At 62.6% G+C, this 57,671-nt stretch carries 49 protein-coding genes (1 of these 49 running past the window's edge); 24 read left to right on the forward strand and 25 right to left on the reverse strand.

Features of this window, described 5'->3' with window-relative positions; all coding sequences use genetic code 11:
* Positions 1-454 precede the first annotated feature (454 nt).
* The 3 genes from BUA41_RS09945 to BUA41_RS09955 are packed head-to-tail and all read left to right on the forward strand — an operon-like array spanning position 455 to position 3,210.
* Entirely contained in the window at positions 455-1,204 is a 750-nt protein-coding gene (locus tag BUA41_RS09945) for an SDR family oxidoreductase (RefSeq protein WP_072822682.1), read from the forward strand.
* Between the two features lie 19 nt (positions 1,205-1,223).
* Entirely contained in the window at positions 1,224-2,069 is an 846-nt protein-coding gene (locus tag BUA41_RS09950) for a fumarylacetoacetate hydrolase family protein (RefSeq protein WP_072822321.1), read from the forward strand.
* Between the two features lie 19 nt (positions 2,070-2,088).
* Entirely contained in the window at positions 2,089-3,210 is a 1,122-nt protein-coding gene (locus tag BUA41_RS09955; protein ID WP_072822322.1) for a mannitol dehydrogenase family protein, read from the forward strand.
* A gap of 344 nt (positions 3,211-3,554) precedes the next feature.
* On the opposite strand, the gene nanR is transcribed toward BUA41_RS09955, so the two are convergent.
* From nanR to BUA41_RS10015, 12 genes are all read right to left on the reverse strand, one after another.
* Entirely contained in the window at positions 3,555-4,280 is a 726-nt protein-coding gene (gene nanR / locus BUA41_RS09960) for a transcriptional regulator NanR (RefSeq protein ID WP_072822323.1), read from the reverse strand.
* Positions 4,281-4,374: 94 nt separating this feature from the next.
* Entirely contained in the window at positions 4,375-5,451 is a 1,077-nt protein-coding gene (locus BUA41_RS09965) for an Ldh family oxidoreductase (protein ID WP_072822325.1), read from the reverse strand.
* Between the two features lie 15 nt (positions 5,452-5,466).
* Positions 5,467-6,846 (reverse strand): TRAP transporter large permease, encoded by a 1,380-nt coding sequence (locus tag BUA41_RS09970; protein WP_072822327.1) that lies wholly within the window; start codon positions 6,844-6,846, stop codon positions 5,467-5,469.
* A 24-nt stretch (positions 6,847-6,870) separates the two neighbouring features.
* Positions 6,871-7,416 carry a TRAP transporter small permease gene (locus BUA41_RS09975; RefSeq protein ID WP_072822329.1) on the reverse strand — a complete coding sequence of 182 codons (546 nt, stop codon included), beginning with the start codon at positions 7,414-7,416 and terminating at the stop codon, positions 6,871-6,873.
* A gap of 65 nt (positions 7,417-7,481) precedes the next feature.
* Positions 7,482-8,483 carry a sialic acid TRAP transporter substrate-binding protein SiaP gene (locus BUA41_RS09980; RefSeq protein ID WP_072822331.1) on the reverse strand — a complete coding sequence of 334 codons (1,002 nt, stop codon included), beginning with the start codon at positions 8,481-8,483 and terminating at the stop codon, positions 7,482-7,484.
* A gap of 134 nt (positions 8,484-8,617) precedes the next feature.
* The gene (locus BUA41_RS09985) at positions 8,618-9,793 is read right to left on the reverse strand and encodes a four-carbon acid sugar kinase family protein (RefSeq protein ID WP_072822332.1); all 1,176 of its coding nucleotides are present in this window, start codon (positions 9,791-9,793) and stop codon (positions 8,618-8,620) included.
* On the reverse strand, positions 9,790-10,794 hold the full coding sequence (gene pdxA, locus BUA41_RS09990) for a 4-hydroxythreonine-4-phosphate dehydrogenase PdxA (protein ID WP_072822334.1): 1,005 nt from the start codon (positions 10,792-10,794) through the stop codon (positions 9,790-9,792). Before pdxA ends, BUA41_RS09985 begins: the two co-directional genes overlap by 4 nt.
* Positions 10,791-11,555, reverse strand: coding sequence for an SDR family NAD(P)-dependent oxidoreductase (locus BUA41_RS09995; protein WP_072822336.1), 765 nt, complete (start codon positions 11,553-11,555; stop codon positions 10,791-10,793). Before BUA41_RS09995 ends, pdxA begins: the two co-directional genes overlap by 4 nt.
* Positions 11,556-11,628: 73 nt before the next feature.
* A complete protein-coding gene (locus tag BUA41_RS10000; protein WP_072822337.1) occupies positions 11,629-12,630 on the reverse strand; it encodes a 2-hydroxyacid dehydrogenase in 1,002 nt (333 codons plus the stop codon).
* A complete protein-coding gene (locus BUA41_RS10005; RefSeq protein WP_072822339.1) occupies positions 12,627-13,601 on the reverse strand; it encodes a sugar kinase in 975 nt (324 codons plus the stop codon). Before BUA41_RS10005 ends, BUA41_RS10000 begins: the two co-directional genes overlap by 4 nt.
* A 102-nt stretch (positions 13,602-13,703) precedes the next feature.
* On the reverse strand, positions 13,704-14,708 hold the full coding sequence (locus BUA41_RS10010) for a DMT family transporter (protein ID WP_084671390.1): 1,005 nt from the start codon (positions 14,706-14,708) through the stop codon (positions 13,704-13,706).
* A gap of 124 nt (positions 14,709-14,832) precedes the next feature.
* Positions 14,833-16,539 (reverse strand): DEAD/DEAH box helicase, encoded by a 1,707-nt coding sequence (locus tag BUA41_RS10015; RefSeq protein ID WP_072822348.1) that lies wholly within the window; start codon positions 16,537-16,539, stop codon positions 14,833-14,835.
* Between the two features lie 844 nt (positions 16,540-17,383).
* Between BUA41_RS10015 and BUA41_RS10020 the strand changes: the two genes are divergently transcribed.
* On the forward strand, positions 17,384-18,997 hold the full coding sequence (locus BUA41_RS10020) for a peptidoglycan DD-metalloendopeptidase family protein (RefSeq protein ID WP_072822354.1): 1,614 nt from the start codon (positions 17,384-17,386) through the stop codon (positions 18,995-18,997).
* A 53-nt stretch (positions 18,998-19,050) separates the two neighbouring features.
* Here BUA41_RS10020 and BUA41_RS10025 read toward each other — a convergent pair whose 3' ends face one another.
* Positions 19,051-19,341: a helix-turn-helix transcriptional regulator gene (locus tag BUA41_RS10025; protein ID WP_072822356.1), complete on the reverse strand. Its 291-nt coding sequence runs from the start codon at positions 19,339-19,341 to the stop codon at positions 19,051-19,053.
* Positions 19,342-19,548: 207 nt separating this feature from the next.
* Between BUA41_RS10025 and BUA41_RS10030 the strand changes: the two genes are divergently transcribed.
* The 11 genes from BUA41_RS10030 (at position 19,549) to BUA41_RS10080 (ending at position 29,654) form a co-directional block, all read left to right on the forward strand.
* Complete coding sequence (locus tag BUA41_RS10030; protein WP_175546955.1) at positions 19,549-20,037, forward strand: Na+/H+ antiporter subunit E; 489 nt, start codon at positions 19,549-19,551, stop codon at positions 20,035-20,037.
* Positions 20,034-20,291, forward strand: coding sequence for an MrpF/PhaF family protein (locus BUA41_RS10035; protein WP_072822360.1), 258 nt, complete (start codon positions 20,034-20,036; stop codon positions 20,289-20,291). Before BUA41_RS10030 ends, BUA41_RS10035 begins: the two co-directional genes overlap by 4 nt.
* Positions 20,291-20,614, forward strand: a complete 324-nt coding sequence (mnhG, locus tag BUA41_RS10040) for a monovalent cation/H(+) antiporter subunit G (protein WP_072822362.1) — start codon at positions 20,291-20,293, stop codon at positions 20,612-20,614. Before BUA41_RS10035 ends, mnhG begins: the two co-directional genes overlap by 1 nt.
* Positions 20,598-20,903 (forward strand): Na(+)/H(+) antiporter subunit B, encoded by a 306-nt coding sequence (locus BUA41_RS10045; RefSeq protein WP_072822365.1) that lies wholly within the window; start codon positions 20,598-20,600, stop codon positions 20,901-20,903. The genes mnhG and BUA41_RS10045 overlap by 17 nt, the downstream gene beginning before the upstream one ends.
* Positions 20,890-21,603: a hydrogen gas-evolving membrane-bound hydrogenase subunit E gene (gene mbhE, locus BUA41_RS10050; protein WP_072822367.1), complete on the forward strand. Its 714-nt coding sequence runs from the start codon at positions 20,890-20,892 to the stop codon at positions 21,601-21,603. Before BUA41_RS10045 ends, mbhE begins: the two co-directional genes overlap by 14 nt.
* Positions 21,600-21,911, forward strand: coding sequence for a cation:proton antiporter subunit C (locus BUA41_RS10055; protein ID WP_072822369.1), 312 nt, complete (start codon positions 21,600-21,602; stop codon positions 21,909-21,911). The genes mbhE and BUA41_RS10055 overlap by 4 nt, the downstream gene beginning before the upstream one ends.
* Positions 21,908-23,380 carry a complex I subunit 5 family protein gene (locus BUA41_RS10060; protein WP_072822371.1) on the forward strand — a complete coding sequence of 491 codons (1,473 nt, stop codon included), beginning with the start codon at positions 21,908-21,910 and terminating at the stop codon, positions 23,378-23,380. The genes BUA41_RS10055 and BUA41_RS10060 overlap by 4 nt, the downstream gene beginning before the upstream one ends.
* Positions 23,381-23,394: 14 nt before the next feature.
* Positions 23,395-26,622, forward strand: a complete 3,228-nt coding sequence (locus tag BUA41_RS10065; protein ID WP_072822373.1) for a complex I subunit 5 family protein — start codon at positions 23,395-23,397, stop codon at positions 26,620-26,622.
* Between the two features lie 73 nt (positions 26,623-26,695).
* Positions 26,696-28,558: an ABC transporter ATP-binding protein gene (locus tag BUA41_RS10070; protein WP_072822374.1), complete on the forward strand. Its 1,863-nt coding sequence runs from the start codon at positions 26,696-26,698 to the stop codon at positions 28,556-28,558.
* A gap of 80 nt (positions 28,559-28,638) precedes the next feature.
* Positions 28,639-29,067: a GFA family protein gene (locus BUA41_RS10075; RefSeq protein ID WP_072822376.1), complete on the forward strand. Its 429-nt coding sequence runs from the start codon at positions 28,639-28,641 to the stop codon at positions 29,065-29,067.
* Positions 29,068-29,177: 110 nt separating this feature from the next.
* Positions 29,178-29,654, forward strand: a complete 477-nt coding sequence (locus BUA41_RS10080) for a peroxiredoxin (protein ID WP_072822378.1) — start codon at positions 29,178-29,180, stop codon at positions 29,652-29,654.
* A 43-nt stretch (positions 29,655-29,697) separates the two neighbouring features.
* Here BUA41_RS10080 and BUA41_RS10085 read toward each other — a convergent pair whose 3' ends face one another.
* Complete coding sequence (locus tag BUA41_RS10085) at positions 29,698-30,069, reverse strand: hypothetical protein (RefSeq protein WP_072822380.1); 372 nt, start codon at positions 30,067-30,069, stop codon at positions 29,698-29,700.
* A 201-nt stretch (positions 30,070-30,270) separates the two neighbouring features.
* On the opposite strand from BUA41_RS10085, the gene BUA41_RS10090 reads away from it, so the two are divergent.
* On the forward strand, positions 30,271-31,884 hold the full coding sequence (locus BUA41_RS10090; RefSeq protein WP_072822382.1) for a BCCT family transporter: 1,614 nt from the start codon (positions 30,271-30,273) through the stop codon (positions 31,882-31,884).
* Positions 31,885-31,955: 71 nt separating this feature from the next.
* Here the strand turns inward: BUA41_RS10090 and BUA41_RS10095 are convergent, their stop codons facing one another.
* The 4 genes from BUA41_RS10095 to BUA41_RS10110 all read right to left on the reverse strand — a co-directional run bounded on the left by BUA41_RS10095 (position 31,956) and on the right by BUA41_RS10110 (position 36,206).
* A complete protein-coding gene (locus tag BUA41_RS10095) occupies positions 31,956-32,621 on the reverse strand; it encodes an MBL fold metallo-hydrolase (RefSeq protein WP_217652797.1) in 666 nt (221 codons plus the stop codon).
* A gap of 210 nt (positions 32,622-32,831) precedes the next feature.
* Positions 32,832-34,610 carry a monovalent cation:proton antiporter-2 (CPA2) family protein gene (locus tag BUA41_RS10100; protein ID WP_072822386.1) on the reverse strand — a complete coding sequence of 593 codons (1,779 nt, stop codon included), beginning with the start codon at positions 34,608-34,610 and terminating at the stop codon, positions 32,832-32,834.
* Positions 34,611-34,799: 189 nt separating this feature from the next.
* On the reverse strand, positions 34,800-35,216 hold the full coding sequence (locus tag BUA41_RS10105; protein WP_072822684.1) for a DoxX family membrane protein: 417 nt from the start codon (positions 35,214-35,216) through the stop codon (positions 34,800-34,802).
* Positions 35,217-35,327: 111 nt separating this feature from the next.
* A complete protein-coding gene (locus tag BUA41_RS10110; protein WP_072822388.1) occupies positions 35,328-36,206 on the reverse strand; it encodes a LysR family transcriptional regulator in 879 nt (292 codons plus the stop codon).
* A 108-nt stretch (positions 36,207-36,314) separates the two neighbouring features.
* Here BUA41_RS10110 and BUA41_RS10115 point away from each other — a divergent pair, with 108 nt between their 5' ends.
* Positions 36,315-36,818, forward strand: coding sequence for a lactoylglutathione lyase family protein (locus BUA41_RS10115; RefSeq protein ID WP_072822390.1), 504 nt, complete (start codon positions 36,315-36,317; stop codon positions 36,816-36,818).
* Between the two features lie 208 nt (positions 36,819-37,026).
* On the opposite strand, the gene BUA41_RS10120 is transcribed toward BUA41_RS10115, so the two are convergent.
* The 6 genes from BUA41_RS10120 to BUA41_RS10145 all read right to left on the reverse strand — a co-directional run bounded on the left by BUA41_RS10120 (position 37,027) and on the right by BUA41_RS10145 (position 47,400).
* The gene (locus tag BUA41_RS10120) at positions 37,027-40,218 is read right to left on the reverse strand and encodes an efflux RND transporter permease subunit (protein ID WP_072822392.1); all 3,192 of its coding nucleotides are present in this window, start codon (positions 40,216-40,218) and stop codon (positions 37,027-37,029) included.
* Positions 40,218-41,306 (reverse strand): efflux RND transporter periplasmic adaptor subunit, encoded by a 1,089-nt coding sequence (locus BUA41_RS10125; protein WP_072822394.1) that lies wholly within the window; start codon positions 41,304-41,306, stop codon positions 40,218-40,220. The genes BUA41_RS10120 and BUA41_RS10125 overlap by 1 nt, the downstream gene beginning before the upstream one ends.
* A 119-nt stretch (positions 41,307-41,425) precedes the next feature.
* Positions 41,426-42,550 (reverse strand): ABC transporter permease, encoded by a 1,125-nt coding sequence (locus tag BUA41_RS10130; RefSeq protein WP_072822396.1) that lies wholly within the window; start codon positions 42,548-42,550, stop codon positions 41,426-41,428.
* A 3-nt stretch (positions 42,551-42,553) separates the two neighbouring features.
* Positions 42,554-45,286 carry a ribosome-associated ATPase/putative transporter RbbA gene (gene rbbA / locus BUA41_RS10135; protein WP_072822398.1) on the reverse strand — a complete coding sequence of 911 codons (2,733 nt, stop codon included), beginning with the start codon at positions 45,284-45,286 and terminating at the stop codon, positions 42,554-42,556.
* On the reverse strand, positions 45,286-46,266 hold the full coding sequence (locus BUA41_RS10140; protein WP_072822400.1) for an HlyD family secretion protein: 981 nt from the start codon (positions 46,264-46,266) through the stop codon (positions 45,286-45,288). The genes rbbA and BUA41_RS10140 overlap by 1 nt, the downstream gene beginning before the upstream one ends.
* Before the next feature lie 234 nt (positions 46,267-46,500).
* Positions 46,501-47,400: a LysR substrate-binding domain-containing protein gene (locus BUA41_RS10145; RefSeq protein WP_072822402.1), complete on the reverse strand. Its 900-nt coding sequence runs from the start codon at positions 47,398-47,400 to the stop codon at positions 46,501-46,503.
* A gap of 162 nt (positions 47,401-47,562) precedes the next feature.
* Here BUA41_RS10145 and BUA41_RS10150 point away from each other — a divergent pair, with 162 nt between their 5' ends.
* Positions 47,563-47,892, forward strand: coding sequence for a hypothetical protein (locus tag BUA41_RS10150; RefSeq protein WP_084671397.1), 330 nt, complete (start codon positions 47,563-47,565; stop codon positions 47,890-47,892).
* On the opposite strand, the gene BUA41_RS10155 is transcribed toward BUA41_RS10150, so the two are convergent.
* On the reverse strand, positions 47,889-48,548 hold the full coding sequence (locus tag BUA41_RS10155) for a GntR family transcriptional regulator (RefSeq protein ID WP_072822404.1): 660 nt from the start codon (positions 48,546-48,548) through the stop codon (positions 47,889-47,891). The genes BUA41_RS10150 and BUA41_RS10155 overlap by 4 nt on opposite strands.
* Positions 48,549-48,718: 170 nt before the next feature.
* Between BUA41_RS10155 and BUA41_RS10160 the strand changes: the two genes are divergently transcribed.
* From BUA41_RS10160 to BUA41_RS10185, 6 genes are all read left to right on the forward strand, one after another.
* Complete coding sequence (locus BUA41_RS10160; protein ID WP_072822406.1) at positions 48,719-50,077, forward strand: glutamine synthetase family protein; 1,359 nt, start codon at positions 48,719-48,721, stop codon at positions 50,075-50,077.
* A 14-nt stretch (positions 50,078-50,091) separates the two neighbouring features.
* Positions 50,092-51,381, forward strand: a complete 1,290-nt coding sequence (locus BUA41_RS10165; protein WP_072822408.1) for an NAD(P)/FAD-dependent oxidoreductase — start codon at positions 50,092-50,094, stop codon at positions 51,379-51,381.
* A 56-nt stretch (positions 51,382-51,437) separates the two neighbouring features.
* Entirely contained in the window at positions 51,438-52,802 is a 1,365-nt protein-coding gene (locus BUA41_RS10170; protein WP_072822410.1) for a Na+/H+ antiporter NhaC family protein, read from the forward strand.
* Between the two features lie 337 nt (positions 52,803-53,139).
* Positions 53,140-56,169, forward strand: coding sequence for a CARDB domain-containing protein (locus BUA41_RS10175; protein ID WP_072822412.1), 3,030 nt, complete (start codon positions 53,140-53,142; stop codon positions 56,167-56,169).
* A 154-nt stretch (positions 56,170-56,323) separates the two neighbouring features.
* A complete protein-coding gene (locus BUA41_RS10180; RefSeq protein WP_072822414.1) occupies positions 56,324-57,340 on the forward strand; it encodes a patatin-like phospholipase family protein in 1,017 nt (338 codons plus the stop codon).
* 192 nt (positions 57,341-57,532) lie between these two features.
* Positions 57,533-57,671: the 5' portion of a PhoH family protein gene (locus BUA41_RS10185; RefSeq protein ID WP_072822416.1), read on the forward strand. It continues 1,274 nt past the right edge of the window; only the first 139 of its 1,413 coding nucleotides appear in the window; the start codon lies at positions 57,533-57,535; the stop codon falls past the right edge of the window.

Here is a 57,671-nt window from a genome sequence, read left to right on the forward strand (position 1 = left end):
TATGGCGTGTTGAAGTCGCAGAGCGAATATCGGCCACAAGGGGTATAAGCCTCCTTGCAGCCGGTATCGAGAGACGGTATCTACAAAAGCCCAGACCTCGGGTTTGGTAGGAGCCCGATTCATCGGGCGAACGCCGCGTAGCGGCGCCTGCTCGACTCGGGCGCCTGCCGGCGCCTTTCGCGCAGAGAATCTGCGCTCTTCTACGCTACCCTTATCTGGAAAAGCAGCGGCATCACGCTAATCTGCGACGAACCCTTTTTATGGCCTGTCTCATGCCCCTCAGCGTGGCCAAGACACCAGATGAGCAGCGCTAACACCTGCCAAGGGAGATATTGGCAAGTCCTCGAGGGCTGTTCCATACTCGAGACAGCCATCATGCTTTTATCCTGTCATACAACAGAACCCTGCAAGGGTGGCCATCAAGACAATAGCAACAAGAAACGGACCCGCCATGATGCGACTCAAAGACAAGACAGCGCTGGTGACGGCCGCCGGCCAGGGGATCGGTCGCGCGACGGCCCTACGCTTCATCAGTGAGGGAGCCCGGGTCATCGCTACCGACATCGACGGAGGGAAGCTTCGCGAGTTGGCGACAGAACCCGGCATCGACACCCGACGACTGGATGTGCTGGATGCGGATGCCATCAGCGCGCTGGCCAGGGAGCTGCCACCTCTGGACGTGCTGTTCAATTGTGCCGGCTACGTGCACAGCGGCACCGTACTGGAGTGCGACGAGGATGCCTGGGCGTTTTCCCTCTCCCTCAACGTCACCGCCATGTACCGCATGATTCGTGCCTTCCTGCCCGGCATGTGTACGCTAGGCAACGCCAGTATCGTCAACATGGCCTCGGTGGCCTCGAGCCTCAAGGGTGTGCCCAACCGTTTCGCCTACGGTACCACCAAGGCGGCGGTGATCGGCCTGACCAAGTCCGTCGCCGCCGATTATGTCGGCCACGGGGTGCGCTGTAATGCCATCTGCCCAGGCACGGTGGAATCGCCCTCGCTCCTGGAGCGTATCAGTGCCCAGGCGCGCCAGCAGGGGCGCAGCGAAGAAGACGTCTATCGCGAGTTCACCGCCAGGCAACCCCTGGGGCGGCTTGGTAACCCCGAGGAGATCGCCGCCCTGGCGACCTATCTCGCTTCCGACGAATCGGCCTACACCACCGGGACGGTTCAGATCATCGATGGTGGTTGGCTCAACTGACACGAGGAACTTGCACCTCATGAAATTGCTTCGCTTCGGCCCCGTCGGTCACGAAAAACCCGGTCTCCTGGACGACCAGGGCATCCTTCGCGATCTATCGGCCCATGTCACCGATATATCCGGGGAATATCTGAGTCATGCCAGCCTCACCAACCTGACCCAACTGGACCCTGCCCAGCTGCCCGAGGTGCCCGCCGAAACACGCCTGGGCCCCTGCGTGGGGCACGTGGGCAAGTTTATCTGCATCGGACTCAATTACTCCGATCATGCCGCCGAGACCGGTGCCGAGGTACCTGCCGAGCCGGTGGTTTTCAACAAGTGGACCAGCGCCATCTGCGGCCCCAACGACGAGGTGATCATCCCTCGCGGCTCCACCAAGACCGATTGGGAAGTGGAACTGGGGGTGGTCGTCGGCAAGACCGCCCGCTATGTCGATGAACGCGATGCCATGTCCCACGTCGCTGGCTTCTGTATCGTCAACGACGTCTCCGAGCGGGAATATCAACTCGAGCGCTGCGGCACCTGGGACAAGGGCAAGGGCTGCGATACCTTCGGCCCGTTGGGCCCCTGGCTGGTGACCCCCGATGAAATCGACGATCCTCACGACCTGGCCCTGTGGCTCGAGGTCGATGGCCATCGCTACCAGGATGGCAGCACCCAGACCATGGTCTATCAGGTGCCCTTCCTGATCAGTTACCTGAGCCGCTTCATGAGCCTGCAGCCGGGCGACGTCATCTCCACCGGCACCCCACCAGGAGTAGGCATGGGGCAGAAGCCGCCCGTCTACCTCAAGGCCGGCCAGCGCATGCGCCTGGGTATCGCGGGCCTGGGCGAGCAATGCCAGATGCTGGTGAACGAAGAATGAGCCGTGGAGGGCTGGCCGGATGACTCCTCAGCGTGACGAGATTCTGCAATTCGGTACCAGCCGCTTCCTGCTGGCCCACGTGGACTATTATGTCAGCCGATCCCTGGCCGAGGGGCATAGCCACAAGCGTGTGGTGGTGACCCAGACGTCCTCGCGCCCCGAGGGCATCGCCAAGGCGCGTGCGCTTGCCGCTCATCGGCGCTATCCCGTGCATTTCCGTGGCGTGCGCGACGGGGAGACTTTCGATCGCCAGGAAATGGTGGATAGCCTGGCAACCTGCTTGATCGCCCAGCAGGAATGGCCTGAACTGGAGCGACGCTTTCGCGATGAGATCACTCATGTGGTATCCAACGCCGGGGATAATGGCTACCGTGTGACCGTCGACGACTCACCTAGGCATGAGGTACCAGCCAGCTTCCCGGCCAAGCTGGCCAAGCTCCTGTACGCGCGCTATCGCGCAGGTGCTGCGGGGGTCATCCTGATGCCCTGCGAACTGGTGAGCGGCAATGGGCAATACTTGAAGACGATCGTCACCAAGCTGTCGAGCCAGGCCTATGCGGATGCGGGCTTTACTGCCTGGCTCGACGAAGCGTGCCTGTGGATCGACACGCTGGTCGATCGTATCGTCTCCTCCACGCTGGAGCCGGTGGGTGCCGTTGCCGAACCGTATGGTCTATGGGCGATCCAGGAGACCCCCGGGCTGGAGCTGCCCTGCCATCACCCCGATGTACAGCGGGTAGACGACATCTTCCCTTATGAAAAGCGCAAGCTGCATATTCTCAATCTGTCGCACACTTGGCTGGTGCAGCGAACGGTGGATCTGGGGCTGAGCGACGAGATCCGCTTCGTGCGTGAAGCCATGGACGAGTCGCGCCTGCGTGACGATCTGGAAACCCTGCTGGAAGACGAGGTACTGCCGACCTTGGATCATGCGTTTCCAGGTATGGCATTGGCGGATTACAAGGCTACGGTACTGGAGCGCTTCACCAATCCCTTTCTCGATCACGCACTGGTCGATATCGCTCAGAATCATGTGGAAAAGGTGCGCCGGCGGTGGCTGCCTGTCCACGAGATGGCGCGCGCTCAGGGACAACCGACGCCGCGCCTCACTGCCCGACTCGAAGCCATGGCGATGGCCTGAGAGTCCCCGGCCTAGGCTATGTCTGAAAAGTCGACGAGCGATGGCCAGCGCTAAGCCCGCTCCTGCGGGCTAACGCATTTCCCACATCTATGTGGGTCACAAAGCAAAAATCGACGACAAATCGGCAGGATAGCCGATTTGGGCAGCATGGCTGCTCGAAGAGCAAGCGACATGGATGTCGCGAGCCCAAAGACGGAGTTTACGCGGTGTAAATGAGTACTTTGAGTCGATTTTTAACGCCGTATGGGCGAGTGCAGGCACTTTTCGGACAAAGCCTTGTGTCTCTCCAGGCTTGTTGATTAGCTACCAGCAGGCCTTGGCATCAGGGTGAGCATCCACAAAGCCTACTCTACGGAGCGGGACAAGCGCTGCTTGAGCTGCCGATAGGTGCCGTAGTGACGATCAAGGTGGCTGCGCATCGCCGCCTCGGCCGCATCCGCATCGTGAGAGGCGATGGCTTCCACGATGGCACTATGGGCTTTCGTCGCAGCCTGGTCCTCGCCTTTTTGTTGCAACGCTTGTGCTCGGCGGTCATCAAGCCACTCGGACAGCGCCTCGTGGATGGCGTCGAAGATCGGATTGCGACCGATACTTGCCAGCACACCATGGAAGTCGTTGTCGGAGCGCTTGAAGCGCGCCTCATTGCCTAGCGCATTTCTGTTGTCGTCCAAGGCGGCGCGCAGCCGAGCGATGTCGTCGTCGGTGGCATGGCATGCGGCATAGCGTGCCAAGGAGATCTCGAACAGGGCACGCGCTTCCTGGAAATGCTGCTGCCCTTCCGGCTGCGAGAGCAGCTGGCGGGTAACGCCCGAGAGGCGTGCCATCACGGCCTCAGCCGTTGGCCTGATCACTCGGGCGCGCGTTCCGCTGTTGATGGCGATCAACCCGAGGCGCTGCAGGTAAAACAAGGCTTCGCGAACCGCCGGCCGGCCCACGCCGAACTGCTCCATCAGTTCGCGTTCCGACGGCAATTGATCGTCTTCCCGCAACCGCCCCTCGAGGATAGCCGCCTCAAGCTGCTCGGCCACCTGCTCGGAGAGCGTCTTGCGCTCCACCCTATAGTGCGTCATTCCCCATGACTCCTCGGCAACACATGTCAACTAGCCCTCACTTTTTGAATCGGGCAGGTGTAGATGGTACCGCAAGAGGCAACCGCCCTACTTCCTAACATTCGCGTAGCGGCGCGATTCCCACCTCCTTGGCAAGACGCTCATAGGCCTCCCAATTGGCCGAATCCATCGGTATGCCCTCGGCATCGCGCTCGGCTTGGCAGCGCCATTCCCGGTCACCGGGGGCCAACACCTCGCGATCCGCCAGCGCCGGCCGTGAGCCAAGATCCTCCAGGTACTCCTTGAGGCCTCGCTGGAAGGTTACCCAATCGGTAAACGCCTGGGGCTGCACGACCAGAAAGAAGTGCCCAATGCCCCGAGGCGTCGACATGTCAGGTCCACCCATGGGCAACAAGCGAAAGCCATTGAGCATGCCTGACAGCGTGGAGCTGAGTATTTCCACCACCCCGGCCAGGCCCGCACCCTTGAAGCCGAATTGCGCGCCGCCGAGCGGTAGCAGTGCCGCCACATCGTCCGGTTCAATGGTGAGCCGCCCCCCGGCATCAGCCGCCACGTCCGGGGGTAGCGTTCGGCCGATGGCGCCATACTGCTGGACTCGGTTCCAGGGAATCGAGCTGGTCGCCATATCCAGCAGGTACGGGGATCGTCCTTCGACGGGGACCGAGAAAGCGATGGGATTGGTGCCATGGAAGGGCACCTGACTCCCATGCAGCAACACGAAGGGGTCGGAGTTGCACATCGCCATGCCAATCATGCCTTCCTCAGAGGCGGCCAGGGCATAGCAACCCGCGGCACCGAAGTGCGAGGAATTGCCCACCGCCACCGCTCCTATACCCACCTCCCGAGCCATGTCAACGGCATGCTCGATGGCCGTATAACCGGCCAGGTGACCGAAGCCATCGTCGGCATCCAGGTGCCCGGTCGCCGGCATGCGGCGTGTGAAGGCCATCGCCGGCCGGGCCTTGATCCGCCCGCCCTCGAGTGCCTTGACGTAATGCGGCAACAGTCGCAGACCATGACTGTCGGTTCCCATCCGGGAGGCGGTTACCAGCGCTCGGGTCACGGCGGTTGCTGACGCCTCATCGGTCCCGCAATGCAACAGCGTCTCGTCGATGAAGCGCTCGAGCTCCTTTACCGCGACGCGCTGCGGGACATATTGAGTGCTTGTCATTGGCGCGTACTCACATCAGCGATAAATCAGGGTCGGCAGCCACAGGGATATGGCCGGAATAAAAGTCACCAGCAGCAGCGCGATCACCAGTGGCACCAGAAATGGCAAGGTGCCACGCATGCACTTCTCGAAGGAGATGTGCGAAACTCGGGAGAGTACGTACAGCACCATGCCCACCGGAGGAGTTAGCAGGCCGATCATCAGATTGAGCACCATGATGACGCCAAAATGGACCGGATCGACGCCGGCGGCGACGGCAACAGGCAACAGGACCGGTACCAGGATAGTGATGGCGGCGATTGTCTCCATGAAACAGCCCACCACGATCAACACCAGATTGATGATCAGCAAGACGGCAATCGGATTGTCGGCAAACGGTCCCATCAGCGTCACCACATGCTGGGTCACCTGGTTGCTGGTCAGTATCCAGGCAAAGATCGATGCGCCGGCAACTATCAGCAGAATGACCGCCGTGGTCTCGATGGTCTCCATGCTGACCTTGAGCAGCCGCCGCCAGGTCAGGGTGCGATAGACCGCCACGCCAAGAAAGAGCGCGTAGACGACCGCGGCGATGGCCGCCTCGGTGGGCGTAAAGGCACCGGTAATGATTCCGCCGACGATGATCACCGGCGTCAACAATGACAGGAAGGCACGGCCGAAGGTCACACCCAGCACCCGCAGCGAGAAGGCCGCATCGCGTTGATAGCCGCGTCGACGCGAGAGCAGCGTGATCATGACCATCAACACCACTCCCATCAGCAGTCCGGGCACCAAGCCGGCGACGAACAGTTGACCCACCGACACCGAGGCCATCACCCCGTAGATCACCATGGGCAGGCTGGGCGGGATGATCGGGCCGATGGTCGAGGATGCCGCCGTGATGCCCACCGCGAATTCCTGATCGTAGCCGGCATCGCGCATGGCCTTGATCTCGATGGTGCCCAGGCCACCGGCGTCGGCCACCGCCGCCCCCGACATGCCCGAGAAGACGATGCTGGCCCCCACGTTGACATGGCCCAGGCCGCCGCGCATCCAGCCCATCAATGCCTTGGCGAAATCGAAGATGCGGGTGGTAATGCCGCCGTTGTTCATCAGGTTGCCGGCGAGAATGAAGAATGGAATCGCCAGCAAGGGAAAGCTGTCCACGCCATTGACCATGCGATGAGCCACCACCAGGTCTGGCACCTGTCCACTGAGGTACACATAGAGCAGACAGGAGCCGGCCAGACTGATGGCAATGGGCACGCCGAGCACCAGCATGGTGAACAGGGCGGCGAAAAGGAAAGCAAGGTAGTAGCCGAATACGGCCAGGGCGATACAGCCGGCGATTGCCAGCATGGCGATGGCCGGTGGGACTATCGGGCCTCGACGGCGCGCGCTCGACGCGTTGGGCATGGCAACGACTCCGAATGTTTATTGTTATCCATCGTCTTCGGTGAAGATCAGTTCGCTGGTGCCTTCACGCCAGTGGCGAATCGCGGCCTGGATCGAGCGCAGCAGCATCAGCAGAAAGCCGACCAGTACCAGGTAGTAGATCACGCTCTTGGGAATATCCACGGAGACCATCATCGCGTTGGTTCTATCGGCGAGCTTGTAGGTGATCCAGGAGCCGGCGATGAAGAAGATGACCCGGACGATGTCCACCAGAGTCGACATCGTCAGACCCACCCTTCCGGGCATATAGCGATAGAAGAACTCCACAGCGATATGCGAGCCCTTCCTGACCGCCATGGCACTGCCCAGAAAGCACACCACAACCAGCAGATAGCGCGCCATCTCCTCCGTCCAGGCAATCGAGCTGCCGAGGACATAACGGCTGAAGAACTGCAGGAAGACATCGATAGCCAACAGCCAGAAGACCACCAAGGTCACATAATCCTCGATGGCGTAATCGCGCCAGTTGAACTCGTCTTCTTCGAGAAACTCGAAAGTGTCCGCACTGTGGGGTACACGATCCTCCGACATCACAACCTCCTCGAGTCACCTACCCCTCCATGACTCATGAGGGGTGGGCGACTGCACACGAGACGTTATTGCCCGAGGGCCTGCAAGCGATCGTAGGTTTCCTTGTCCCAAGTGGCTGCATCACCATTGTGATAAGGCACGACGGCTTCACGGAAGGGACCGGTATCCACTTCATTGACGGTGACCCCTTGCTCCTCGAACCAGGCGACGAGATCTTCTTCCGACTGGAGAATATCCTGGGTGATCTTTTCACCGGCCTCCATGTAAACCTCGCGGAAGATCTTGCGATCCTCTTCGGAGAGCCTGTTCCATAGCGGCCCGCCGGCAATGGTGATCAATGAATCGGTGATATGCCCGGTCAGGTTGATATAGTCCTGAACCTCATAGAATGCCTTGGCCTTGATGGTCGGCAGCGGATTCTCCTGAGCATCCACCACCCCTTGCTGCAGCGCCAGATATACCTCGGCGAAGGCGATGGGCGTGGGATTGGCCCCGACAGCGTTCGGGAACATCATGTACATCGGGGCATTGGGCACGCGAATCTTGAGGCCTTGCATGTCCTCAGGGACGTTGATCTCCTCGTTGGAGGTCGTGTGCCGGCGGCCGTAGTAGTTCATGGCCAGAGGCACATTGCCGGTGGCATCCTCATAACCTTGAGCAATCTCCTTGAACAGGTCGCTCTCCGCATAGGTCTGCCAATGATCGAAATCGCGGAACATGTAGGGCGCACCGGCGATGCCGATCGGCCCATAGGATCGCCCGGCAAACTGGTTGCCGGTGTAGATCAGGTCCACAGTACCCAAACTCAAGCCTTCATTGATATCCGCCTCCTTGCCTAGAGACGAGGCCGGATGCACTTCGACTTCGTAACGCGCGTCGGTGCGCTTCTCGATTTCGTCGGCCGCCCAGAGTGCCCACTTGTGGTAGGGCTCCGAGGTTTCGTAGACGTGCGCGAACTTCAAGGTCTCGGCGGCACTGGCCAAGCCGGCGATCCCGACACCGGCCAGAAGTAGGGCCGTGGTTACCCAGCGATTCAGTTTCATGGCGTGTTTGCTCACGTTGCCCATCTTGTTGTTCTCCTTGCTTTCGAATCCGCAGAGGCTTCTATGGCTGTCGATTGATGGCTTTACTGTATACGTGTCATACCACCACAGGTAAATCTAGTTGCTCCTCCTCGGCGGCGCAATCCTCCATTCGAGTTCTACTTCGACACCGGATGCACGGCACTCCAGAGATCCAGCAATAATCGATCATCGCCAAAACCGCCCGCCTTGGTCAGCAGCGGCCATTCCTGCCATCCCTTTGGCTGATATTTTGGATAGACCAGCACGACACCCGGCGCCCATTCACCCACCACTTCGACGACCCCTGCCGCGAGACGCTGCAGCACCGCCATGGCGGTATCGCCACCGGTCAGAAACCCCAGGCGACGCCCTGGCGCACTGGGCAAGCTCGCCACGAAACGCGCCGCCAAGCGCTGCGCCACCGCCTCGGCACACCAGGTCACTTCTGCGGAGCCGCCTGGAATCAGCAGTGCACTGTCGTGGGTCTCGGTACCGATGACATCGCTCATCGCCTCGATGACCGGCATATCAGAAATGGTGTCGCGAAGGCAGGCAATCTGACGTCGGGACTGAGGACTGCGCGAGCCTACCACCAGCCAGACCTCTTGATACTCTCCCAAGCAAATCGATGACTGCGGTGAGCCGTAAAGGCACTGGGCGATGGCCGTTGCCAGACCGGCGGCACCGACCGCGAGGCAATCAACAGGCGCCGCCAGCAGTTGTGTTGCCAGATGCTGCAGGTCCCTATCGCTCTCAGCATCAGCCACACAGTCCCCGGTCGGCAGCTTTAGTCCCGGGGCCAATTGCGCCAGAGGAAGGCCGTGTGTGGCAAACAGAACATCCAGCGCTTCGGTTGGCGGCCGCGAACGGGCATCCGTGGCGAAGGAGGAATGCCGCAGTGGTTCACCATGGACGTACACTTCGGCATGATGAGTCGTTCGGCCCTGGGCCGGAACTGCCGGCGCCAGCAACAGGCGCCGTCCCAACCGACGCCGGACCGCCACGCTCTCGGCCACTACCTGGCCGCGCAGCGTCGAATCGATCTTCTTGAACCACAGATTGGGCGCCAGCGGTTCGAGAAGGTCCAGAGTATGCAGGACTCGAGCCGCAGCCTGTTCCGCGGGTAGATGACGCGATTCGGTGTTGACCGCCAGCACTTCGGGCAGCGCCTCATGGCGGTTATCGAGCAGGTCGACCAGCCGGATCAGATCGACCACCGCCCGGGTCGTCGCGCCACGGCTGGCGAACGGTGCCGACGCATCCAGGGCGCCCGTCAGGTCATCGGCGAGGATCACCACCCGGCAATTGCTCAAGGTGTGCTTCCACCCGCCAGGCACCGAGCATAGGCAATGGCGGCGCCCATGTTGGTGGCGTCGGCCTTGCCTTGCCAGGCGATGTCAAAGGCCGTGCCATGATCCACCGAGGTACGCTGAACCGGCAGTCCGAGACTGACGTTGACAGTGGTATCAAAGGCGATCAGCTTCACAGGGATGTGGCCCTGATCGTGGTACTGCGCCACCACCAGGTCGAACTCGCCTCGCGTGGCACGATAGAAGACCGTATCTGCCGAAATGGGACCTGCCACGTCCAGCCCCTGCGCCTGAAGAGCCCGCACTGCGGGGGCGATGATAAGCTCGTCCTCGTCACCAAAGATGCCACCCTCGCCACAATGGGGATTGAGCCCCGCCACGGCGATACGTGGCGATGAATGGCCCAACGTCACCAGATGGTCGTGCCCTGCCCGGACTGTCTCGGCGATGCGCTTCTCCGAGACTCGCTGGATGGCTTCATTGAGCGACACATGCGTCGACACATGAATGGTCGACAAATGCTCGGAGGCCAGCAGCATGAAGGAAGACGGCGCGCCGGTAAGCGCCGCGAGCATGCCGGTGTGTCCATCGTAATGATGGCCGGCGGCGTGAAGGGCAGCCTTGTTGAGCGGCGCCGTGACGATCACCCGCGCTTGGCCAGCCTGAACGCACTCGACGGCACGCTCGATACAGCGGAACGCCATGTCGCCGGCAACGGCACCGATCTTGCCATCCTCCACCCGGCCAGACTCGACGCCCTCAATCTGCGCGACGGCGATCCGATTGTTGCTTGACCAGTCGTGACCCGGCGTCCATTCCTGGAAGTCAATATCAGCGCCGATCAGGCTGGCGGCACGCTTGAAGATTGGAATATCGCCGATCACCAGCGTGTTGGTCAGCTCCTCCGGCGTCATGGTGTGCAACACACGGCAGATAATCTCAGGGCCGATACCAGCAGGATCGCCCATGGTGATGGCTAACGAAAAGCGGGATGAATCACTCATGGCATCAGCTGCCCACCATTGACCTCGAGGATCTGGCCCGTCACATAGCTACTCATGGCGTCGGTCGCGAGGAAAACGTAGGCCCCGACGCAATCCTCGGCACTGCCCAACCGCGCCTGGGGTATTGAGGCGACAGCCGCTGCGAGGTGTGCCTCGCTGGAGTGTCGATCGTGAAAGTCGGTGGCAATGGTCCCCGGCGCCACAGCATTGACTCGGATATTGTCGGCGGCCAACTCCTTGGCCATGGATCGGGTAAGGGTACTGACGAAGCCCTTGGCCGAGGCATACAGTCCCGCACCACCACCGCCGCCATTGCGTGCGGCAATCGAACTGGTATGTATGATGTTGCCGCCGCCCTGGCGGCGAAAATGCGGCAACGCCGCCCGGCTTGCGACCACCACCGACCGCGCGTTGAGATCCATGACCCGGTCGTACTGATCGTCGTCCATGTCCTCCAGGCCCACCCGGCCAAGCATGTCACCGGCATTGTTGATCAGCACATCGAGCCCGCCCAGTAGATCGACGGCCCGATCAACGACCGCGGAGGCGTCCCTCGAGCGGCTGATATCGCCCTGGATCGGCACGGCCTTTCCCCCGGCCGCCTCGATCGCCTCGCAGACCTGGCGAGCAGCCGTCTCGCTCGAATGATAGTGCACGGCCACGTGGGCCTTCAGGCTGCCCAGTCGTTTGGCAAGCGCTGCCCCTATTCCTCGGCTCGCTCCAGTAATCAGTACGCGCTTCCCCACCCATTCCTCGAACATCTTGTTGTCTCCTGAAACGTGATGTTTTACAGCATACCTGTCATACATCATGACAAGTATAGTCGAGGTATCGTCACTCTTCGTCATTCGCCTCTGACCCAGCCCACCGCAACTGCTCGATATTCACAGGGCTGATGGGGCGACGCCCCTTGAGTGCCAGCCGCATATTATCAACGGCCCGCTGCGCCATGGCATGGCGTGTTTCGTGAGTAGCAGAACCAATATGCGGCAAGGCGACGACATTGGGCATGCCGATCAGCGGCGAATCCGCGGGCAGGGGCTCCTTTTCATAGACGTCCAGACCCACCGCGCCCGGACGGCCCCATTTCAAGGCATCGATCAGGGCCGTTTCATCGATGACCTGGCCACGGGCAATATTGACGAGAATGGCATCCGGCTTCATCAACGCCAGCTCGCGTGCACCAATCAGGTGCTCCGTTTCCGATGTCAGCGGGACGGTGACGCACACGAAGTCGGAGGCTTCCAAGAGCCGATCCAGCTCGCAGCGCCGTGCTCCCAGCTCGGTTTCCAAACCAGGTTTCGATGAGGCTTGGGCATACAAGATACGCATGCCGAAGCCTAGCGCGCCGCGTCGGGCGACTGCCGCACCGATACGCCCCAGCCCCACCATGCCCAGTGTCTTGCCATGTACGTCCCGGCCAAAATGCTCGGGCCCAATGCTCTTCTTCCACTCGCCTCGGCTGACCAGATCGGCCAGCTCCACCACGCGCCGCGCCGTGGCCAACATCAATGCAAAGCCGGTGTCTGCGGTCGTCTCTGTCAACACATCCGGGGTATTACACAGCAATATGCCGCGCCGGGAGAGCGCCTCGAGCGGGTAGTTGTCATAGCCGACCGACACGGTGGCTATCACTTCCAGCATGGGCATCGCATCGAGCAGCTCCGGCGTGATCGGTAGGCTGGCGGTGATCAGGCCCTGCGCCGACGCCAGGGCGCATCGAATGTCCTTCTCTTCCAGAGAATGGACCTGGCGAAAGTCCTCGACCATAAAATCGTTGCTCAGCTCTGCGAGTTGCTCATCGCTGAGGCGCCCACACACCACGACACGTTTCATGGCTTGCTTCCTGTATCCATCAGTTCCTCGAGCCGTGCTCTGGTAGGAAGCCCCTCCATGTCTCCGATCACCTGCACCGCCTGAGCACCGATCAGATTGCCTCTCAGCAATGCCTCTCGAGGGGAAAGTCCTTCCAATAACGCACTGATCACACCGGTCGCAAAGCCATCGCCCGCGCCCACGGTATCCACCACCTGTTGAACCGGCACGCCCGGCACAGTGAACGCATCTTCGCCCTGCCCACCCAAGCCGCCACGATAGTAGCTACCCTCTGGTCCCAGCTTGATGATGACGGCCTCTGCCCCTCGCTCGAGATAGAAGGCGGCGATCTCGTCGGCCGTCGCTAGCCCAGAAAGGCGCCGCCCCTCGGCTAACCCCGGCAACACCCAGTCTGCTAGGCCGGCCAAGTCGTTCAGGGTGTCTATCATGAGTTGTTCGCAGTCCCAGAGACTGGGACGCAGATTCGGGTCGAAGGAGATGCTCGCACCTGCCTTACGCGCGGCCTGCATCATGTGAAGCGTCAGAGCATGACAATCAGGTGAGATAGCCGGGGGGATTCCTGTCACATGAAGATGGCGCACCAGCGAAAAGTCGACATCTTCGGCGTCTCTGGGCGACATCCGACTCGCGGCACTGCCTCGTCGGAAGTATTCGACTCGAGGATCCTGCCCTTCGTCTGCCCTTTCCTTGAAGACGAGACCGGTGACATGCTCGGGGTCCACTGTTATATGACGACAGTCCACGCCCTCGGCTTCCAACGTGCGCCGGATGAAGCTGCCGAAACTGTCTGCTCCAACACGGCTCAGCCAACGGACCGGAAAACCCAGGCGGGCGAGCCCGATGGCGACATTGGTGTCCGCACCCGCGATGCGGCGGTGAAAGCGTTCGACCTGATCGAGCGTCCCCGGTGTTTCCGCAACGAACATCGCCATCGCCTCACCGAACGCCAGTACCGTACCGGTATGCTCCATTCGTCACTCCCCCGTGGACGGATGACACCGAGGTCGATGCCCTGAATCTCCCTCGGGTGCCTGGCATGACAATATGATAGGTAGCACGTCAAACGCCTGCTATCAATCTGCTTTAGCCCAGCGTGCCGAAGCCGGCATATCACCCCTCCCAACGAATTCATGTTCGCCCCTCACGCCCTCCTGCTGGAGAAGAGCCTGCGGGTCCGGCGCTCCGGCGGCCGCCTTGCGCCGCTGGCGATGAAGATCCCGCATACTGCTACCCAGCATCGCCGAGAGGATGAGCCCTCCGCCGACGAAGGCAAGCGCCGAGGGCGCCTCACCGACCCGCCACCAGACCAACAGGGTGCCGATCAGGGTTTCGAGCAGCATTACCAGCCCCACCTCGGCCCCGGGAAGATAGCGCGTGCCGGTCTGGATGAGGAAATAGGCACCTGGCAGAAACACCAGCCCCATCCAGGCCAGGCGGACAAAATCCTCCGTCGGAGGAATCTGGGCGCCGCCCAATAGCAGCGCAGGCAACAGCATCGCCAGGCATCCCAACGGCAGGATTACCGTGGTATCCACGCCGCGTCGCGACTGGCCACGCTGGGCGCTTGCCACGGTGGTGTTGACGGCAACGGCCACCGGCGCGATCAGCGCCACGATCAAGCCGAGCGCGCTCCCCTGCCCGATCTCCCCGGCGGCCATCAGGCTGGCACCGAATACGCACAGCACGATCACGACCCAGGTCTGACGCCGCAGGTGCTGACCGAAAAAGAGCATGCCGATGAGCCCCGCCACCAGCGGTGCCAGATTGAGCATCACCAGCACGTTACCGGCGGCGGTCAGACGTGTCGCGATGACGAAGGCCCAGGCGCTGGCGGCGAACCCCAACGGACACCACCAAACAGCGGGCCCGCAGGCGCGAATGGCCGTCGGCAATTCGCGTCCGTAACGCAGGCCGGCCACCAGGGCAAGCACCAGACCAAGCAGCAGTGCCCGCCAGAACATGAAGGTGGCCACGTCCACCTGGGTGTCCTTGACGAACAGTGCATCCGGCGACAGCAACAGCACGCCGGCGCCGGTAATCAGATAGCCGCGCAACCGCCACGGCAATGACCGCCACATAACGTCTCTTTCCTCCATTGACCGTCGTTCGAGACGGTGACTAGAAACGTCACAGGCCGGAGCGTGATGCCCCGGCCTGTGTCATTTAGATGCCTAACCGCCGCTTTGCCTTATATGCTTGAGCTCAGGCCCTGGCGCGGCGTGGAATCGGGGCATCACTATCGCTCTTGCGTCTCGGGCTACGCTCCGGCGCCCCCCGGTCCTCGGCGATCTCGAGCGGCCGTCCGGCCACGCGCGCGCGCGCCATCTTGGCCAGGATGCTGGTCGGCAGGCTGTTGGGCAGCTCGACCACCGAGAAGGCATTGCGGATATCGATGCGCCCGATGCGCGAGCCCTCGATGCCGCCTTCATTGGCAAGCGCTCCCACCAGCTGGCCGGGCTTGATGCCATCCTTGTGACCGACGGAGACACGATAGCGCGTCATGCCTTCGGAAGGACCGCTCTCCCGGCGACGCGGCGGCTTGCCATCCCGTGGCGCGCGCTCGCGATCGTTCCGCGCGCCCGGCTTGGGCAGGCGGCCAATCGGTGCCTCATCGGCACGGGCCATCGCGGCAAAGGCACAGGCCAGCTCGATGGGATCATGCCCTTCGGCGACCAGACGCTCGATCACCGCGCGCTGCTCTTCGGCGCCAGCGGTCAGTGTTCCCACGACACGCTCGCGGAAACGCTCGTCGCGGTGAGCACGAATCGCGGCTTCGTCGGGCAGCTCGGTATCGGTCATGGTCTGGCCGGTGGCCTGCTCCAGCCAGCGCACCTTGCGAGTCTCGCGCACCCCGGCGAAGGTGATGGCGATGCCGGAACGGCCCGCACGACCGGTACGACCGATGCGGTGAGTGTAGGCTTCGGAATCCTGGGGCAGGTCGTAGTTGACCACGTGGGTGATGCGCGGCACGTCGAGGCCGCGCGCGGCCACGTCGGTGGCGACCAGCACATCGATCTTGCCTCGCTTCAGGCGTGTCACGGTACGCTCACGCAGGCTCTGGTCCAGATCGCCGGACAGTGCGGAGGCATTGATGCCACGTGCGGTCAGCTGCTCCACCAAGGTGGTGCAGGCAGCACGGGTGCGCACGAAGACGATGGCGGCATCCACCGGCTCGACCTCGAGAATACGCGCCAGCGCCTCCAGCTTGGCACCACCATCGACACGTACCAGACGCTGGTCGATGCTGGCCGCGGTGTCGGCCTTGGACTCGATGGCCACCTTGACCGGGTCGACCAGGTAGCGGTTGACGATGCGTTCGATCTCGGCGGGCAGCGTGGCGGAGAAGAAGACGCGCTGGGCATCGCTCGGGGTATCGGCCACGACACGCTTGACGTCGTCGATGAAGCCCATGCGCAGCATCTCGTCGGCTTCGTCGAGCACCAGGGCGGAAAGGCCATCGAGCTTCAGGCTGCCGCGGTCGAGGTGATCGATCACCCGGCCCGGCGTGCCGACGATGACTTGGGCGCCTCGGCGCAGTGCGCCGAGCTGCTCACGATATTCCTGGCCGCCACACAGGCTAGCCACTTCCAGCCCCTTGAGGTTCTGGCCGTACTTGGTGAAAGAGACCGCCACCTGTTGGGCCAGTTCACGGGTCGGTGCCAGCACCAGCACCTGGGGCTCGCGGCGGGTCAATTCGAGTTTCGACAGGATCGGCAGCGCGAAGGCGGCCGTCTTGCCGGTGCCGGTCTGGGCCTGACCCAGCATGTCACGGCCTTCCAGCAGTGCCGGAATGGTCTGCGCCTGGATCGGCGACGGGGTTGCGTAGCCCAGGGTCTCGAGGGCAGAAAGCACGGCAGGCAGCAGTGCCAGTTCGCCGAAGCTCGGCGAGGCGACAGAAGTCGAGGTCATTATCACACCTTGGAAGGCCGGTAGTCACCGGCGAAAAAATGTCGTGGTGCCTTGTCGCTTTCAGCTGCGCAACGCTTAACGCTGGCAATATGACATGGCACCGGGTCGCACCTGCATCCTGTTCGTTTCATGACCGCCACCGCGGAATGCGCTGGAGGACGAACAGTGTGGCGACCGTACACGCCACGCCGGCTTGGCGATTCTGGCGTTCCATCTACGCACCCGGCGCTCGTTACAGCGGCTCGAAGCCTGGCTGTGCGCCTTGCGAGAGACTCGTTCCTCGTGCCGTCGGGCAATGTCCAGGAGGGTCGAATCAACAGTGATGGTGGGGTCAACACTTGCGAGGAGGTGCACATGCTACCATCGTCGAAAGGCTTTGCCTACTCCTTGTCATCACTGCCGATCCATTTCGATGACGACATGTTTCAGATCCTGCTTGGGCTTGCATGACAAGTCGTGGAAACCGCCATCCTGGCAAAGAGCTTCAAGGGCTGAATTACATGGTAAAAAAGCGCTTATTCTCCGTTAAGCGGTAGAGATTGAAATGTGAAAATGACAGGACTAAATGAATAAACATGTGCAGCAAGGCAAGTTTCAATGCCACTCCAGGCATCACGAACATGATCAAATCAATTTAAAATCAATAACTTGAAAAAAATCGACATTTTGAAACTTTTTATTTCACAAAAAGATGAATAGGCAATAACAGGTAAAGAAAAGTTAAGAAAAGTTATGTTGATTATAAGTTTAATGCCTGTATCTCTATACAGACTAGGAACGACAAGTAGCCTGGGTTAAGGTTCCCTCGCCTTCTTCTATTCACTCGACATGTTATTGGGCCTATATGCTGCGAATCCTTCACTCACTGCCTCGCACGCACAAGTTAATTCTGCTACCCATTGCCACCATGGTGACCGTGTTGGGTGCGCACAAGATCATAGCCGCCCTTGATACCCCCAATGAAGGTGGCGAACCGCTCGTGCAGATCCAGTTGCCGGCGGATTTCACGGCTCAGGCGAGCAGCGAGCCCGCCGACAAGCCCAGGCAAGTCACTCGTCAATCCTCCCAGGATCCCACGCGTGTCGATGTTCCCCTGGCGACCCTCGATGCCCGGGAAATCGTCGACATCAGTCGTTTGTTCATCGCGGGCAACATCCCGCTGAAACCTCAACTCGACTCGACGGCGATGCACATTGCCTTGCAGTTGCCCCCGAAGAAGGAAGAGCAGATCGGCGGCACCTCCTACGAGGATATTTCCGCCGACCCCATGTTCCTCAACGGGGATGGCGTGGAACTCGAGAACGAACTCGCCGCCGAGGCGGATTACGTCCCCGAATGGGAAACCTATACCGTTCAGAAGGGGGATACCTTCGCGGTCATGGCGGAGCGAACCCTGGGGCTGGGCTTCAGCGAGGTCATGGCGCTGCTGGATGAGATGCCCGACAAGACCGTTCTCACCCGCTGGCGCGTCGGTAGCAGCTTCGACTTCAAGCTCGACGAGTCCGGGGATCTCCTGGCGCTGCGAGTCATGAAGAACAGGCGCAGCGGCTACTTGATCGAGCGTGGCAGCGAGAAACGCAGCTTCGATGTCGCCGCTTTCGACAAGGCCTCCAAGGCTACCCAACGCCTCTTCGCCGGCACCCTGAGCGGTAGTTTTGCGAAATCCGCGAGTGCAACGGGGCTCTCGAACGCCGAGATCGCCGAATTGTCGTCGCTGCTTTCCAAGAAGCTGGATTTTCGGCGCAAGGCCCGGCGCGGCGACAGGTTTCAGGTCCTGGTCGAGACCGACATGATCGAGGGCAAGCCGGCGGATTCACGAATCCTGGCGGCTCAGTACGAAGGCCAGAAGATGAGCCTCACCGTGGTACGCAATACCGAGGACGATCGCTTCTACACACCGGAAGGACATAGCCTCGACCCAGCCTTCAATCGTTATCCCTTCAATGGCAAGTATCGCCTCAGCTCATCGTTCAACCTGCGGCGCAAGCATCCGATCACCGGTCGCATCAGCCCGCATCGTGGTACCGATTTCGCCATGCGCACGGGCACTACCGTCCTGTCACCCGCAGACGGCCGGGTGGTCAAGTCGACCCACCAGTCCCTCGCGGGGAACTACCTCGTCATTCAGCACGACAATGGCTACAAGACCCGCTACATGCACCTCTCGAAGCGCCTGGTCTCCGAGGGAGATCGCGTGACGATGGGGCAGAAGATCGCCCTGTCCGGCAACACCGGCCGTAGCACAGGCCCTCATCTGCATTACGAGGTCATGGTCAACAATCGCCACGTCGATGCCATGCGCGTCAAGCTGCCGGACAGCAAGAATCTTGCGGGGCAAGCCCTGGCGGCCTTCAAGCAGAATTCCAAGGAACTGCTTGCCAAGCTCGAGACCAATGACGATGCGACCGTCGTCGCCAGCCGATCGACGCAACGCTCGCGTCCCGACGACGGCAGCTGATCGCATCCCCCTCTTCTCTTTCGTGCGCCCTGCCCCCGCAGGGCGCTCTCGTTTCAGCGCTGGGTAATCAATGCCACCACCTCGGCCATGGTCCTGTGGGATTCGAGCGGGTGGCGAAGTGGTTTATCCAGAAACAGCTTGTATTCATTGCGCCGTCCGACCCTCTGCCGAGCGACGATTTCCGCCTCTTCGAGATCGCTCACGATGCGCTGCACCGCGCGCTCCGTGATCCCCACCCTGGCAGCCACTTCTCGCAGCGTACGAGTCGGGTCTTCCACCAGACAGATCAGTACATGCGCATGATTGCTGAACATTGTCCAGCCACTGGCGGCGTTCGATCCCATGACATCTCCCGATGACAGCTAAAAGCCGAAAAATATTACCAGAAAACATCTTCTTGCTTCCATATCCATAGCCGCCACGGCTGGAGGCCCGGTCGATTCCACCTCACCGCTCATCCATTGGTTCTGAAATGTTTGACTCGGTGATAAAGCAATCGTAGCTTGTACGATATAAAAGTCGCTAATTGGTTTTCACCTATGATGCGCACGATGCCTGCCAGACTGAGCAATGCCTTGATGTTGATCACCATCTGGTGGGTGATAAGCGACGGTGACACGACCTCTTGGATCATCGGTGTGCCAACGGTGGCCGCCACCCTGTGGTGGAGCCTTCGTCAACCAAGCGCTTCCCAGCCGTTGCCACGCTTGATCGGACTCATCCGGTTCATTCCTTATTTCCTGTGGGAATCCCTGCGCGGCGGTATCGATGTGGCCCGTATCGCCTTTTCAGCAAGGATCGCCATGCGGCCGCATTTCTGCACCTACATCCTGAACCTGCCGGAAGGGCCCGCTCGAAGAGTGTTCATCAATGCCGTGAGCCTCTTGCCGGGCACTCTGAGCGCGGACATTCGCGACGAGCGACTGCTGGTGCATCGCCTGCGTAGCGGGCCAGAGGATAACCATGACCTGCAGGCCTGCGAGCGCCGAGTGGCCGATCTGTTCGGATTCTCCATATCCCCGATGAAGACACGCTCATGAACACCTACCTGACCGGCCTGGCGATCCTGCTGCTGATAACCCTGCTGATCGGGCTCATTCGCGTATTTCGTGGCCCCAGCCGGGCGGATCGCATGCTGGCGGCACAGCTCTTCGGCACCACCGGCGTGGCGATGATGCTGATCCTGGGCATCGTCACCGACCTGGCGGCCCTGTTCGACGTCGCCCTGGTCATGGGGATACTCGCCTCGATCACCAGTATTGCTTTCATCCGTCTGGCAGGGGACGAACAGTAATGGACGCGCTGGACATCGTCAGTCTGATGCTGGCCACGGGAGGCGTCGTGTTCTTCTTCGCCGGCGCCCTAGGTCTGCTGCGATTCCCCGACGTCTACAGCCGTCTTCACGCGCTGACCAAGGCAGACAATCTGGGGCTTGGACTCATCACCATTGCGGTCGTCCTGCAACTAAACTCACCCACTCAATGGTTGAAGCTGGGGCTGATCTGGCTGTTGGTGATGCTCTCGGGAGCGGTCACCTGTCATCTCATTGCGCGGCGTGCCCGTCGGGTCGAAAACCGGCACCGCAACAGGAGTGCTTGCCATGATGCTGATTCTTGACCTGGTGCTCATTGCCGGGCTTGTGACCTTCGCGACGCTGACACTGACCGCTCGAGCGACTTTCAGCAGCATCGTGCTGTTCATCAGCACGGGGCTACTCATCGCGCTTGCCTGGGCAAGGCTCGGCGCCCCGGATATCGCCATCGCCGAGGCAGCGATCGGCGCGGGCTTGACCGGCGCCCTATTGCTGGCTGCCTGGCGTCGCCTGCAGCCGGGCACCGTCGATCCCGAATCGGATGCCGAGTCCACGTCTGGCGAACAGCAAGGAGCAGGCGATGCGAAGCAATGAGGATAATGCGGGCCTGCCCCCTGTGGCTCGACTCCTGCTCGCCATCGGCATGGTGGCAATCGGCCTGGTGCTGGCCTGGGCGCTCTGGTCACATTCCGAGACCTCGTCGTCACTGGCCGCTGCCGTGATGACCGAGCTGCCCCGCAGCGGAGTCAGCAACCCCGTGACCGCGGTGCTTCTCAACTTCAGGGCCTTCGACACCATGCTGGAACTTGCGGTGCTGCTGCTGGTAGCCGTGACAGTTGGCGGGCTACGCGATCCTCGGGAGGTATCGGCATTCGCGCAGGTTAAGCAAGCGGCAAGCGTTTCCCCGTTGCTGCAGAGCCTTGCCCGGGACCTCGTTCCGATCATGATGCTGACCAGCGGTTACCTGCTCTGGATCGGCGCCAAGGCACCCGGTGGCGCCTTCCAGGCAGGTGCGGTACTGGCGGCGGCGGCGGTGCTCGCTCATCTTTCGGGGCGCCCCTGGCTGTCGAATCCAGGAGACTGGCGAATCCGCGCCCTGCTGGTGCTGGGCACCGGAGCCTTCCTGGTATCCGCCCTGGCCTTGCTGCTGGTGACCGGGACTTATTTTCGCTATCCGCCGGCGCTGGCCGGTGCCTGGATCCTGATCATCGAAACCGCGGCGACGCTTTCCATTGCCGCGATGCTCTATGTCACGTTCTGCGCCGTCGTGCCTATGATGCCGAGTCGCCGATGAGCACCGCCCTGCTCTTCGGCCTGTGCGGTATCGTCCTGTTCGTCCTGGGGCTCTATTTCGCCCTGACGACGACAGAGATGCTGCGTCGGATACTCGCCATCAACATCATGGGCAATGGGGTGTTCATGCTGCTGATTGCCGCCGCCTATCAACATGACGTGTCGGGCCTGCCGAACACCGACCCCGTTCCTCATGCCCTGGTGCTGACCGGCATCGTGGTGGCGGTCAGCGCCACCGCCCTGGCCTTGAAGCTGGTATGTCGTGCACACGAGCTGGCTGCCGAGCAGCGCGAGGAAGGCGACGGATGAGCGAGCTTCCGGGGAACCCGCAACTTCTTGTCTGGCTGATCAGCCTGCCCTTGCTGGGGGCCCTGATGAGTGTCGCCTGTCGAAAGGCCGGTCGCTGGACGGCAATGACCGCGATGATCGGCAATCTCGTGCTCGCCTGCCTGCTGCTCGCTGCCACCCAGGATGGCACGTTGCGCTACGCGCTCGGCGGGTGGGAAGCCCCACTGGGGATCGCCCTCTACGCCGATACATTCAGCGCCATGATGATCGCTATCACCGCGCTGGTGGGCGCCGTCATCAGCGGATACAGTCTGAGCTATTTCGCGACTGGCTCCGCGACCGAGCGTTCGTTCTGGCCACTTTGGTGCCTGCTGCTGACGGCACTGAACACCCTGTTCCTGTCGGGGGATGTCTTCAATCTCTATGTCGGCCTCGAGGTCCTGAGCCTGTCCGCTGTGGCGCTGGTCACTCTCGCCCCCGGCCTCGCGGCGACACGCGCGGCACTGCGTTACCTGCTCGCGAGTTTGATGGGTTCGTTGTGTTATCTGCTCGGCGTGGCGCTGCTGTATTACGCGCACGCCACCCTGGACCTGGCCCTGCTCGCCGACCTGACCGGCGATGGCCCGCTGGAGCGCGCAGCCCTGGCGCTGATGATCGTCGGCCTGTTGCTCAAGACGGCCCTCTTTCCACTGCACTTCTGGCTACCTCCGGCGCATGCCGGGGCGCCGGCGCCGGTAAGCGCCCTGCTCTCGGCCCTGGTGCTCAAGGGGACCTTCTACCTGATCCTGCGCCTGTGGTTCGATACCCTCGAGGAGGCCGCCAATCAGCTGGGAACGTTGCTGCTCGGCGTGCTGGGCTGCGCCGCCATCCTCTGGGGGTCGGTGCAGGCCATTCGCGCCACACGCCTCAAACAGCTGGTCGCCTATTCCACGGTGGCCCAGATCGGTTATCTGTTTGCACTCTTTCCGTTGCTGGGGCACGCGACGGCGAGGGTGACCGCCTTCGACTCCATGATCTACTTCATCATGGCCCACGCCTGCGCCAAGGGCGCCATGTTCCTCGCCGCCGGCAATATCCTCACGGTGGCCGGTCACGATCGCATCGCCGAACTGCGTGCAGCCAACCTGCCCTCCGCCATCACCCTCTTTGCCCTGGCCATTGCGGGTATCAGCCTGATCGGATTGCCGCCAACCGGGGGCTTCATTGCCAAGTGGCTGATGCTGCAGAGCGCCTTTCACGCCGGCAGCTGGTGGCTTGTCGTCGTGGTCTTGCTCGGCGGTCTGCTCGCCGCAGCCTACGTGTTCCGTGTCGTGGCCATCTGTTTCGATAGATCGGAGGTCTCCGCTCCGACCGACACCGCCCCACGGGTTGCGACGATAAACCCCGGGCGGGAGTGGAGTGCGCTGGTCTTGGCGCTGGCGGCACTGGCACTGGGCCTGCTCGCCGCCCCGGCGCTGGCGCTTTTCGATGCCACCGCCCTGATGGGTTGACCGGAGAATCCACCATGCAGCCGATGTCCACCTTGCTGATATTGATCCTGCTGAGTTCGTTGATCCCCGGCATTGTCACCTTCCTCATACCCGAGGCGCATGCCCGGCTGCGCAACACCCTCAACCTGGGCGCGGCCCTGGTGAAGACCGCCCTGGTCGTCGTGCTGCTGGTGAGCGTGCTGCGTGGCGATCTGTTCGAGATGCGTGTGGCGCTGCTGCCGGGCATCGATTTCGTGCTGCACGCCGATGCCTGGTCGCTGATGTTCATCAGCCTGTCGAGCCTGCTGTGGCTGCTGACGACCTTCTACGCGATCGGCTACCTGGCTCACTCCCAGCAGCGCAGCCGCTTCTTCGGCTTCTTCAGCCTGTGTGTCTTTGCCACCTCAGGCATCGCCCTCTCCGGCAATCTCATTACCTTCCTGATCTTCTACGAACTGCTGACTCTGGCCACCTATCCGCTGGTCGTGCACAAGGGCAATGCGGAGTCGATTCGTGCGGGCCGTAAGTATCTCGCCTACACCCTATCCGGCGGCACGTTGTTCTTGGCTGGGGTGGTATGGCTTACCGCCATCGCCGGCCCCATCGAGTTCAATGCCACTGGGGTGCTCTCCGAGCGTGGTGATCTGTCGCCGGCACTGCTGCAGGGCATCTTCCTATTGTTGATCGCAGGGCTGGGTGTCAAGGCAGCCTTGGTACCGTTGCATGGCTGGCTGCCGGCGGCCATGGTGGCCCCAGCCCCGGTCAGCGCCCTGCTGCATGCAGTCGCCGTGGTCAAGGCGGGCGCCTTCGGTATCTCGCGCATCGTCTACGATGTCTATGGCGTGGAGTTCGCCGCGCAACTGGGCGTCACCACGCCACTGGCCATCGCCGCGTCGGTCACGATCCTCTATGGTTCCACCCTCGCCCTGTTCCAGGACGGGCTCAAGCGACGCCTGGCCTTCTCGACGGTCAGCCAGGTCTCCTATATCGCCCTGGGCGCCGCCATCGCCGGCCCCATCGCCACGATCGGGGGCATCGTGCATCTGGTGCATCAGGGGCTGATGAAGATCACCCTGTTCTTCTGCGCCGGCAATCTGGACGAGACCCTGGGCATCCACAAGATCAGCCAGATGAATGGCGTCGGTCGTCGCATGCCCTGGACCATGGCGGCGTTCACCATCGCCGCCCTGGGCATGATCGGGGTCCCGCCGCTGGCCGGTTTCGTGTCGAAGTGGTACCTCGGCTACGGCGCCCTCGAGACCGGCGCTTATTGGGTGATCGGCGTGCTGATAGGAAGCAGCCTGTTGAACGCCGCCTATTTCCTGCCGATTCTTTACGCCGCCTGGTTCCGGCCAGCGAGCCTGGAACGTCCGTTCACACCACGAACCGGCCGACTCGAGACCCACTGGATGCTCCTGCTGCCACCGCTGGTCACCGCGGCCTTGGCGCTGGCTGCCGGTATCTTCGCGAAATCCTCCTATAGCCCGCTGGAATGGGGCAAGCTGATCGCGGCCCGAGAATATGACATGGTAGCCATCGCCGAGCTGACGTTCACCCAGCCGCAATGGCTCATCATCGCCAGCCTCGGCGTGCCGCTGCTGTGTGCCTCGATGGCCCTTTGGCCGCGATTGCAGTCCAGTGTCCTGCGGCTATTGCCCTGGGCCGCATTGCCCGCCCTGACCCTGGCACTGTTTCCCGTCGAGCCGGCCAATATCGTCTCCTGGCTGTTCCTGGGCAGCGTGCTGCAAGTGGATGAACTTGCCCAGCCGTTTCTACTGTTTACCGCCCTGCTCTGGCTGACCTGCGGGCTCTACGCCCGCGGCTACCTGCAGGATGATGCCCAGCGTGGGCGCTTCGCCGGCTTCTTTCTATTGGCGATGGTGGGCAATTTCGGGCTGATTCTCGCCGTGGACGTGTCGAGCTTCATCGTCTTCTTCACCCTGATGAGCTTCGCGAGCTATGGCCTCGTCGTCCACCGTGGCGATGAACGTGCTTACCGTGCCGGGCGCATCTACATTAGCCTGGTGGTGGTTGGCGAGATGTGCCTGTTCGCTGCCGTGGTCACGCTGGTCAATCAGGCCAACAGCCTGAGCATCGATGCCTTGGCTGCCAGTCTCGACAGTCACTGGCTGATGGCCCTGCTGCTGATCGGCTTTGGCATCAAGGCAGGCCTGTTGCTGCTGCATGTGTGGCTGCCCCTGGCGCATCCGGTCGCCCCGGCACCCGCCAGTGCCGTGCTCAGCGGCGCCATGGTAGCGGCGGGGTTGCTGGGCTGGTTGCGCTTCTTGCCGCTGGGGCTGCCCGGATGGGAAACCTGGGGCATGCTGTTGACCTTCGCCGGCCTCGTGGGGATCTTCTATGGCGCAGTGGTCGGCACCCTGCAGCAGGAGGCCAAGACGCTACTGGCCTACTCGACCATCAGTCAGATGGGGTTGATGACGGCAGGGGTGGGCATGGCCCTCTGGCAGCCCAGCCTGACAACGATGCTGATTCCGGTTCTGGCGCTCTATGCGCTGCACCATGGGCTGGCCAAGGGTGCCTTGTTCCTGGCCACCGCCGTGGCGCCGGCCGCCCCCACCTCCGGTCCCATCAAGTGGATCAGCGTGGTGCTGCTCGTGGTCCCTGCCCTGGCGATCGTCGGTGCTCCCTTGACCAGCGGCGCCCTGGCCAAGGCCGCCCTCAAGACGCCCATCACCGGCAGTGAGATCGACTTTCTGCTGCCGCTGATTACCCTCGGCGCCGTCGGCAGCACGCTCTTGATGGTGCGCTTCCTTTACCTGACTTGGCCTGGCGGCGATACGCGACACGCTCCTGACACTCCCATGTGGCTGGGCTGGTTGGTCAGCGTGGCGCTGGTCGTTGTCAGCGCCTGGTGGCTGCCCGGATTCGATGAGGCCGCCAAGAAGGCTCTAGCCTGGGATGCGCTGTGGTCGCAATCCTGGCCGGTCCTACTGGGAGTGGCCATCCTGCTGATTGCCTATCGAGTGCATGGTGGACATCGCCGGTGGACGATCCCCGGCGGCGACATTCTGATCCCCCTGGAACACCTGACAGACAGGATGGGTCGTCGCCTGGCTTCGCGGAAACAAGGTATCCTCGACCATCCGATTCAGACGATCTCCAGCGCCCTGGAGTTGACCCATGCTGCCTCTGTGCGTCTCGCTCATGCGGCAATGAACATCGTCGATCGACAGGGCCAGCGTGTGACCGGCATCCTGTTCGGTATCGTGCTGGCAGGATTGCTCGCCGCCATCCTCTGGTAGCCATGCTTCATTCGGACTTGTCGCGCGGCGAATGCGTATACTGACGTCTATCGCCTAGCCAGGAACGCTCGACTTGTCCTCGCCGCATGCCCATCTTCATGCCTCCGACGCCACCGGCTCCCTGAGCGGCTTCTTCAGCGTCTTCCGCTACAGTCGCCGTGCCCTGGGGCTGGTGTGGGACACCTCTCGGGGCCTGACCATCGGTCTGGCGATCTGTACCCTGGTCGCCGGGGTGCTGCCGGCCGTGGCCGCCTGGGTCGGCAAGCTGATCGTCGATGCCGTGGTCGCGGCCATGGCCATACACAGTCAGACGGAGGCTCCTCTCGAATTCGCCACGGCCTGGCCGGTACTGCGCTACGTGGCCCTGGAAGCCTTGGTGATCGCACTGATCGCCCTAGCCCAGCGCGGCCTCTCGGCGCAGCAGTCCCTGTTGCGGGCACTGCTCGGCCAGAAGGTCAATGTGATGATTCTCGAGAAGGCCGGCACCCTGTCGCTCGCCCAGTTCGAGGATTCGGAGTTCTACGACAAGCTGACCCGTGCACGTCGCGAGGCCTCGACCCGCCCACTGGCACTGGTCAACAAGACCTTCGGCCTGCTGCAGAACGCCATCTCGCTGACCAGCTTCGCCGTGCTGCTGGTACAGTTCTCGCCCTGGGCGCTGCTGATACTGCTGATCGGCGCCCTGCCGGTGTTCGTCTCCGAGGCCAAGTTCTCCGGCGACGCCTTTCGTCTGTTCCGCTGGCGCTCGCCCCAGACACGCATGCAGATGTACCTGGAGACCGTGCTGGCCCGGGAGGACAGCATCAAGGAAGTCAAGCTGTTTGGCCTGGAACCGCTGTTCTTGAAGCGCTATCGCGACATCTTCGACAGCCTCTACGCCGAAGACCGGCGCCTGACGATCCGTCGCGATACCTGGGGGTTCCTGCTCGGCCTGCTGGGCACGCTGGCCTTCTACGGCGCCTATGGCTGGGTGGTGATCGAGACCATCGGCGGGCGTCTGACCCTGGGCGAAATGACCATGTACCTGATGGTGTTCAAGCAGGGTCAGTCGGCGCTCTCGGCAAGCCTCACCGCCATCAGCGGCATGTACGAGGACAATTTGTATCTCTCCAACCTCTATGAATACCTGGAGCAGCCGGTGGCACCCTCTACGGGCAGTCTCACCGAGGGCGCCCTCCCCGGCGACGGCATCCGCTTCGAGAACGTCGGCTTCACCTACCCCGGCACCCAGCAGCCCGTCCTGCAGGATATCGACCTGCACCTGCGCCCCAGCGAGAGCCTGGCGCTGGTGGGCCAGAACGGCTCCGGCAAGACCACCCTGATCAAGCTCCTGACACGACTCTACGACCCCAGCGAGGGCCGTATCCTGCTCGACGGCAGCGATCTCAAGGAGTGGGACGATGCGACACTGCGCCGGCGGATCGGAGTGATCTTCCAGGATTTCGAACGCTATCAGCTACAGGTCGGTGAAAACCTCGGCGTCGGCGATGTCGCCGCCTTCACCGATACCGTGCGCTGGGAGCGCGCGGCGCGCCAGGGCATGGCCGACGCCTTCATCAGCCGCCTCGAACACGGCTACCGGACGCAACTAGGACGCTGGTTCAAGGATGGCCAGGAGCTCTCCGGCGGCCAGTGGCAGAAGATCGCCCTGGCCCGCGCCTACATGCGCGAAGAGGCCGACATCCTGGTCCTCGACGAACCCACCGCCGCCATGGACGCCGCCGCCGAGGCCCAGGTGTTCGAGCAATTCCGGCGCCACGCCCGACACCGCATGACCCTGCTGATCTCGCATCGCTTCTCGACGGTGCGTGCCGCCGACCAGATCGTGGTGATCGATGCCGGGCGCATCATCGAGCAGGGCGCTCACGAAGAACTGCTCGCCCAGGAGGGGCGCTACGCGCAGCTGTTTCGGATGCAGGCCGCGGGTTATCAGTAGATGCTCGTGATACAGCGTATTTCCGGGCACTCGAAAGCCACTACACTGAAATCCTTGGAATACACTTCGAGGACTTCCAAATGTCAACGACTCAGGAATGCCGGGGCAGCTGCCTGTGTGGCGCGGTGCGTCTGGCAATCACGGTCAACGATCATCGCGTGGATGCCTGTCACTGCGACATGTGCCGCAAATGGGGTGGCGGCCCGCTGTTTGCCGTCCAGGCCAGCCAGGGGGTACGCATCGAGGGCGAGGAAGACGTCACGATCTACCCCTCTTCCGACTGGGCGGAACGCGGCTTCTGCCGCCAGTGCGGCACCCATCTCTTCTACCGTTTGAAGGCAGGCGGATACTGGGCCATTCCCGCAGGTCTGTTCGACGGCAACCCGCCCTGGGTCTTCGATCAGCAGATATTCATCGACCAGAAACCCGACTTTTACGACTTTGCCAATGCGACCCGCAACATGACCGGCCAGGAGGTATTCGAGGCCTTCGGGGCGGCACCCGGATAACGTCAGATGCGCCTGCGACCAGAGGAGTGGAGGCTTTACCACTTGCTCCGAGCCACCGGCAAGCTCATCATCGGCGGACACCCGACACCCTTTCAGAAGGATGCAATGACATGACCCTCTCTGTAGGCGACAAGATTCCCGACGTCACCCTCAAGACCAACGGTGCCGACGGCCCCGAAGACATCTCCACCGGCGAGCTGTTCGCAGGCAAGCGCGTGGTGCTGTTCGCGGTGCCCGGTGCCTTCACGCCCGGCTGCTCGAACACCCACATGCCCGGCTTCGTGATCAAGGCCGACGACATCTACGCCAAGGGTGTCGACACCATCGCCTGCATGGCGGTCAACGACGCCTTCGTGATGAACGCCTGGCAGAAGGACCAGAACGCGCAGCAGATCACCATGCTCGCCGACGGCAATGCCGAATTCACCAAGGCACTGGGCCTGGAGCTGGACGCCAGCGGTGGCGGCATGGGCACCCGCAGCAAGCGCTTCGCGCTGATCGCCGACGACGGCGTGGTGGAGTACCTGGGCGTGGACGCCAAGGGTGTACAGGAAAGCAGTGCCGAGACGGTACTGGAAAAGCTTTGAGAGCGACTTTTCCCGATGTTGACTCCCCCACCGTCACTCCGATTCAGGGCACAAGAGCAACTGATACGCGAAAAAGCTGTGGGGTGACCGTGCGTTTTATCTGCTTTACCACTATCTCGTAGGTCTGCCTATCGGAAGGAACGCGCGGGAACTTCTGGGGGTCCATCGGATCCTGAAGCAAGGCACTGATATTGTCATCTTCGATCACCTGCAATGAGACCTGCCGGCCTGCTTCGGTAACTAGCTGATAACAGAGCGTTTGCTCCGGCAGGATCATGTCGGCGATCACGACGGTGTTCGTTTCCGGTTCGACATCGACAGGCGTGCAGTCGCCCTGGGCGAACGCCAAGCCATCTGTGACGAGATACAGCATGCTCGACATCAACACCGCGCCAAGGCGTGATTGTTTGCTCATACGCGCCCCTTGCCGCCTACGCCGTTTTAGGTTCATGCCATTTCCGCCAGTGTCGTCCGCTTGCCCCGAGCCCCTGCCTAGACAATCCAGATAGCCTGCACTATCCCTGATAGACACATGATCCAGCATGCCATCCATCGCAAGAGAAGACCGCGCTTCGACCCGCGAGTGCGATCGTGACAGTAGCAAGGAGGCTGGCCCGTGCGAGACTACCTGAAGGAACACACCAATCCTCCCGTTTTTATCATCTCGGCCGTGATTATCCTGGCATTCGTCGCCTGGGGTGTGGCACTGCCTTCCCAGCTCGACAAGATCGCGAAGATGATCAATGGCTGGATCACTGCGGATTTCGGTTGGTGGTACATGCTGGTCACGACGCTATTCTTGATTTTCATCATAGTGGTGATGTTCAGCAGCTGGGGAAAGATTCGTCTGGGACCCGACGACAGCCGCCCCGACTGGAGCACGCTTTCCTGGTTCGCGATGCTGTTCACGGCCGGGATGGGCATCGGACTGGTATTCTTCGGTGTCGCCGAACCGATCTTTCACTTCAATTCGCCCCCGGTGGGCGAAGGTGGCACCAGCGAGACGGCGCTCAGGGCCATGGGCATCACCCTGTTCCACTGGGGCCTTCATCCCTGGGCCGTATATATCGTGATGGGGCTGTCCCTGGGGTATTTCTGCTTTCGCAAGAACCTGCCCATGCGCCCGGCGGCGGCGCTCTATCCATTGATCGGCAAGCATATCTATGGCCCCATCGGCAACGCCATCGACATCCTGGCAGTGTTCGGCACCCTGTTCGGCCTTGCCACCTCCCTGGGCTTCGGCGCCACACAGATCAATACCGGCCTCAACGTCCTGTTCGGCGTCAGCGTCGGCGCCATTCCGCAAGTCGTCATCATCGGCTTGATCACCGCCGTGGCGGTCACTTCGGTGATGCTGGGCATCGATGCCGGTATCCGTCGTCTGTCGGTCATCAACCTCTTTCTGGCGATGATACTAGCGGCCTTCGTCTTCTTCGTCGGCCCCACCATCTTCATTCTGGAATTCATGGTCAGCAGTACCGGCTATTATCTGCAACACCTGCCGGAGCGCAGCTTCCAGATGTACTCCTTTTCCGAGGCGGGTTCCGACTGGCTGGCCAGCTGGACCCTGTTCTACTGGGGGTGGTGGATCTCCTGGTCGCCCTTCGTGGGCATGTTCATTGCCCGGGTCTCACGGGGGCGTACCATTCGCCAGTTCATTGCCGGCACGCTGCTGGCGCCGGTAGGGGCATCCATCGCCTGGTTCTCGATCTTCGGTGGTAGCGCCATCAAGGCGATCCTCGACGACCCCGACAACCCCCTGGCCGATGCCGGCACCACCGACGCCATGTTTACCCTGATGGAGCAACTGCCGGTGCTGTCGATCCTGGGAACCCTGGGTTCGTTGGTGGCTATCCTCGTGGTCACGCTATTCTTTGCCACCTCATCGGATTCCGGCTCCCTGGTGGTGGATATGCTGACCAATGGTGGCGATCCCAACCCGATCTGGCAGCAGCGAATGTTCTGGGCCGTGCTGGAAGGCGTGGTGGCTGCCGTACTGCTGGCGGCGGGCTGGACCGCCGCCGGCGATGCAGCCAGCGCCCTGACGCCCCTGCAGACCGCTGCGGTGGCCTCGGGCCTGCCTTTCTCGTTCGTGCTCCTCTTCATGTGCTGGGGGCTGGTGCGGGGGCTTTCCCAGGAAAGCGCGCTGACGGAATCGGGGCGACGCCTCCGGAAATATCCCTACCCGTCGCAACCGCCTCGGGAGGATGAAGGGAAAAGCTCGACATGATGAAACGACGGGCTGTCGCCCTTTCATGGCATGGTGGCACAGTACGTCACGGCGGGCTCAAGAGCCTCGGATCACTCCGGATACCATTCCCGTAACCGTACCTCGATGTCGGGATTCTGCTCGTTCACCAGCGTCTTGAATCGTTGTACGTCCTGGCCTCGGTAGTGGTAGGGATAGACCACCGCCGGGGCGAAATCCAGCACCGCATCGGCGGCCTGCTCGACGTCCATCGTATAGGGCAGGTTCATGCATACGAACGCCATGTCGATATCCTCGAGTGAGCGCATCTCCTCGATGCCTTCGGTATCGCCGGAAATATACACCCGCTTGTCACCCAGGGTGAGCACATAGCCGTTGCCGAAGCCCCTGGGGTGACGAGGATCCTCGTCCTCGGGCAGGTTGTACATGGGCATGGCATGAATACGCAGGCCGTCGAGTTCGATAGTGTCGCCATTGGCCATGACGCGCTGTGCCTCGCCATAGGAATCGCCGATCTCGTCGGCCACCGACTGAGGCATGATCACGGTTGCCGCCGAGGTATCGATCGCATCCAGCGTCTCGGTGCTCAAGTGGTCGCCGTGCGGGTGCGTGATCAGGATCAGATCCGCGGCATCGAGGCCCTGGTAAGCGTCGGCGGTTCCGGTTGGATCGATGTAGATCGTCTGGTCGTTCCACTGCAGCACCAGGCTGCCATGCTCGATGGGGGAGAGAGACACGGGTCCCTGCGCGGTTGACATGGCGTCTTCGCTGTCGGCAGCTTGCGCCTGTAGCGGGACGCTGGTGAGGCTCAAAAGCGCTGCCGAAAGAGCAACAGGGATGATCTTCATTGCATTCACCAGTGGTTGGATAGTTTCTTGGCTAGCATGCCCCCCAGCTCTGCAGTTTAGACAACAAGCCCCTGGAAAATCCGGAAATCGCGCACCATGCACAAGGGGTAAACGCCGCTATCACCGCCGCGCCTTGGTCAGGGGTTCGGGTAGAATGCGCTCGAGCGCGGTTTGGCGATCCTTGGCACCATGGGCCGCCACGACCTGGCTGTCCAATAGCGTCTGATCACGGGAACGCGTTCGAGCGACGATATCCTCGGCATCGGCGTCGCAGTAGCCAAGCGACGTCAGCGCCTCCTTGCCGACTCGCAAGGCCGCCTCGGCGGTTTCGCGCACGACGCCATTTACCCCCATGTCGATGAGCTTGATCGCGTGAATGCGGTCATAGGCACGCGCCAGGATGCGCAGGTGATCGAAATCGCGCTGCACCAGCGCCACGATACGATCGCACACCTGGGGATCATTGACGCACAGGATCACCAGACGCGCCTCCATCGCACCGGCGGCGCGCAGCACGTCGCGCCGCGTGCCATCGCCGAAATGCACCCGGGAACCGAAACGGCCCGCCTCGCGGACCCGATCGGCATCGTTGTCGATGACGGTGATGGACTGGTGCTCCGAAAGAAGCGGCTGGGCGACGATCTGCCCGAAGCGGCCGAAACCGACGATCAGCACGCTGCCGCCCGCATCGGCGAAATCTTCCTCGATGGATTGAGGCTTGGACGCCTTGAAGAGCAGGCTGTCGAGGCGATCGAGCAGCGACGAGACCGCCATCGACAGAGTGACGATGGCCACCAGGATAGAGGCCGTTTCAGCATCGAACAGGGTGGCGGATGCCGCCGCCGAGAACAGCACGAAGCCGAATTCGCCATGCTGGGCAAGGGCCAGCGCCGTGCGTGTCGAGGTCTCGTGGCTCGACCGGAACAGCCGCGAGACGAGATAGATCGTGAGGCCCTTGAGCGTCATGAACAGCGGTACCGCGACGAGGATCAACGCCCAGTTGTCGACGACACTCGGCAGATCGAGGGACAGGCCGACCGCCATGAAGAACAGCCCCAGGAACAGGCCGCGGAACGGCTCGATGTTGGCCTCCACCTCATGCCGATAGGGCGACTCGGCAAGCATGACCCCGGCGATGAAGGCGCCCATCGCATAGGACATGCCGGCGAGATCCATGATCAGCGCCGCGGCGATGACCACCCCCAGCGCACTGGCGGTCATGATCTCCGGCATTCGGGTGCGCGCCAGGATTCGAAACATCGGCTCGAGCGCGTAACGGCCGATGCCGATCAGCAAACCGATGGCCAGAATGGCGAAACCGATGGCGATGAAGTTGTCGGCAAGGCTCATCTCCTCGCCGGTCGGCGAAAGAAGCTGAACCAGCAGCAACAGGGGAACGATCGCCAGGTCCTCGAACAACAGGATCGAGAACGTCGCCTGGCCATAGTCACTGCCCCGCTCGCCTTTCTCGTCGAGCACCTGAACCACCAACGCCGTCGAGGAAAGCGTCAGCCCCAGACCGATGATCAGGCTCGCCTGCCAGCTGAGTCCAAACAGCAGCGGAACGAAAGCCAGTACCCCACCACACGCGATCACCTGAACGAGCCCACGCCCGAAGATCGTACCGCGCAGCTCCCACAGGCGCGCCGGCCTGAATTCCAGGCCGATCACGAACAGGAACAGAACGACACCAAACTCGGCGAAATGCAAAAGCTCTTCGGGGTGCGCCGCAAAGCTCAACGACAGAAAGGCCCCCGCCGCGAGCCCGGCGACCAGGTAGCCGATGATCGTCCCCAACCCGAGCCGCCGCGACAGCGGCACGAACAGGCAAGCCAGCACGATCAGCCCTAAGGCTTCCCAGAAGCGCAGCTCCAGGGCGGTGGGGTCAAAGCTCGGCACACACGACTCCTCTGGGCGCTATTATTGATGGATAGTGTACCCCGCCCTCGGCGCGTTTGGGCCGCCCCCTGTTCTCGGGCAGCGGGATCAACTCCTCCTCATCACCCGGCACCGTCTCGAATCGTCCTTGCTCCCACTCCTACTTCGCCTGTTCGAGCCGCGAGGAGATGAAGCTTAACCCACCGAGAACTACCGCGCCGGTTCCCCCACCCCATGGTCCCAATGCCGCAACAGGAACAAGGCGATGAAGGCGCCCAGCACCGGCACCCCGGCGATGAACAGATGGTTCGTCGAGTTGCCCCAGGGGTCGAGCAACAACCGCCAGGAGACGATCACACTGACCGCATGCAGCCCGAGCGCTGCGCCGTAGGCAATCGTCTTCAGGCGACCGATGAACAGGCAGATCGCGATGGCGATCTCGACCACACCGAACAGATAGCCGAGCGACTCCGATACGTTCAGGCCATAGAAATATCCCCAGATGGCCGTCGTGTTCTGGGGCACGACGAATTTCTCGATGCCCCATTGCAACAGGAACACACCCAAGGTGATGCGCAGTACCAGCAATGCGCGTGACACGGTCTGGGTCAGCAGTTCGTCTTTCATGAGCGCCTCCACGGAGCAGTTGGCTACCAATGACACTTGGTCGTCCATCACGCCTCACCCTTTCACGGCGAACATCGGCCATTCATGCTGGGTGGCAGATGGCGCAGTGTGTCAGGCGCGGTCTGTCAACCCCGCCCCGATAGCCTCGAGCACCCGCCGGGCCCTTGCCGAAAGCGGCCACTCGGCCCGATGCAGCAACCAGAGCGTATCCACCACCGTCGGCTCGCCCGCGACCACCCGGATCGTCTCGGGGTAGGCAAACGCTTCCCGGGCGAACTGTGGCAGCACGGTGAACCCCAGCCCGAGAGCCACCGGCTCCAGAATCAACCCGATCTGGTTGGTAAAGCCGCGACACGGCAGGCTACGCACCCCGGGAAAGCCGGGGAAGCGGCGGCTCAACAGCCGCGTGGCCATCTCCTGGCCGTCGGGATGATCGATGAAACCCAGCCGCTCCAGGTCGGCCCAGTCGTTCACCCGAGCCTCGGCCGGCACCACCAGCTCCAGCGCCTCTCGAGCGAAGACCGAGGCCGTCAGCCGGGGATCGTCTGGCCGCAGGGTCACGATCCCCAGCTCGACGCGATTGTCGAGCACCGCCTCGACCACCTCGCGGGTTGGCGCGAAGCGGTGACGGATACACAGCTGTGGCGAGGCGCGTTGCAGCTCGAGCAGACGCGGGTAAAGCGCCAGGCCGATGCTGCCCGGCGTGATCATGCTCACCTCTCCCTGCTGGTCATCGTCCCCCGTCAGACGCTGCTGCAGGCGGTGATCGGCGGCGTCCATCTCGCGCTGGTAGTCGAGCAGCGCATGGCCCGCCGGGGTCAGTTCCAGCCGCCGCGGGTGGCGGATGAACAGGGGGCCCAGCGACTCCTCGAGGCGCTTGATGTGCTGACTCACCGCGGCCTGAGTCAGATTCAGCCGCTCGGCGGTACGGGTGAAGTTACCGAGTTCCACCAGGGCCGCGAAGGTGGCTAGCCACTGCGGATTCATCATAAGCAATCATTATTGCCGACATAATCATATGGTGGTTCTGATTATGGCCAAGACCGCCTAGCATGGCGAGCACAGCAGTTCACTCACCATCAGGCAGGAGCAGTCCTCATGAGCCAGGTCTACCCGCGCAGCTTTTCCCATATCGGCATCTCGGTCCCCGACGTCGAGGCCGCCGTCACCTTCTATACCGAGGTGATGGGCTGGTACGTGATCATGGAACCCACCACCATCCTCGAGGACGACTCGGCCATCGGCGTGATGTGCAGCGATGTCTTTGGTCCCGGCTGGGGCTCGTTTCGCATCGCCCACCTGTCGACCGGCGATCGCATCGGCGTCGAAATGTTCGAGTTCAAGAACCACGAGCAACCGGAGGACAACTTCGAGTACTGGAAGACCGGCGTCTTCCATTTCTGCGTCCAGGACCCGGACGTCGAAGGGCTGGCGGAACGGATCGTGGCCGCCGGCGGCAAGCAGCGCATGCCGGTGCGGGAATACTTTCCCGGCGAGAAGCCATTTCGCATGGTCTACATGGAAGACCCCTTCGGCAACATCCTCGAAATCTACAGCCACAGCTATGAGCTCACCTACTCGGCCGGTGCTTACCAGAACTGAGACGCCTGGCCGATGCAATCGACCTGCTGGGACGGCCATGCCCCAGCGGCATACGGCGTGACGACTGCCGCGCACCACGCATGACGCTCATGGCCTCTCACGCCTTGCCCTTCCACACCACGGCTTCGAGCTCGAGCCGCTCACGATGCAGATCGGCCTTCTCCGTGTCGGCTTGCGAGCTGACCGAGACATATTCACCGGCCCTTGTTCAGTTTTCACCGGCGCCATATTCCGCCTTGGTCGCTGCCTTACCCTCAGCTATCGACAGCACGAACACCGTCAGGGCCGGCAGGAACGTCAGTGTCACCACGGCGGCGCCGACCAGGCCGAACAGGACGATCGCACCCAAGCCGCGATACAGTTCGGTGCCTTCACCGGGCAGAAACACCAGCGGCGACAGGCCGCAAAGGGTCGTCAGGGTGGTCATCGCAATCGGTCGCAGGCGGGTTTCAACCGCGCGACTGACCGCGTCGGTGGCGCCAACCCCCTTCTCCCTCAGGTTTCGGCGGGCTTGATCAACGACCAGAATCGGGTTATTGACCACCGTTCCCAGCAGGATCAGAAACCCCAGCATGGTGATCATGTCGAACGGCTGCCGCAGCGGCTGCAATCCGATGAGCGGCAGCAGACCACCCACCAGGTTCATGGCCGCAAGCCCGACGATCCCGCCGGCGATGCCCAATGGAATCGCGGTCATGATCAGCAGCGGGTAGCCCCAGTGGGCAAAGATCGCGACCAGCAGCAAGTACACGATCGACAACGCAATCAGGAAGTTGCCGGTCAAGGCGTCGCGGGTGGCATTGAGCTGATCACTGGCGCCGGAAATCGTGACATTGATCGCCGATGGCAGCGCACCGCTGTCCCTGAGCGCCATCACCAACTCGGTTCTGACCCGCTCGACACCGGCTTCCAGCGCCACGTCGCCAGGCGGAATGATATTCAGTGTCACCGTCCGGCGGCCATCGATTCGCCTGACCGTGCTGGTATCCACCGTTTCCTCGATGGTCGCGATGCTTGAAAGCGGCAGGGTGGCGCCTTGCGGCGTGTGCAGCAGCATGTTCGAGAGCCTTGCCAGATCAGGCTCCCCGCCTGCACTGCCGTAGAGATAGATGTCGATCTTGTCGTCGTCACGGAAGAAGTCGTCCACGTAGGCACCTTCCGTCAAGGATGACACCGTAAAGCCGACAGCTTCGGTATCCAGCCCCAGCTCGGCGACCCGGTCCCAGTCGGGCCGCACCTGTATCAAGGGTTGCGCCAAGGTCAAGGAGCTTGGCTCGGTCTGGATGCGGGGATTATCGAAAATTTCCTCGGCCCTGCGATACGCGGCCTCCGCCGCCTGATAGATAGTGGCCAGATCCGCGCCAGCGATGTCCAGGTTGATGCTCCGCGTGCCACCGTCATTGCTGGAGATGATAGAGCCCTTGGCGGCAAACGCTCGCATGCCGGGGAAACGCTCGTAGTAAGCGGTGAGCGCATCCATCAGGGCCTCGATGTGGGTCGGGTCCAGCGTTTCGGAGATCACCCGGATGCCGCTGGGCGTTACCTGCATGTTGAAGTAGGCCATCGGTGGAACGTCGGTTTCACCGGCTTCGTAGGCGGAACCATCAGCTTGCACATGGGGGAGAAAGTGGGCCTCCACCAATTGCGAAATCCGCACCATTTCATCGAGATTGTACCCCGGCGGCGCATTCATGCTGGCAAAGGTCTTGGGCTCTTCACCCTCCGGCAGATACTCCGCCGGCGGCGTCAGCAGCAGGATGATCAGGGTACTGAGCACCAGGGTGATCAGCAGGGTTGCACTACGCCGCAGGGGGCGTTCGATCAGCCAGTGAATCTTGTTCGACAGGGCCTTCACCCAGCCACTGGAGGCTTCCTGCCCGCCGTTGCCGGTCTCGTCGGTGCCGCTCTCGTCGGTGCCAAAGTCGAGCCGGGCGCTGAGGGTTGGAATCAGGGTCACTGCCACCAGCATGGAGGCCACGATCGCCGCGGAAATGGCGATGGCCACATCGGAATAGAGCTGTCCGGCTTCTTCCTCGATGAACAGGATCGGCAAGAACACCAGCACCGTCGTCATCGTCGAGGCGAGCACCGCAGGCCAGACTTCCTGCACCCCTTTGAGTGCCGACTCGAAGCGATCCAGGCCCCGTCGTCGCTGACGTTCGATGTTCTCAAGCACCACGATACTGTTGTCCACCGTCATGCCAATGGCGAAGGCGACACCCGCCAGGGAAATGACGTTGATGGTACGGCCGGCCAGCAGCAGACCCAGGAAGGCCGCGATGGTACACAGGGGGATGCCGATCACGCCCACCAGGGTCGCCCGGGAGGAGCGCAGGAACAGGTACATCACCAGGGTCGCGAACACCGCCCCGATACCCAGGTTGGTCCAGACGTTGGCAATGGATGCTTCCACATAACGGGCATCATCCGAGTTCAGTGCCAGCACCAACCCCGCGGGCTCGAGCAGTTCTTCGTTGATCAGCGCCACTTCCTCCATCATCGCCCGCTTGATGTCGATGACGTTGGAGCCGCTTTCACGACGCACCTGAAGCCCCAGCACCCGCTGGCCGTCGACGATGGATACCTCGCGGATACGGGCGTGGTCCTGCTCGACCCTGGCCACTTCGCCAAGGCGGGTGACGCTATCGCCGCGACGGGTCACCACCAGTTGCTGCAGTCCCTCGATGTCATCGAATCGGCCGACGGTGCGCAGCAGATAGCGGCGCTTGCCGGAATCCACTTCGCCGCCGGAAATGTCTTGGTTGCGCTGCAATATGGCATCCCGCAGGTCGATCAGGCTCACGCCACGCTGGGCCAGCCGGCGCTCGTCCACGATGATCTGCAACTGACGATCGGCGCCGCCGCCGACGGAGACTTCCGACACCCCGGGCACGCTCTCCATCCTGGGGCGTACCTGCTCCTCGACAAAATCCTTCATCAGGTCGATGTCGAGTTCCCGGGGGTTGCCCTCCAGGGTCGACACCCGAAAGTACATGAAGGCATTGGATGAGAAAGAGGCCGCGACGATACGGGGTTCATCAACGTTGCGCGGATAATCCGAGACCTGGCTGAGGGCATTGTTCACCTGAATCAGGGTCTCGGTGATGTCGACGCCGAAGGGAAATTCCAGCTCGATTTCAGAGGAACCGCTGGTGGCGCTGGCGGACATCCGGCTCAGATTGGGCACATTGCGCAGGTAGCGTTCCTGCTCCACCAGGATTTCCTTTTCGATATCCTGCGGTGTCGCGCCCGGCCATTGCGTTTCCACTGTGATGGTGCGTACTTCGAGATCGGGGATCATCTGCACGGGAATACGCAGTGCCGCTGCCGCCCCCAGAATGGCAATGATCAAGGTCACCACCGCGACCAGGGTGCCATGACGAATGATGGCGGCGAGCATCAACGCTCTCCTTGACCGACAACGCGAACCGTCATGCCCTGATTCAGCGCCTCGTTACCTCGGGAGACCACCCGGAGGCCGGCTTCCAGGCCCTCTGTCACCACCACCCGGTCCCGGTAGGCGCTACCCAGCCTGATGCGTTTTTCCTCGACCCGGTACTGTTCGCCGTCGATGGGCTCGGCGATCCAGACCGTCACCCGGCCATCCGGATAACGGTTGATGGCGTCCCTCGGCACGGACAGGCCTTCGCGGCCGGTCGGCACTCGCAGAAGCGCCGTCAGTGCCATGCCCGGCAAGACCTCGAGCCGATCCGGTTTGATGGCGCGCAACAGGAAGGTGCGCGCTTGCGAGTCACTGATCGGCACCAGCACATCGATATCGACCGATACCCTATCGTTGCTGCCGACTTCCTCGACACCGACCTGGACCTCGTTGGACTCGGCGATCAGGCGATAAAGGCTCTGCGGCACCGGGAAATCAAGACGCAGGTTTTCAAGATCCACCAGTTCCATCAGCGGATCACCCGGCGTCACCCACTCACCAAGGTCGACATGGCGTGTCTGGATGACGCCCTCGTAGGGCGCTGTGATCTGGTGGCGACGCACCACACCCGCCTGACGTTGCTGCTCCGCCTGCAAGCGAAGCAACGCGGCATCGGCGGTCGCCACTGCGCTCTCCCGCGCACTCACTTCGGTGGCGGCGATGTTCGTGCCAGGCCCGACTGACTGCGCTTCCTTGAGCCGGCGCCGGGCTTCCGCAAGCAGGGCTGCGGCCTCCTGTCGCTCGGCCCGGGCAGAAGCCAGCGTAAAACTGGCAAGCTCATCGTCCAGCTCTACGAGCACATCGCCTCGGGCCACCCGGTCACCGGGCTGAGCGTTGACCGCATCGACCAGGCCCTCGACCGAGGCGGATAGCTGCGAGCTCCGCAAGGCGGTGACGGTGCCGTTCAGGGTGACCTCCTCGAACACCTCCGACTGTTCGACGTCCGACAGTTGCACCCCAGGGCCTTCCTGGGCAGTAGCGGACAGCGCAGACAAACCCAGCACGACGACCAATCCCCAGCGTCGCCATCGATTGGGATGGTTCACATCGTCTCCCTAAAACCGGATCACAGGGGTTGCCACGGCGGTGCTGTGCAACCATCGTTATAGATGCTTGATACTACTGAACGTTCAGATCTTTGACGATGCGCTGGGCGTTGACGGATCTACCTCACCGCCGCCAGTGTGGCCCTGAAACGCGCCAGCGCGAGGGCCAGGAAGGCCATCCCGATCGCTGCCGTTGCCAGCAGCTGCGGCCAGACGATGTCGATCCCCGCGCCACGATACAGCACCGCCTGGGCAAACTTGATGAAATGCGTCGAGGGCAGCACCTGCACCGCGTTCTGCAGGCCGGGGGGCATGCTCTCCAGCGGTGTGGCGCCTCCCGACAACAGGTTCATTACCACGAAGACCGGTATCGACAGCAAGCCGAACTGGGGCATCGTCGTCGCCACGGTCGAGAGGGTGATGCCCATGGCGGTGACGGCGAACAGATAGACGGCCGAGCCCAGCACGAAGAGCACAATCGACCCCATGATGGGGATACCCAGCAGCCCCTGCACGATGAACTGCAAAGAGAGTACCGCGGCGATGACGATCACTAGCCCGTTGGCCCAGATCTTGGCCAGCATGATCTCGCTGGCGGTCACCGGCATCACCAGCAGATGCTCGAGGGTGCCATGCTCGCGCTCGCGAATCACCGCCGCGCCACTCAATACGATCGCCAGGATGGTCAGGTTGTTGATGATCTGCATTACCGCCATGAACCAGCTCGAGTCGAGGTTGGGGTTGAATTTCGCGCGTACGCGCAGGTCGACCGGTAGCGCCACAACACCGCTGGAGCGACTGGCGAACTTCAACAGCTCGGCGTTGATGATGCTGGAGATATAGGTGGTTCCGTTGCCGGCGATCGTCATCGCGGTGGCATCGACATTGAGCTGGACCACGGGATTCCGCCCGGCCAGCACATCCGCCTCGAAATCGGGCGGGATATCCAGCACGAAAGTGTGTTGCCCCGCGTCCATGCCCGGATCGACCGCGCGCTGATCGATCACCTGGGGCGTCTTGAAATAGGGCGGCAGGAAGGCACCGATGAGCTGGGTCGAGAGCGCCGAGCGATCCTCGTCGACGATGGCGATGGAGGCATTGTTGAGCTCGGTGCGCACCCCATTGGCGACGGTGTAGATGGCGAAGGTGAAGGTATAGAGGATCAGGCCCATCAGCACCGGGTCGCGCAACAGGCTGTAGATCTCCTTGACGCCCAGCCGATAGATGTTGGTGATCCAGCGCATGGCTCAGGCCTCCTGCTTGCGCAGCAGCGCGGTGGCGATACCCCAGAAGAGCAGGCAGAAGCCAACGAGGACCAGGTGATGGGGGTATAACCCGCTGAAGTCGAGGCCCTTGTTGAAGACCCCCGCGCTGATCTGCTGGAAATAGAGCGCTGGAAACGCCTGGCCGATGAGCGCCGCCCCTCCCTCCAGGGTGGAGACCGGGTACATCATCCCCGAGAAATTGACCGTTGGAATCATGACGATGATGGCCGTGGCGAAGATCGCCGCGATCTGCGAGCGCACAAAGGTCGAGACGACCAGGCCGAAGGCGGTGGCGGCGGTGGTGAAGAACAGCGCCCCCACCACCAAGGCCAGGAAGCTGCCCGGCATGCCGAGGCCGAACACCATCAACATCAGCACCACGAGGCTGGCGAAGCTGACCATCGCCACGCCGATATAGGGCAGCTGTTTGCCGAGCAGGAACTCGATCTTGTGGACAGGCGCGGCGTAGAGATTGAGGATCGACCCCATCTCCTTTTCGCGCACCACGCTAAGCGCCGTGAGCATCGCCGGAATCATGATCAGCAGCATCATCAGCACGCCGGGCGGTATCGCGTACTGGGAGCGAAAGGCCTGATTGTAGCGGAAGCGAGGGGTTACGGTGGCAGGGTAGTAGCTGGGAATCTCCCCGCTCTCGCGCATCGACAGATCCTCTAAGTGCGCATACAGCACCCCTTGCAGGTAACCGCGACCGGTTTCCGCCCGGGTGGTGTTCGAGCCATCGAGCCAGGCGCCGATCTGTGGGGTTCGGTCCGCCAGAAGGTCGCGGCCATACTCGGGCGGAATCACCACCGCGAGCGAGATCTCGCCGGCCTTCATGCGCCGATCCAACTCGGCGAAATCGTCGATCGGGGGCTGCTCGTCGAAATAGCGCGAACTCGCCATGGCGTCGAGGAACATCCGGCTTTCCCGCGACTGGTCCTGATCCAGGGCCGCGTAGCTGAGATTCTCGACATCGAAGGTGATGCCGTAGCCCATCGCCAGCATCAGCACGATCGGGCCAAACAGGGCGAAGACCAGACGGATCGGATCGCGCAGGATTTCCATCGCCTCACGCCGGGCGAAGGCCCAGACGCGGGCGGGCGACAGCCAACGCGTCGCCTGGCGGCGCGCGGCGCCCATAGCCGGTAGCTCGAGCGACTGCGTGGGGGCACCGTCGTCTGCCCCGGCCTCCTGCAGATAGGCGATGAACGCCTCCTCGAGGGTGGCTGCACCTCGCTGCCGGCGCAATTCGTCAGGCGCGCCCTGAGCCAGCACCCTGCCCGCATGCATCAGCGAGATGCGGTCGCAACGCTCGGCTTCGTTCATGAAATGGGTGGAGATGAAGATCGTCACCCCATCCTGGCGCGACAACTCGATCAGCAGCGCCCAGAAGGCATCACGGGCCACCGGGTCGACGCCGGAGGTCGGCTCGTCGAGGATCAGCAGTTCGGGCTCGTGCAGCACGGCCACGGCGAGTTGCAAACGCTGGCGCACACCCAATGGCAGGCTTTCGGGGGTCGCTTCCGCCACCGCGCGCAAGTCGAAGCGTTCGATCAGTTCCTCGACCCGGGCAGCACGGCGCGCCCTGGGCAGGTGGAACAGGTCGGCATGCAGCACCAGGTTGCGCCGCACCGACAGCTCGGCATAGAGCGAAAACGATTGCGACATGTAGCCCACGCGACGCCGGGTCGCCATGGCGTCGGTACCGATGGGCTTGCCCATCAGCCGCGCCTCGCCCTCGCTGGCGGTCAACAGGCCGGTGAGCATCTTCATGGTGGTGGTCTTGCCGCAGCCGTTCGAGCCGAGAAAGCCGAAGATCTCCCCGGGTTCGATGCGAAAGCTGACGTGATCGACGGCGGTGAAGTCACCGAAGCGCATGGTCAATCCCTCCGCCTCGATGGCAGGCGGGCCCGTCTGGGCGGTGCGCGGCGGCAGTATGACAGCCCGATGACCTTGTCTATCTTCTTCAGGCAACAACGCGATGAACGCGGCTTCCAGCGTCTCGGTGTCGGTCTCGGACTTCAGTGCATCCGGCGTCCCGACTGCCAGAATACGGCCGGCATCCATGGCGATCAGCCGCTCGAAGCGCTCGGCCTCCGACATGTAGGCGGTGGCGGTGATCACGCTCATCTCGGGGCGGCGTGCCCGGATGCGCTCGATCAGCTCCCAGAACTGCTGACGCGACAGCGGATCGACGCCGGTGGTCGGCTCGTCGAGGATGAGCAGGTCCGGGTCGTGAATCAGCGCGCAGCACAGGGCCAGCTTCTGCTTCATCCCGCCGGAGAGCTTGCCCGCGGGTCGCTCGGCGAACGGCGCGAGCCCGGTGCTCTTCAGCAGTTCGGCGATGCGCGCGGAGCGTTCGGCGGCCGACTGGCCATAGAGGCGACCGAAGAAATCGACATTCTCGAATACCGACAACGTCGGGTAGAGGTTGCGACCCAGCCCCTGGGGCATGTAGGCGATCCGCTCGCAGACCGCATTGCGATGCTGCCGATCGCCCATCGAGCCACCGAGCGCCTCCACGGTGCCGGATTGCAGGTGCCGCACCCCGGCGATCAGTCCCAGCAGGGTGGACTTGCCTACCCCGTCCGGCCCGATCACCCCCACCATCCCACCGGCGGGAATCTCCACCGACACCTCCTCGAGGGCGGCGGTCTTGCCGTAGCGATGAGTGACGCCGCCAAGGCTCGCGACCGAGTCATTGAGCGCTGTCATCAGGGCAGCTTCACCGCAAGCGTCTCGGGCCACGGTACCTCGGGGTCGACGCGCACCGTGGCCACTCCCGGCACCCCGGTTTTCACCACCTCCTGATAGCGGCCGAGGACTTCTGCGGGGATCTGCAGCTTGACACGGAACATCAGCTTCTCGCGCTCGCTTTCGGTCTCGACATACTTCGGCGTGAACTGCGCCTCCGAGGCCACGAAATCGACCGCGGCGGGAATCACGTATTGCGGGGCCGCATCCAGCACCAGCCGCGCCTCGCCGCCATAGCGCAGACGGCCCGCCTGATCGGTGGGGAGATAGACGTCCATGTAGACATCGGTCAGATCGAGCAGCGACACGACCTTGTCCCCCGCCGCCAGGACCTCCCCGGGCTCGGCCAGACGGTACTGCACCCGGCCGGCCCGGGGCGCGTGCAGGGTGTAGTCGGCAAGATTGGCCTCGAGGGCCGCGACATTCGCTTCGGAGGCCTCGATCGCCGCCTCGGCGGCGGCCACCTGGGCCCGGGCGGTGTTCAAGGCCGCATCGGCGGTGATGCGTTGCGAGCGGCGCTGATCCAATACCTCCTTCGAGGCGTAGCCGCGTGCGGCCAGGGTCTCGGTGCGCTTCAGCTCGGCTCTGGCCAGGGCCAACTCGCCCGCGCGCTGGATCACCAGCGCCTCGGCCTGGGCCAGTTCCTGCTCGGCCTGGCGGGTCGCCGCCTCGGCGGCACGAATCTCTGCTTCCAGCTCGGTGGAATCGATGCGCGCGATGACGTCCCCCGCCTCGACCCGCTGCCCTTCGCTCGCCAGTATCTCGCCGACTCGCCCGCCGAACTTGAGCGCCACATCGATGCGGGTCGCCTCGAGCCGGCCGTTGGCCCGGGCAAACCCGTCCGGCAAGTCATTCTGCTGTTGCTGCCACCAGTAATACCCACCGCCGGCAGCGACGATTGCCAACACAAGAACGATGATAATCGTTCGAAATCTCTTCATGACTTCATCCTTGGTCGAGGTCGTCTACCTCGAAGCGCATGCCGGGCACTGGCTCGACAGGCCTCAGCGCACCAGCTGCGCAGCATCGAGACAACAATCGGTGAACTCGAAGGCAATCTTCGAATCTCGCTGAACGAGCTTATTATCTATGGTGGCGTGATGTAGCCGGGGCAGAATGTCGCGTATCCGGTTCGAGCGGGCAACGCGCTTGTCACACGAGTTCTATCAGCGGTTTCAGCGCAGGCCGCGGAATGCGTCCACCACATGGCCGGCCAGCACCTCGCTTGCCGAACCCGCAGCGGTGCCATGTATCATCAATACCTGATACTCGCCGAGGGGCGGCAGGCCGGCCTCGTTGTTCATTTCGCGCAGCGGTGCGCGCACCATGCTCAGTGGCAGCGGTGCCACCGCCAGGTCGGCCAGCAGTGCCGCTTCCTGCCCGGCGCAGTTTTCGCTGGTGTAGGCGATGCGATAAGCCAGGCCGCTGCGGTCCAGCGCGGAAAGCGCCATGCTGCGCCAGGCACAACCCTGGTTGGCCAGCGCCAGGGGCAGCGGCGTGCGCTGCACGGCGATCCCCCCATCGAGACAGGCCCAGACCAGCGGCTCGGTGTGCACGATCTCGCCGCGGTCGGATTGCACACCTTGATTGCCGGAGGTCACCAGCACCAGGTCGAGTTCGCCTCTATCCAACCGCTCCAGCATGTCCACGCTGCGCCCGACCACCACATCGACCTGTACCGCCGGGTGCGAGCGCGCGAATTTCGCCAGTACCCCCGGCAGGATGCGCGACCCCACGTCGTCGGGGGTACCGAAACGCACCGTGCCTTCCAGCGAGGGGGCAAGAAACTGCGTCACCGCCTCTTCGTTGAGCTTGAGCAGACGTCGGCCATAGCTCAGCAACACCTCCCCTTCCGGAGTCAACTTCACCCGGCGCGCCTCGCGCAGAAACAGACGTTGTCCGAGAGTTTCTTCCAACCGCTTGATCTGCATGCTCAAGGCGGAAGGCGTGCGGAAGACCTGCTCGGCGGCACGGGTGAAGCTGCCGCTCTCGGCGATGACCACGAAGGTTCGCAGCACTTCCGTGTCCAGCAGCGGCAAGGCGGTATTGCGGGTTGGCGCAGGGGTAAGTGTCATGCTGCTTACCTTTCAGTTTTTCTTAAAGGTAAATGTAGTTCTTTTCGTTTGATTGAACAATCAGGCCAGACCATTCTGTCTACTCGAGGTCGCGACCCTCACTGCTCCACAACCCTACCGGCGGCTACCCACTTGCATGGCCGCTTATCAGGAGGTGTCGTCATGTCCAACCTCAAGTTGCTTGATCGTCTGCAGTGCGAAGTGAAACAGCCGGCTCGGCCACCGCTGCCCAGGCAGCCCATACGCGAGTTCTATATGCCGGCCATGCCACCCATGGGCTTGATCAACGCCGTGGAGACCTGGGTTCGCGCCCTGGTGCGTCGTCAGCGCTTTCGCCGGCGTTTCCTGCCCCTGCTCGATCACGACGATCATATCCTCGACGACATGGGCCACAACCGGGAAGACATCGAATGGGCCGCACGCCTCCCCTGGCGGGAGGATGCCTTCAAGGCACTGCAACGGCGCCGTGCACAACGCCTGAAACCCCGCTAATTCAACAGCATCATGCCCTGTTCGATATCCGCGGCGATCGCTCGACAGAAGCCTTCCTGGTCACCCTGCCTGAGTGCCTCGGTCACGTCGCGATGGTGATCGTCGGCGATGCTCGAGGCGCCCCAGCGTGTGCAGATATAGCGCATGCTGGGGCCATATTGCAGCCAGAGAATCTCGATCAGCGGTAACAGCACGCATGACTGGCTGAGCCGATAGATAAGGAAATGAAACTGGTAGTTGCCGCGCATGTAGCGAACGATGTCACCTTGCGCGATGGCGCCGTTGATCTGCTCGTCGATACGTACCAGTTCATCGACATCGGGCGCGGTGATATGGCCAAAGGCCCGACGCGAGACCTCGGTTTCCAGGTTCTTGCGCGCGTACAGCACTTCCTGAAAGCGTTCGCGACTCAGTTTTGGCACGATGATCTTGCGGCTGTCGGAAAACACCAGCGCGCCCTCGGTGACCAGCCAACGCAGCGCCTCCCGCGCGGGCATGGCGCTGGTGCCGTATTCGGCGGCGATACGCCGGATCGAGATCACTTCACCTGGCGTGAAGTCACCCTCGCACATGCGCGTGCGCAGTGCTTGATGCAAGCGCGTCGAGGCGGTATCGGGCGAGAATACGTCTCGCCTGGCATTCAGTTCCTCGGTCATGCTGGCGTCTTCGGCCTCTGTCTTCTTCGTACCTGGATTTCATGCTTGATGGAAAGCATACCTCAGCGTGTTCCGCGAACCGTGATCCACGCTTGTTGACCCCGTGAGCCTCTGCTAGTGTGATCACACGCCTGTGATCACACAATCCCAACAATAGCGTGAATCGACTCATGCAGACAGCGACGGATTCCACGGACACGAAGCTTCAAGCTTCCAGCGCCCACAACGAGCGGATCGAAGTACTCTGCGTCGACATGAACGGCATTCCACGTGGCAAGTGGGTACCCGCCGATCAGCTCGACAAGGTGATGAACGGCAAGGTCCGCCTGCCTCTGTCCACCCAGTCCCTGGATATCTGGGGAGCCGACAACGACGAGCTGACCGGCCTGTCCCAGTCGATCGGCGATCCCGACGGCGAGTGCCGGGCCGACGAACGCACGCTGGTGCCCTTGCCCTGGGCCTCGGCCAGTCAGGTGCTCACTACGCTGCATGCGCTGGATGGATCGCCGAGCTTCATGGACCCCCGTGGGATTCTCGCCAATGTCGTGGAGCGCTTCCACCGGCATGGCTGGACGCCGGTGGTAGCCATCGAGCTGGAGTTCTACCTTCTGGATGCGGATTGGCGGCATACGGGCCACCCCTCGCCTCCCCGGGCCTTGTGCCCCGGCGGCGTGCCCAAGGGGTTGCAGCTCTACGAGCTGGATGCCATGGATGCCCTCGACGACGTGCTGAACACGATCCGCGACTATGCGGTATTCCAGCGGGTGCCAGCCGATACGCTGATCGCCGAATTCGGCCCCGGCCAGTTCGAGGTCAACTTGTGGCATCGCGAGGATGCCCTGGCCGCTGCCGACGACGCCCTCTATTTCAAGCGCCTGGTGGCGCAGGCCGCCAGACGTCATGACCTGGCCAGCACCTTCATGGCCAAGCCTTACACCGAACAGGCAGGGTCGGGCATGCACCTGCATGTCAGCGTGATCGACGACGCGGGTCACAACATCCTCGATCGGGACAACGGTGCCGGCCATCTCGAGGCGGCTGTCGGTGGCGTCATGCAAGGTCTGCTCGAGGCCCAGGCGGTCTTCGCCCCCCACGCCAATTCCTACCGGCGCTTCCAGCCCGACTGCTTTGCCCCCATCGAATGCAACTGGGGCTACGATCATCGCGGCGCGGCGGTGCGTATTCCCGAATGCCGCGGTCCTGCAGCACGACTGGAGCATCGTGTGGCCGGCGCCGATGCCAACCCTTACCTGGTCACCGCCGCACTGCTCGGCGGCATGCTGCAAGGGCTGGAACAGCGCATCCCGCCGCCACCGGCGATCGATCAGAACGAGGCATCGCAGCCCTTGGATCGGCTCACGCATGACTGGCTGCTGGCCATCGAGCGCTTTGCCGCCTCCGACGCCATGGCCGACATCCTTGGCACGGCGTATCGCGACCTCTATGCCAAGGTGAAACGCCACGAGGCCCAACGCCTGCTGGCAACCGTCACGGACATCGATCACCTGACCTACCTGACACGCCTCTAGGACGAGGAGACACCATGACCCAGCCACGCTGCGTGTCCTATTACGCCGCTTCGATCATCGAGGAATCCGCCTACCCCAAGCTGGAGGGCGAGCATCGCGTGGACGTCGCCATTGTCGGCGGCGGCTTCACCGGCGTGGCTACGGCGGTCGAACTCGCTGAGCGCGGTTACCGCGTGGCCATCATCGAGGCCCACAAGATCGGCTGGGGCGCAAGCGGGCGCAACGGCGGCCAGGTCACCGGCAGCCTCTCCGGCCAGGACGCCATGGCCAGACAGATGCGCAATACGCTCGGCGATCAGGCACAGGATTTCGTCTGGAACCTGCGCTGGCGGGGCCATCGCATCATCAAGCAGCGCGTCGAGAAATACGCCATCCCCTGCGATCTCAAGCACGGCCACCTGCAGGCGGCCTACAAGCCAAGCCATGTCCGTGCGTTGAAGAAGGATTTCGAGCAGTCCCAGCGCCATGCGATCGGCGAATACGTGCATTGGCTGGATGCCGATGCGGTGCGGCAGGTCGTCGGCACCACGCTTTACCACGGTGCCATCCGCAACGATTACAACATGCACCTGCACCCGCTCAACCTGTGTCTGGGCGAGGCCCGTGCCGCGGCGAGCCTCGGCGCACTGGTCTTCGAGCACTCGTCGGTGGTCGACATCCAGCACGGCGATACCCCGGTGGTGGTCGGCGAGCATGGTCGCGTGACGGCGAACAGCGTGATCCTCGCCGGCAACGCCTACCATCGGCTCGAGCGCAAGCGCCTGGGTGGCAAGCTGTTCCCGGCGGCGTTGGGCATCGTCACTACCTCGCCGCTGTCGCCCGAACTCGCCAGCGAAATCAACCCCGACGATCTCGCCGTCTACGACACCCGCTTCGTGCTCGACTACTACCGTCTCACCGCCGACAAGCGTCTGCTGTTCGGGGGTGGCGCCAACTACTCCGGTCGAGATTCCGAGGACATCGCCGGCGAGCTGCGCCCGCGCCTCGAACACACCTTCCCCCAGCTTTCAGGAGTCGACATCGACTTCCAATGGCAGGGCATGGCCGGCATCGTCATCAACCGCATTCCGCAGCTCGGCAAGCTGTCCGGCAACGTCTACTACGCCCAGGGCTACTCCGGCCACGGCATCGCCACCTCGCACATCATCGGCGAGATCATGGCCAATGCCCTCTGCGGCAGCCTCGAGGAGTTCGATACCTTCGCCAAGGTGAAGCACATCCGCATCCCCCTCAACGACCGCCTGGGCAATGCCTTGCTGGCGGCCGGCATGTGGTACTACCAGCTGCTCGAAAAACTGCGCTGAGCGCTGATCGAATCCAACCCGAAGACACGACAACAAGACACTCGAGGTGATACACGATGGAAATCACTGGTCCCCTGGTGCTGCTGCCTACCGCGATCGTCCTGGTGCTCGCGCTATGGACGAGGCGCGCCCTCGAACCCCTGGTGACCGGTGCCTTCATTGGCACCCTGATGCTCTCCCCTGGCGACGCCCTGAGCAGCCTCGCCGACAACCTGCTGACGGTGATGACCGACGAAGATGTCGCCTGGGTCATCATGGTCTGCGGGCTCATGGGCAGCATCATCGCCCTGCTGCTCAAGTCAGGCTCCTCGAAGGCCTTTGCCGACGGCCTGATGCGCTATACCGTCAACAAGCCCCGGGCGCTGATGGGCTGCTGGTTCATGGGGATCATCCTGTTCGTGGATGACTATCTGAACTCGCTGGCCGTCGGCACCTCGATGCGCAAGGTGACCGATCGCTTCAAGACCTCCCGCGAGATGCTGGCCTACGTGATCGACTCCACGGCAGCGCCGATCAGCGTACTGATTCCGATCTCGACCTGGGCAGTATTCTTTGGCGCGCTGATCGAGAAGAACGGCATCGCCGAGGATGGCCAGGGCGTATGGACCTATATCCAGGCCATCCCCTACATGTTCTACCCGTGGATCGCCGTCATCCTCGTGCCGCTGGTCATCTTCCGCTGGATTCCTGCTTTCGGCCCCATGAAGAAGGCCGAGCAGCGCGCAGAAGATACTGGCCAGTGCGTCCCCCCGGGAGCGGAGCATATCGACGACGAGATCGCCCACCTCGAGGCCCAGGACGATACCAAGGGCAGTATCTGGATGTTCCTGCTGCCCATGGCCTCGCTGGCCTTCTTCACCTGGTGGTTCGATCTCGACTTCCTGATGGGCATCTTCGTCACCCTGGCGGGCATGATCGTGGCCTTCATCGGCCTCAGGAAGCTCTCGCCTACCCAGACCTTCGACAACATCCTGGAGGGCTTCAAGTCGATGCTCGATGCGCTGGCGGTACTGGTGGCGGCCTTCCTCTTCAACGAGGTCAATACCTCGCTGGGACTTGCCGATTACGTGATCACCACCGTGCAACCGCTGATCAATGCCGAGATGCTGCCCTTCATCATCTTCACCATCATGGGCTTCGTCTCCTTTGCCACCGGTTCCAACTGGGGCGTGTTCGTGATCATCCTACCGATCGTCACCGTGCTCGGGCGCAACCTGGGGGCCGACATGACCCTGGTGATCGGCGCCACGCTCTCGGCCAGCACCTTCGGCAGCCACGCCTGCTTCTACTCGGATGCCACGGTACTGACTGCCCAGGCCAGCGGCTGCACACCCTTCCAGCACGCCTTCACCCAGTTGCCCTACGCCGCCCTGGCAGGCTGTATCGCTGCTGCGGGATATCTGGTGCTGGGATACTTGTGATCCGCTTTCGGACGGGACTCGATGCAATGCGACATGGACCGTGTCGGCTTCTCGAACAACACACGAGTCAATGCATCGGCAAGGCAGCACGCCCTGCAAGGTTGATGCGTGAAATTTTATTGCTTGTTTAGCCTCCGGAGTGCCGCTTTCCGTACTAATCTTTCTCTATTGGCTGAAGAAAGAAGACGTTCTTCGGGGGTTGGCGATGTTCAACGACACGCCCCCGGCGAAGAGCCCTCGTGTGCAAGCGAATTCACGGACGAGAGCGAAGGCCCTCCTGCCTGCGGGCACCCTACCTATCGATGTGGCAGGCCATCCTTGCGGTGGGCTTGGCCCCGTGCTTCTGGCCGCTGCCCTGCTTTGGGGCATGGCAGGCATGTCGGTGGCCGCGGCGAACGAGCCGCTTTACTTCCCGCCCCCGCTGGTCGTCGAGCCACTGGTGCCGCCGATCGCCCCCGAGGACGAACTCGAGCGCGACCCCGGCGGCGTCCTGGTGCTGCCCAACGTGCGCGCCAACGAGAGCCCCGGCGCCTGCGCCGAGGATTCGCCGACCGCCTGCGCCCAGAACGAGACCACCCTGGACGTCAATCCCACCGACCACGACAACTGGGTCGGCGGGGCCAACGACTACAGCGGCCCCATCGTCGTCAACGGACGACGGCAGAGCAGTTGCGGCTTCTATGCCTCCAACGATGCCGGCCAGACCTGGAGCGGCGGCCTGTTGCCGACCCAGCCGGGTTACGTGCTCGGCGGCGATCCCTCGCTGGCCTTCGACGCCAACGGCGATCTCTACTACGCCTGCTTGAATGTCGACCTGGAAACCAGCGATTCGGCGCTCTACGTATTCAAGTCCACCGACGGCGGGGCGAGCTTCGGTGCCCCCACCGAGGTGATCACCGGCAACGGCAGCTTCGACTTCCACGACAAGGAGTTCCTCACCACCGGCGATCTCACCGACAAGGTCTACCTGGCCTGGATGCACCAGGGCGATATCCGCCTCGCCGGCTCCGACGACGGTGGCGCGAGCTTCTCCGCCCCCGCACCCGCCGACAACGTCGAGATCAGCGACCCCGATACCAGCCGCAACCAGGGAGTGGTGCTGGCGACCTGGACCTTCTCCGACCCGGACGGCAGCAGCGAGACCCTCTACGCCGCCTGGCGACGGGCGGTGGGCGATAGCGGCGGACGCATCCTGTTCGATCGCTCCACCGACGGCGGGCAGAGCTTCGGTGATGACGTGGTGGTGGAGGGCAATCTGGTACGCTTCCCGATCCGCACCATCAGCACCGGCGGCACCAGCAATGACTTTCCCTCGCTGATCGGCGAGCACGGCGACCCCGAGTTCAATCCGGACAACGCCTTCCGGGTCAACAGCTTCCCCAGCCTCGACGTGTGCCGCAATCCCATGAGCCCCTACTACGGGCATCTCTACATCGTCTTCGCCGACTACCGCTTCGGCAACGGCGACATCTTCTTCAAGCGCTCCGAGGATGGCGGCGAGACCTGGCCCGGCGCCTTCACCCGGCGCGTCAACGACGACGACAGCGGCCACGACCAGTTCTCCCCCTGGATAGACGTCGACGAGAATTGCAAGATCAACGTCTCCTTCTACGACCGCCGCGACGATCCGGACAACCTGCGTTTCCACCTCTACTTCAGCCACTCCACCGACAGCGGCGCCAGCTTCTCGCCCAATGCGCGGATGACCACGGCGCCCTCCACCAATGCCCAGTTCCTCGGCGGTTTCATCGGTGACTACCTGCAGGTCGCCGCCACCGTCGCCGAGAATGCCACCTTCCACCATCAGGTCGACCGGGCGGCGACACTCTGGATGGACACTCGTGAAGGTGGCCAGGAAGTGTATGCGGCGACACTGTTGCAGACCGGCAACGGGACCTGGATCAACGTCGATGTCGACCTGGTGGCCGACCAGCCGGCCACGGACCTGGACTTCATCTTTCCCGGCGACGTCAGCGACGCTTTCGGCGGTATCTATCACGGCGACGCCAATCCCTTCCAGGATCATGAGATCAGCCACGACGCCGGGACCGATCAGACGACCCTGGCCTTTGTCGATCCCCAGCCCGGGCCCCTTCAGCCCGGCGATCTGGCCCACGTGGGCTTCGTGCTGGAAGCGGACGTGCCCACCATCGACACCTTCTGGACCGGTTCGGGCAACATCGGCGACATCCCCATGACAACGGTGGATTTCACCTACGATCCCGTTGGGCGTGTCGTCACGGCCTTCTTGTGCAACGACCGCTTGGATGGTCAGGCAATCGCCATCGGCCAGCCTGCCTACGCGACGCTGGAATTGCCGGTGGAACTGGAAGCGTTGAATGGTGACGACCTGCCCGGAGAACTGGCCGCCCAGGGCGAGGCCCTCTCCGACCTGCCGGCCGCCGTCGGGCCGATCACCACGGGCAACTGCTACAGCCGCGAGATCCCCGAGGCGGTCGCCCAATACGAGGCGGTGGTGCTGACTACGACACTCTCTTTCGTCGGCAGCAACGGACGCGGTCGCAGCGAACTGTTTGCCCAGAAAATCGCCAAGGACGCCCGGGAGGTCGAAGGCACGCCCCGAGAACCGTTCCACTACCTGGCCAAGCTGGTTTGCGGCACACAATCCAGCACCACCGATCTGCGGCTTGCCCGGGGCCATTACGCTACCACCATCAATGCCTTCAACCTCGGCGATCGCCCGGCACGGCTCGAGAAGACGCTGGCGCTGGCCATTCCGCCGGGGCGCCAGCACCCCGGCAAGACCTGGCCGTTGGGCCGTGACAGCCTGCCCCCAGGCCTGGCGCTGGCCACCGAGTGCAACGATATCCGCGAGCGCATCTTCGACGGCAACCTGCCTGCGTCGGTGATCGATGGCTATGTGACGATCATCAGCGACCAGCCGCTCGAGGTGACCGGCGTCTACAGCACCGCGACGCTCAATGCCGAGGGCACCGCGGAGGACCACAGTGCCATCCATGTCGAGCGCGCCATCGAACGACGTCTCGAGACGCGAAATGGCGATAAGCCGCTGGCCGATCTGGTGATCGACGAGACTCTCTCGATCGACGCCATCTGCGGGCCACGGCGCTGTCGTGTCAGCCTGCGCTTCACGGTGCGCAACATCGGTGCCGCCGCGGCGAATGCATTCAGCGTCGACATTTCACGAAGCGACAGCGGCGACTCCCTGGACAGCGTGCCGGTGCCCGGCGGCCTCGCCCCCTCAGCGGCGACCACCGAGACGCTCACCGTGGGCTATCCCTTCGAACCGTCTGCCGAGCGCGAAATCTGCCTCACCGCCGATGCCCCGGCCAACGAGGTCGACGAGAGCGAAGAGGGCAACAACGAGCGCTGCGTTACTTTCTAGGCCGGTGCCGTGCGTTCACAGTGGCAGCACCGCGCCGGATGTTGGCTTGCAGCATGTGTTCGGTCATTGTGTTTGTCGCCAGCGCCAGTCACGGCTATGCTGGTGGATATTGCAATGCACAACGACACGGCATCACGCTGCCCACGGGAGATCCATGAGCGAGGTCAAGGCGATCAATCTGGCCCTGCAAGGCGGCGGCGCCCACGGTGCCTTCACTTGGGGCGTGATCGATCATCTGCTTGAAAGCCCTCGCGTGCGCATCGAGGGCATCAGCGGCACCAGTGCCGGGGCCATGAATGGCGTTGTCACCGCCGATGGGCTGCTGGAAGGCAGCGAGGAGATTGCCCGGGAAAAGCTCGAGAGCTTCTGGTCCGCGGTGAGCAAGGCGGCACTGCTCAGCCCCATCAAGCGCACCCCTCTCGACATGTGGATGGGCAACTGGAGCCTCGACTACTCCCCGGGCTACCTGACGTTCGATATCTTCAGCCGTGTCGTGTCGCCCTATCAATTCAATCCGCTGGGCATCGATCCCCTGCGTGACATCATCGATTCCCATGTCGATTTCGAGCGGGTGCGGGCCTGCCGCTACCTGAAGCTCTTCGTCTCGGCAACCAACGTGCGGTCGGGCAAGCAGCGGGTCTTTCGTCGCGAGGAGATGGACCTGGATGCGGTCATGGCATCCGCCTGCCTGCCATTTCTCTACAAGGCTGTTGAGATCGATGGCGAGGCCTACTGGGACGGGGGCTATGTCGGTAATCCGGCGCTGTTTCCACTGATGGAGGAGTGCGATTCACGCGACATCGCCATCGTGCAGATCAACCCCATCTATCGCGACAAGGTGCCGCGCAGCGCCGCCGAGATTCTCAATCGCATGAACGAGATCACCTTCAACGCCTCGCTGATCAAGGAGGTGCGCACCATCGCCATGCTCAAGCGACTCATCGAGGTCAGCGACAGCGATCTCGAATGCTATCGCGACACGCACTTCCACCGCATCGATGCCGAAGACACCCTGCATTCGCTTTCCGTGTCGAGCAAGCTCAATGCCGAATGGCTCTTCCTGAAGCACCTGAAGCAGCAAGGCCGGCGTACCGCCGAGCGCTGGCTCGACGAGCATTTCGATGCCCTTGGCGAGCGCTCGACCCTGGATATCGATACGGTCTACATGTAAGCGTCGCCATGAGCGTGGAATGTCGGCATTGACGTCTTTCGTACATACGGTTCATCTTGACAAGACAACCCACCTGAAGAGGAGCCCCACGATCGGAGTTCAGGAAGGCGACGCCAGGAGGCCATGTCATCCGAATGACACCCATCGCTGCCAGCGTCGTTATCGCCGTCACTTCCAGGAGTGCCTACGCCGATGGTACGAATCGACAAGAAAGCCACCCGCCTTTACGTACTCGATACCAATGTCCTGATTCACGACCCCTCTGCCCTCTACCACTTCGAGGAACACGACGTGGTCATCCCCATGACCGTGCTCGAGGAACTCGACAAGC

This window comes from Modicisalibacter ilicicola DSM 19980, from assembly GCF_900128925.1.
Classification (GTDB): Bacteria; Pseudomonadota; Gammaproteobacteria; order Pseudomonadales; family Halomonadaceae; genus Modicisalibacter; species Modicisalibacter ilicicola.

Coding starts and splice junctions, on each gene's coding strand:
- BUA41_RS09945 (WP_072822682.1), top strand. CDS start 455: ATGCGACTCAAAGACAAGACAGCGCTGGTGACGGCCGCCGGCCAGGGG.
- BUA41_RS09950 (WP_072822321.1), top strand. CDS start 1,224: ATGAAATTGCTTCGCTTCGGCCCCGTCGGTCACGAAAAACCCGGTCTC.
- BUA41_RS09955 (WP_072822322.1), top strand. CDS start 2,089: ATGACTCCTCAGCGTGACGAGATTCTGCAATTCGGTACCAGCCGCTTC.
- nanR (WP_072822323.1), bottom strand. CDS start 4,280: ATGACGCACTATAGGGTGGAGCGCAAGACGCTCTCCGAGCAGGTGGCC.
- BUA41_RS09965 (WP_072822325.1), bottom strand. CDS start 5,451: ATGACAAGCACTCAATATGTCCCGCAGCGCGTCGCGGTAAAGGAGCTC.
- BUA41_RS09970 (WP_072822327.1), bottom strand. CDS start 6,846: ATGCCCAACGCGTCGAGCGCGCGCCGTCGAGGCCCGATAGTCCCACCG.
- BUA41_RS09975 (WP_072822329.1), bottom strand. CDS start 7,416: ATGTCGGAGGATCGTGTACCCCACAGTGCGGACACTTTCGAGTTTCTC.
- BUA41_RS09980 (WP_072822331.1), bottom strand. CDS start 8,483: ATGGGCAACGTGAGCAAACACGCCATGAAACTGAATCGCTGGGTAACC.
- pdxA (WP_072822334.1), bottom strand. CDS start 10,794: ATGAGTGATTCATCCCGCTTTTCGTTAGCCATCACCATGGGCGATCCT.
- BUA41_RS09995 (WP_072822336.1), bottom strand. CDS start 11,555: ATGTTCGAGGAATGGGTGGGGAAGCGCGTACTGATTACTGGAGCGAGC.
- BUA41_RS10000 (WP_072822337.1), bottom strand. CDS start 12,630: ATGAAACGTGTCGTGGTGTGTGGGCGCCTCAGCGATGAGCAACTCGCA.
- BUA41_RS10005 (WP_072822339.1), bottom strand. CDS start 13,601: ATGGAGCATACCGGTACGGTACTGGCGTTCGGTGAGGCGATGGCGATG.
- BUA41_RS10010 (WP_084671390.1), bottom strand. CDS start 14,708: ATGTGGCGGTCATTGCCGTGGCGGTTGCGCGGCTATCTGATTACCGGC.
- BUA41_RS10015 (WP_072822348.1), bottom strand. CDS start 16,539: ATGACCTCGACTTCTGTCGCCTCGCCGAGCTTCGGCGAACTGGCACTG.
- BUA41_RS10020 (WP_072822354.1), top strand. CDS start 17,384: ATGCTGCGAATCCTTCACTCACTGCCTCGCACGCACAAGTTAATTCTG.
- BUA41_RS10025 (WP_072822356.1), bottom strand. CDS start 19,341: ATGGGATCGAACGCCGCCAGTGGCTGGACAATGTTCAGCAATCATGCG.
- BUA41_RS10030 (WP_175546955.1), top strand. CDS start 19,549: ATGCCTGCCAGACTGAGCAATGCCTTGATGTTGATCACCATCTGGTGG.
- BUA41_RS10035 (WP_072822360.1), top strand. CDS start 20,034: ATGAACACCTACCTGACCGGCCTGGCGATCCTGCTGCTGATAACCCTG.
- mnhG (WP_072822362.1), top strand. CDS start 20,291: ATGGACGCGCTGGACATCGTCAGTCTGATGCTGGCCACGGGAGGCGTC.
- BUA41_RS10045 (WP_072822365.1), top strand. CDS start 20,598: ATGATGCTGATTCTTGACCTGGTGCTCATTGCCGGGCTTGTGACCTTC.
- mbhE (WP_072822367.1), top strand. CDS start 20,890: ATGCGAAGCAATGAGGATAATGCGGGCCTGCCCCCTGTGGCTCGACTC.
- BUA41_RS10055 (WP_072822369.1), top strand. CDS start 21,600: ATGAGCACCGCCCTGCTCTTCGGCCTGTGCGGTATCGTCCTGTTCGTC.
- BUA41_RS10060 (WP_072822371.1), top strand. CDS start 21,908: ATGAGCGAGCTTCCGGGGAACCCGCAACTTCTTGTCTGGCTGATCAGC.
- BUA41_RS10065 (WP_072822373.1), top strand. CDS start 23,395: ATGCAGCCGATGTCCACCTTGCTGATATTGATCCTGCTGAGTTCGTTG.
- BUA41_RS10075 (WP_072822376.1), top strand. CDS start 28,639: ATGTCAACGACTCAGGAATGCCGGGGCAGCTGCCTGTGTGGCGCGGTG.
- BUA41_RS10080 (WP_072822378.1), top strand. CDS start 29,178: ATGACCCTCTCTGTAGGCGACAAGATTCCCGACGTCACCCTCAAGACC.
- BUA41_RS10085 (WP_072822380.1), bottom strand. CDS start 30,069: ATGAGCAAACAATCACGCCTTGGCGCGGTGTTGATGTCGAGCATGCTG.
- BUA41_RS10095 (WP_217652797.1), bottom strand. CDS start 32,621: ATGTCAACCGCGCAGGGACCCGTGTCTCTCTCCCCCATCGAGCATGGC.
- BUA41_RS10105 (WP_072822684.1), bottom strand. CDS start 35,216: ATGAAAGACGAACTGCTGACCCAGACCGTGTCACGCGCATTGCTGGTA.
- BUA41_RS10110 (WP_072822388.1), bottom strand. CDS start 36,206: ATGATGAATCCGCAGTGGCTAGCCACCTTCGCGGCCCTGGTGGAACTC.
- BUA41_RS10115 (WP_072822390.1), top strand. CDS start 36,315: ATGAGCCAGGTCTACCCGCGCAGCTTTTCCCATATCGGCATCTCGGTC.
- BUA41_RS10120 (WP_072822392.1), bottom strand. CDS start 40,218: ATGCTCGCCGCCATCATTCGTCATGGCACCCTGGTCGCGGTGGTGACC.
- BUA41_RS10130 (WP_072822396.1), bottom strand. CDS start 42,550: ATGCGCTGGATCACCAACATCTATCGGCTGGGCGTCAAGGAGATCTAC.
- rbbA (WP_072822398.1), bottom strand. CDS start 45,286: ATGACAGCGCTCAATGACTCGGTCGCGAGCCTTGGCGGCGTCACTCAT.
- BUA41_RS10140 (WP_072822400.1), bottom strand. CDS start 46,266: ATGAAGAGATTTCGAACGATTATCATCGTTCTTGTGTTGGCAATCGTC.
- BUA41_RS10145 (WP_072822402.1), bottom strand. CDS start 47,400: ATGACACTTACCCCTGCGCCAACCCGCAATACCGCCTTGCCGCTGCTG.
- BUA41_RS10150 (WP_084671397.1), top strand. CDS start 47,563: ATGTCCAACCTCAAGTTGCTTGATCGTCTGCAGTGCGAAGTGAAACAG.
- BUA41_RS10155 (WP_072822404.1), bottom strand. CDS start 48,548: ATGACCGAGGAACTGAATGCCAGGCGAGACGTATTCTCGCCCGATACC.
- BUA41_RS10160 (WP_072822406.1), top strand. CDS start 48,719: ATGCAGACAGCGACGGATTCCACGGACACGAAGCTTCAAGCTTCCAGC.
- BUA41_RS10165 (WP_072822408.1), top strand. CDS start 50,092: ATGACCCAGCCACGCTGCGTGTCCTATTACGCCGCTTCGATCATCGAG.
- BUA41_RS10170 (WP_072822410.1), top strand. CDS start 51,438: ATGGAAATCACTGGTCCCCTGGTGCTGCTGCCTACCGCGATCGTCCTG.
- BUA41_RS10180 (WP_072822414.1), top strand. CDS start 56,324: ATGAGCGAGGTCAAGGCGATCAATCTGGCCCTGCAAGGCGGCGGCGCC.